The 57,671-nt window shown below is 38.6% G+C and carries 50 protein-coding genes, 1 pseudogene and 2 other annotated features (1 of these 53 running past the window's edge); of the genes and pseudogenes, 46 read left to right on the forward strand and 5 right to left on the reverse strand.

Annotated elements, in window-relative coordinates; translation table 11 throughout:
- Positions 1-153, forward strand: a pseudogene (locus tag QOS06_RS05295) (IS30 family transposase); the annotation flags it as partial.
- A 91-nt stretch (positions 154-244) separates the two neighbouring features.
- Here QOS06_RS05295 and rpsD read toward each other — a convergent pair.
- Entirely contained in the window at positions 245-850 is a 606-nt protein-coding gene (gene rpsD, locus QOS06_RS05300) for a 30S ribosomal protein S4 (RefSeq protein ID WP_003666632.1), read from the reverse strand.
- A gap of 390 nt (positions 851-1,240) precedes the next feature.
- Here rpsD and ezrA point away from each other — a divergent pair, with 390 nt between their 5' ends.
- The 39 genes from ezrA to trxA all read left to right on the forward strand — a co-directional run bounded on the left by ezrA (position 1,241) and on the right by trxA (position 50,637).
- Positions 1,241-2,944 carry a septation ring formation regulator EzrA gene (gene ezrA / locus QOS06_RS05305; protein ID WP_283595602.1) on the forward strand — a complete coding sequence of 568 codons (1,704 nt, stop codon included), beginning with the start codon at positions 1,241-1,243 and terminating at the stop codon, positions 2,942-2,944.
- A 311-nt stretch (positions 2,945-3,255) separates the two neighbouring features.
- Positions 3,256-4,404, forward strand: a complete 1,149-nt coding sequence (locus QOS06_RS05310) for a cysteine desulfurase family protein (protein WP_003671959.1) — start codon at positions 3,256-3,258, stop codon at positions 4,402-4,404.
- Positions 4,405-4,425: 21 nt separating this feature from the next.
- Complete coding sequence (gene thiI / locus QOS06_RS05315; protein ID WP_003671958.1) at positions 4,426-5,646, forward strand: tRNA uracil 4-sulfurtransferase ThiI; 1,221 nt, start codon at positions 4,426-4,428, stop codon at positions 5,644-5,646.
- A 42-nt stretch (positions 5,647-5,688) separates the two neighbouring features.
- Positions 5,689-5,899 (forward strand) — a binding site (T-box leader).
- A gap of 72 nt (positions 5,900-5,971) precedes the next feature.
- Positions 5,972-8,626 carry a valine--tRNA ligase gene (locus tag QOS06_RS05320; RefSeq protein WP_283595604.1) on the forward strand — a complete coding sequence of 885 codons (2,655 nt, stop codon included), beginning with the start codon at positions 5,972-5,974 and terminating at the stop codon, positions 8,624-8,626.
- Positions 8,627-9,008: 382 nt separating this feature from the next.
- Complete coding sequence (locus tag QOS06_RS05325; protein ID WP_011953418.1) at positions 9,009-10,427, forward strand: cytochrome ubiquinol oxidase subunit I; 1,419 nt, start codon at positions 9,009-9,011, stop codon at positions 10,425-10,427.
- A complete protein-coding gene (gene cydB / locus QOS06_RS05330) occupies positions 10,428-11,444 on the forward strand; it encodes a cytochrome d ubiquinol oxidase subunit II (protein ID WP_283595605.1) in 1,017 nt (338 codons plus the stop codon).
- Between the two features lie 6 nt (positions 11,445-11,450).
- Positions 11,451-13,181 (forward strand): thiol reductant ABC exporter subunit CydD, encoded by a 1,731-nt coding sequence (cydD, locus tag QOS06_RS05335; protein WP_098047012.1) that lies wholly within the window; start codon positions 11,451-11,453, stop codon positions 13,179-13,181.
- Positions 13,174-14,919 (forward strand): thiol reductant ABC exporter subunit CydC, encoded by a 1,746-nt coding sequence (gene cydC, locus QOS06_RS05340; RefSeq protein WP_098047013.1) that lies wholly within the window; start codon positions 13,174-13,176, stop codon positions 14,917-14,919. The genes cydD and cydC overlap by 8 nt, the downstream gene beginning before the upstream one ends.
- 54 nt (positions 14,920-14,973) lie before the next feature.
- Positions 14,974-16,188, forward strand: coding sequence for an NAD(P)/FAD-dependent oxidoreductase (locus QOS06_RS05345; RefSeq protein WP_098047014.1), 1,215 nt, complete (start codon positions 14,974-14,976; stop codon positions 16,186-16,188).
- Between the two features lie 102 nt (positions 16,189-16,290).
- Positions 16,291-17,604 carry a bifunctional folylpolyglutamate synthase/dihydrofolate synthase gene (locus QOS06_RS05350; protein WP_098047015.1) on the forward strand — a complete coding sequence of 438 codons (1,314 nt, stop codon included), beginning with the start codon at positions 16,291-16,293 and terminating at the stop codon, positions 17,602-17,604.
- 61 nt (positions 17,605-17,665) lie between these two features.
- Complete coding sequence (locus QOS06_RS05355) at positions 17,666-18,298, forward strand: JAB domain-containing protein (protein ID WP_003671949.1); 633 nt, start codon at positions 17,666-17,668, stop codon at positions 18,296-18,298.
- Positions 18,299-18,433: 135 nt separating this feature from the next.
- A complete protein-coding gene (locus tag QOS06_RS05360) occupies positions 18,434-19,435 on the forward strand; it encodes a rod shape-determining protein (protein ID WP_003666650.1) in 1,002 nt (333 codons plus the stop codon).
- A 133-nt stretch (positions 19,436-19,568) separates the two neighbouring features.
- The gene (gene mreC, locus QOS06_RS05365; protein WP_035160182.1) at positions 19,569-20,426 is read left to right on the forward strand and encodes a rod shape-determining protein MreC; all 858 of its coding nucleotides are present in this window, start codon (positions 19,569-19,571) and stop codon (positions 20,424-20,426) included.
- Between the two features lie 6 nt (positions 20,427-20,432).
- Positions 20,433-20,969 (forward strand): rod shape-determining protein MreD, encoded by a 537-nt coding sequence (gene mreD, locus QOS06_RS05370; protein ID WP_019252402.1) that lies wholly within the window; start codon positions 20,433-20,435, stop codon positions 20,967-20,969.
- 51 nt (positions 20,970-21,020) lie between these two features.
- Positions 21,021-21,254 (forward strand) — a binding site (T-box leader).
- 182 nt (positions 21,255-21,436) lie between these two features.
- Positions 21,437-22,084, forward strand: a complete 648-nt coding sequence (locus tag QOS06_RS05375) for an amino acid ABC transporter permease (protein WP_003671946.1) — start codon at positions 21,437-21,439, stop codon at positions 22,082-22,084.
- Positions 22,085-22,098: 14 nt separating this feature from the next.
- Positions 22,099-22,749 (forward strand): amino acid ABC transporter ATP-binding protein, encoded by a 651-nt coding sequence (locus QOS06_RS05380; RefSeq protein ID WP_003667608.1) that lies wholly within the window; start codon positions 22,099-22,101, stop codon positions 22,747-22,749.
- A 17-nt stretch (positions 22,750-22,766) separates the two neighbouring features.
- Positions 22,767-23,618, forward strand: a complete 852-nt coding sequence (locus QOS06_RS05385) for an amino acid ABC transporter substrate-binding protein (protein ID WP_283595609.1) — start codon at positions 22,767-22,769, stop codon at positions 23,616-23,618.
- 203 nt (positions 23,619-23,821) lie between these two features.
- Positions 23,822-25,069 (forward strand): EF-P 5-aminopentanol modification-associated protein YfmF, encoded by a 1,248-nt coding sequence (yfmF, locus tag QOS06_RS05390; protein WP_098035354.1) that lies wholly within the window; start codon positions 23,822-23,824, stop codon positions 25,067-25,069.
- A 4-nt stretch (positions 25,070-25,073) separates the two neighbouring features.
- On the forward strand, positions 25,074-26,372 hold the full coding sequence (gene yfmH / locus QOS06_RS05395) for an EF-P 5-aminopentanol modification-associated protein YfmH (protein WP_003671938.1): 1,299 nt from the start codon (positions 25,074-25,076) through the stop codon (positions 26,370-26,372).
- Positions 26,373-26,470: 98 nt separating this feature from the next.
- Positions 26,471-27,508, forward strand: a complete 1,038-nt coding sequence (locus QOS06_RS05400; RefSeq protein WP_283595611.1) for a helix-turn-helix domain-containing protein — start codon at positions 26,471-26,473, stop codon at positions 27,506-27,508.
- A 26-nt stretch (positions 27,509-27,534) separates the two neighbouring features.
- Positions 27,535-28,122: a CDP-diacylglycerol--glycerol-3-phosphate 3-phosphatidyltransferase gene (pgsA, locus tag QOS06_RS05405; RefSeq protein WP_003666663.1), complete on the forward strand. Its 588-nt coding sequence runs from the start codon at positions 27,535-27,537 to the stop codon at positions 28,120-28,122.
- A 124-nt stretch (positions 28,123-28,246) separates the two neighbouring features.
- On the forward strand, positions 28,247-29,494 hold the full coding sequence (locus QOS06_RS05410; protein ID WP_283595613.1) for a competence/damage-inducible protein A: 1,248 nt from the start codon (positions 28,247-28,249) through the stop codon (positions 29,492-29,494).
- Between the two features lie 89 nt (positions 29,495-29,583).
- Positions 29,584-30,672 (forward strand): recombinase RecA, encoded by a 1,089-nt coding sequence (recA, locus tag QOS06_RS05415; RefSeq protein ID WP_078009169.1) that lies wholly within the window; start codon positions 29,584-29,586, stop codon positions 30,670-30,672.
- A 234-nt stretch (positions 30,673-30,906) separates the two neighbouring features.
- Positions 30,907-32,448 (forward strand): ribonuclease Y, encoded by a 1,542-nt coding sequence (gene rny / locus QOS06_RS05420; RefSeq protein ID WP_011953420.1) that lies wholly within the window; start codon positions 30,907-30,909, stop codon positions 32,446-32,448.
- Positions 32,449-32,609: 161 nt separating this feature from the next.
- On the forward strand, positions 32,610-35,255 hold the full coding sequence (gene mutS, locus QOS06_RS05425; RefSeq protein WP_283595614.1) for a DNA mismatch repair protein MutS: 2,646 nt from the start codon (positions 32,610-32,612) through the stop codon (positions 35,253-35,255).
- A gap of 11 nt (positions 35,256-35,266) precedes the next feature.
- The gene (gene mutL / locus QOS06_RS05430) at positions 35,267-37,273 is read left to right on the forward strand and encodes a DNA mismatch repair endonuclease MutL (RefSeq protein WP_229288294.1); all 2,007 of its coding nucleotides are present in this window, start codon (positions 35,267-35,269) and stop codon (positions 37,271-37,273) included.
- 12 nt (positions 37,274-37,285) lie between these two features.
- Complete coding sequence (gene ruvA, locus QOS06_RS05435) at positions 37,286-37,885, forward strand: Holliday junction branch migration protein RuvA (RefSeq protein WP_153701126.1); 600 nt, start codon at positions 37,286-37,288, stop codon at positions 37,883-37,885.
- Positions 37,886-37,899: 14 nt separating this feature from the next.
- Complete coding sequence (ruvB, locus tag QOS06_RS05440) at positions 37,900-38,916, forward strand: Holliday junction branch migration DNA helicase RuvB (RefSeq protein WP_078009172.1); 1,017 nt, start codon at positions 37,900-37,902, stop codon at positions 38,914-38,916.
- A gap of 12 nt (positions 38,917-38,928) precedes the next feature.
- The gene (locus tag QOS06_RS05445) at positions 38,929-40,017 is read left to right on the forward strand and encodes a tRNA-ribosyltransferase family protein (protein WP_271901040.1); all 1,089 of its coding nucleotides are present in this window, start codon (positions 38,929-38,931) and stop codon (positions 40,015-40,017) included.
- Between the two features lie 71 nt (positions 40,018-40,088).
- Positions 40,089-40,553 (forward strand): preprotein translocase subunit YajC, encoded by a 465-nt coding sequence (gene yajC / locus QOS06_RS05450; RefSeq protein ID WP_003671925.1) that lies wholly within the window; start codon positions 40,089-40,091, stop codon positions 40,551-40,553.
- Between the two features lie 126 nt (positions 40,554-40,679).
- On the forward strand, positions 40,680-41,639 hold the full coding sequence (locus QOS06_RS05455; protein ID WP_011953421.1) for a DHH family phosphoesterase: 960 nt from the start codon (positions 40,680-40,682) through the stop codon (positions 41,637-41,639).
- A gap of 13 nt (positions 41,640-41,652) precedes the next feature.
- Positions 41,653-43,026: a DEAD/DEAH box helicase gene (locus QOS06_RS05460; RefSeq protein WP_152719095.1), complete on the forward strand. Its 1,374-nt coding sequence runs from the start codon at positions 41,653-41,655 to the stop codon at positions 43,024-43,026.
- Positions 43,027-43,285: 259 nt separating this feature from the next.
- On the forward strand, positions 43,286-45,940 hold the full coding sequence (alaS, locus tag QOS06_RS05465; protein ID WP_283595619.1) for an alanine--tRNA ligase: 2,655 nt from the start codon (positions 43,286-43,288) through the stop codon (positions 45,938-45,940).
- Positions 45,941-46,211: 271 nt separating this feature from the next.
- On the forward strand, positions 46,212-46,478 hold the full coding sequence (locus QOS06_RS05470) for an IreB family regulatory phosphoprotein (RefSeq protein WP_003666685.1): 267 nt from the start codon (positions 46,212-46,214) through the stop codon (positions 46,476-46,478).
- Positions 46,475-46,918, forward strand: a complete 444-nt coding sequence (ruvX, locus tag QOS06_RS05475) for a Holliday junction resolvase RuvX (protein WP_003666687.1) — start codon at positions 46,475-46,477, stop codon at positions 46,916-46,918. Before QOS06_RS05470 ends, ruvX begins: the two co-directional genes overlap by 4 nt.
- A 9-nt stretch (positions 46,919-46,927) precedes the next feature.
- Positions 46,928-47,224: a DUF1292 domain-containing protein gene (locus tag QOS06_RS05480; RefSeq protein ID WP_003666689.1), complete on the forward strand. Its 297-nt coding sequence runs from the start codon at positions 46,928-46,930 to the stop codon at positions 47,222-47,224.
- A 94-nt stretch (positions 47,225-47,318) separates the two neighbouring features.
- Entirely contained in the window at positions 47,319-47,855 is a 537-nt protein-coding gene (locus QOS06_RS05485) for a CvpA family protein (protein WP_087214700.1), read from the forward strand.
- A gap of 1 nt (position 47,856) precedes the next feature.
- On the forward strand, positions 47,857-50,232 hold the full coding sequence (locus tag QOS06_RS05490; RefSeq protein ID WP_078009176.1) for an endonuclease MutS2: 2,376 nt from the start codon (positions 47,857-47,859) through the stop codon (positions 50,230-50,232).
- 90 nt (positions 50,233-50,322) lie between these two features.
- Entirely contained in the window at positions 50,323-50,637 is a 315-nt protein-coding gene (gene trxA, locus QOS06_RS05495; protein ID WP_003666692.1) for a thioredoxin, read from the forward strand.
- Between the two features lie 54 nt (positions 50,638-50,691).
- Here the strand turns inward: trxA and QOS06_RS05500 are convergent, their stop codons facing one another.
- Complete coding sequence (locus QOS06_RS05500; protein ID WP_283595620.1) at positions 50,692-51,246, reverse strand: YslB family protein; 555 nt, start codon at positions 51,244-51,246, stop codon at positions 50,692-50,694.
- Between the two features lie 154 nt (positions 51,247-51,400).
- Between QOS06_RS05500 and murI the strand changes: the two genes are divergently transcribed.
- From murI to cbpB, 4 genes are read left to right on the forward strand one after another with little or no spacing between them, the layout of a single operon-like run.
- Positions 51,401-52,204, forward strand: coding sequence for a glutamate racemase (gene murI, locus QOS06_RS05505; RefSeq protein WP_003671914.1), 804 nt, complete (start codon positions 51,401-51,403; stop codon positions 52,202-52,204).
- A gap of 1 nt (position 52,205) precedes the next feature.
- A complete protein-coding gene (locus QOS06_RS05510; RefSeq protein ID WP_003671913.1) occupies positions 52,206-52,793 on the forward strand; it encodes an XTP/dITP diphosphatase in 588 nt (195 codons plus the stop codon).
- Positions 52,794-52,798: 5 nt separating this feature from the next.
- Complete coding sequence (locus QOS06_RS05515) at positions 52,799-53,323, forward strand: metallophosphoesterase family protein (protein WP_085650399.1); 525 nt, start codon at positions 52,799-52,801, stop codon at positions 53,321-53,323.
- 14 nt (positions 53,324-53,337) lie between these two features.
- Positions 53,338-53,781 carry a cyclic-di-AMP-binding protein CbpB gene (gene cbpB, locus QOS06_RS05520; RefSeq protein ID WP_003671910.1) on the forward strand — a complete coding sequence of 148 codons (444 nt, stop codon included), beginning with the start codon at positions 53,338-53,340 and terminating at the stop codon, positions 53,779-53,781.
- Positions 53,782-53,894: 113 nt separating this feature from the next.
- Here the strand turns inward: cbpB and QOS06_RS05525 are convergent, their stop codons facing one another.
- Together QOS06_RS05525 and QOS06_RS05530 are read right to left on the reverse strand one after the other, a co-directional pair.
- On the reverse strand, positions 53,895-54,728 hold the full coding sequence (locus QOS06_RS05525; protein WP_003671908.1) for an HAD-IIB family hydrolase: 834 nt from the start codon (positions 54,726-54,728) through the stop codon (positions 53,895-53,897).
- Positions 54,718-55,593 (reverse strand): mechanosensitive ion channel family protein, encoded by an 876-nt coding sequence (locus tag QOS06_RS05530; RefSeq protein WP_003671905.1) that lies wholly within the window; start codon positions 55,591-55,593, stop codon positions 54,718-54,720. Before QOS06_RS05530 ends, QOS06_RS05525 begins: the two co-directional genes overlap by 11 nt.
- A gap of 142 nt (positions 55,594-55,735) precedes the next feature.
- Between QOS06_RS05530 and QOS06_RS05535 the strand changes: the two genes are divergently transcribed.
- Together QOS06_RS05535 and QOS06_RS05540 are read left to right on the forward strand one after the other, a co-directional pair.
- Positions 55,736-56,176, forward strand: a complete 441-nt coding sequence (locus QOS06_RS05535; RefSeq protein WP_003671904.1) for a DUF948 domain-containing protein — start codon at positions 55,736-55,738, stop codon at positions 56,174-56,176.
- Positions 56,169-56,627 carry a hypothetical protein gene (locus QOS06_RS05540; RefSeq protein ID WP_003671902.1) on the forward strand — a complete coding sequence of 153 codons (459 nt, stop codon included), beginning with the start codon at positions 56,169-56,171 and terminating at the stop codon, positions 56,625-56,627. The genes QOS06_RS05535 and QOS06_RS05540 overlap by 8 nt, the downstream gene beginning before the upstream one ends.
- Before the next feature lie 39 nt (positions 56,628-56,666).
- On the opposite strand, the gene QOS06_RS05545 is transcribed toward QOS06_RS05540, so the two are convergent.
- Positions 56,667-57,671, reverse strand: the 3' portion of a protein-coding gene (locus tag QOS06_RS05545) for a M24 family metallopeptidase (protein ID WP_228340469.1). It continues 96 nt past the right edge of the window; 1,005 of the gene's 1,101 nt are visible here — the last part of the coding sequence; the start codon falls outside the window, past its right edge; it ends in the stop codon at positions 56,667-56,669.

Raw genomic sequence — 57,671 nt, forward strand, 5'->3', positions numbered from 1 at the left:
ACGAAACAGCTAGATTTCCGCAATCTTCCTGATGAATTGGTAACCCAACTGATGAGTAAGCGAAATAACCTGCCCCGCAAATCACTAGGCTATCGAACTCCATATGAAGTATTCATGTCTTACATCACTGATGAGCAACTATTTTCTTTCTAACTTAAATTGACATTTCGGGTAAATAAAAAGGCATTCCCAAAGAAATTGGGAATGCCTTTTTGGGTTGAATCAAACAAGTGATAGCTATTGATTACTTGTTGTAGAATTCAACGATAAGAGCTTCATCAATATCAGCGTTCATATCTTCACGTGCTGGAATGCGGTTAAGCTTACCTTCAAGCTTGTCGGCATCAAAGTCAACGTATGAAGGACGAGAAACAACAGCTTCCACAGCGTTCTTGATGATGTCTAAGTTCTTAGACTTGTCACGAACGGCGATGATTTGACCAACCTTAACTTCGTATGATGGAATATCAACACGCTTACCATCAACAGTGATGTGACCGTGGTTAACTAATTGACGAGCTTGACGACGAGTAGTGGCTAAACCAAGACGGTAAACCATGTTATCAAGACGACGTTCAAGCAATGCCATAAAGTTGGCACCGTGAGTACCTTCCTTAATCTTACCGGCACGAACGAAAAGGTTTGAGAATTGACGTTCAGTCATACCGTACATAAAACGTAGCTTTTGCTTTTCACGTAATTGTGTACCATATTCTGAAAGCTTACCGCGACGATCACGACCGTGGTCACCAGGAGCGTAAGCCCGACGTGCTAATTCTTTACCAGTACCTGAAAGTGAAACGCCAAGACGACGTGAAACACGCCAACTTGGACCAGTGTAACGAGACATAAATAAATTCCTCCAATAATTTTAGTTGGAGTAAAATAATCCGATTGTGAGCTTGGCATTCGTGCAGGCTGATTTGAATCTTTCACCCTAGCAGCCGGGTTACTAAAAACACCGTTAGGCACCAGTCTGTTGACGAGCTTGCCCCTCACTGCTGCATTATTTTACACAAAGTCTAGTATACAACGGTTCGTAATAATAAGTCAATCTTTTCTTTAGAAACCTCGTAACTTTTTTAGCAGAATGATGAACAATATAAAAGTTTATTAAACGTAGATGTTTTTTCATATCTTTTAAAGCACGTTCATTGTGGTATGCTATAATTTTGAATAGGATTATACGGATAATTATTGTGCAAGAGCAATAAACAATAAAAAGTAGTAGGTGGAAAAAGTGGTTTTTCAAGTATTGATTGGTATTTTAATTATTGTTGTAGCAATATTAGCTTGCGTATATTTTTATCAACGACGAGCTGTTAAACAGATCAACGACTTAATGGAAAGCGAGAAAAAGCTAGCAGATCAAAAAGTTGACCAGCAGATCAAAAATGTTGAAGAATTGCAACTAATCGGGGATGCTAAAAAGCAATTTGAAACAATTAAAAACAAGTATGAAAAACAAGTGCGACCAGCGATCACAGCCTTTAATAAACGAGCTCCCCAATTATTAGCAGATTCACGGACGAGCAAGTTGCTGACAATTAACACTCAGATTCGAGACCTGCAAGCAGATTTGGCAAAGTTAACAACAACTCTCCAACAGATCCAAAAAGACTTACAACATCTTCGTCAACAACAACATACCCATAAGCAAGCGGTCGAGCAGATTAAAAATAAATATCGTCAATTCCACCGGCAACTAAATGAGAAGAGCTTCGAATATGGAGACAGTGAAAAGCAGTTAAATAGCAGATTAAACGAATTAGAGGATCAATTCGCTCAATTTACTGATTTAACTAATAAGGGCGATATTGAAGCGGCTCAAGAGATTTTAACCAATTTGCAATCTGAAAACGATAAATTTGAACAAGACCTTAAGAAGATTCCTCAGCTCTATAAGCCAATTGCAACCGAGTTTCCAGAACAATTATCCGAGCTAAAAAGTGGTTATAAGACACTTGTAAAACAAAATTTCCACTTTACGGAGAAAAATATTGATAAGCAAATTGAACAGCTCCAATCCAAACTGGATCAGACGATTGACCAACTTAACAATTTACAATTAGATGTTGTGGAACAATCTAATAAAGATCTTAGTGACCAGATTGATTACTTATACGGGGTAATGCAAAAGGAAATTGATGCTAAGAATGAAGCTGTTCATTTGATTGAAGTGATGAAAGACTTTACAAAACACGCTCAACGGCAAAATGACGAACTTGGTGTAGAATTAGACCGGTTAAGTTTGAATTACACACTTACTAATCATGAACAAGAAACCGTACGTGAACTTGGTGAACAAATTAAAGCAATTATTAAGCAGTACCGTGATGACGCAGAAGCAATTGCTAACAAAACAGCTGTTTATAGTCAGGTTCTTGATCGGCAAAAATCTAATCAAAAGAACTTAACTGAAATTGAAAAAAGTCAAGAAAAGCTTAACGATGAAGTTGCTAAATTGCAAACTGATGAACAACGTGCCCGTCAAATGCTGCAAAAATATTCCACCCAGATTCGTACAATTCATCGGCAAGTAGAACAGTTGAACCTTCCTGGCTTACCAAAAGATTACTTAGATTACTTCTTTGGTGTCAGCGATGAGATTAAAAAGTTAGCTGATGAATTGAATGAGTATAAGATCAATATGGATGAAATTACGAAGCAACTAATTATCGTTGAGTCAGACCTAGACACATTAAATGACAAGACTGATATTCTTCGTGATAGTGCGGAATTAACAGAACGATTCCAACAATATGCAAATCGGTTTAGTGATAACGAAAAGATTGCAGCAGCAGCTAAAAAATCCCAAGAACTTTTTAAGCAGTTTAACTACACGGCAAGCTTAGAAGCAATTGCGACCGTTTTAGAAGAAATAGAACCTGGTAGCTACAAACGAATTGAAGATACCTATTATCGTGAAATTGGTAAAAATTAAAAATCAAGGTGAGTGGGAATTAGCCTACCGCCTTGTGGTTACGACGCGAAGCTAGTTCCACGATATCTTAAACAATGTTCCTATAAATAAAGAGGCTGTTGAAAAAATGAAGTTTTTTCCAGCCTCCTTTTTTCTTATTAAATGATAGTGATAATTAATGCCTAATAGCTAATTTTCTGTTATAATATAAAACCGTTTTAAGAAGAGTCGAAATCTTCAGCAGTAGCCTATCCTATACTGTTGAAATCATAATCAGAGTAGGTTACCCATTTGTAACAACCCTGTGTATTATTTTTAGGAAGGAAATTAGTATGATCTATTTTGATAATAGTGCGACGACAAAGATACTACCGGATGTTTTGTCGACATACGAAACCGTGAGCCAAAAGATTTGGGGGAATCCAAGCAGCTTACATAATTTTGGTGAAAATGCTTGGAACCTTCAAGAACAGGCACGCCAGCAGATCGCAAAGTTATTCGGGGTTAAGCCTAGTGAGATTATTTTTACTAGTGGTGGTTCTGAAGGAGATAACTGGGTAATCAAAGGAACTGCAATGGCTAAGCACCGTTTTGGCAAACACATTATTACGACTAGTGTTGAACATGCGGCGGTAAAAAATGCATTGGAGCAACTAAAAGACTTCGGATTTGAGGTTACCTATCTCCCGGTTGATAAAGAGGGACGGATCAATCCCGCTGATGTTAAAGCCGCTATTCGTCCAGATACTATTTTAGTGTCTATCATGGCAGTTAATAATGAAATTGGAACGATTCAGCCAATTAAAGAAGTGGGAGAAATCCTTAAAGATTATCCAAACATTCACTTTATGGTGGATGCTGTTCAGGCAATTGGTAAAGGATTAGATGACCAAGTATTTAGTGATCGTGTTGATTTTGCCACTTTTTCTGGTCATAAATTTCATGCTCCACGAGGAACCGGTTTTGTTTACGTCAAGAGTGGGCGCAAGTTAGAGCCTTTGATTGCTGGTGGTGGTCAAGAGCGGACACTACGAAATGGAACAGAAAATACACCTGGTAATGTTGCAATGGCAAAAGCAATTCGGTTAGTAAAGGAAAATGAAGCGGAATCAGTAAAACGTGAACAAGCAATTAAAGAACGGATTTACGACCATTTAAGTAAATTTGATCATGTAAAATTGATTTCTGGCCGCGATCAAGGTTTCGCTTCCCATGTACTGTGCTTTGCAATTGTAGGAGTTCGGGGTGAAACGATTGTTCATGCCTTTGAAGACAAGGATATCTATATCTCAACTACTAGTGCTTGCTCGTCTAAAAAGCATTCCGAAGCCGGAACATTAGCTGCCATGAAGGTTCCAGAAGATATTGCAACAAGTGCAGTTCGGATTAGCCTTGGGGATCAAAATACCCTTGAAGAAGCTGATCAGTTTAATAAAACATTTGATGAATTATACGCTGGCTTTAAGAAAATTATTGAATAAAATCTGAAAGGAGAACATAACGTGCAATATACAGAAATTATGGTTCGTTATGGTGAGCTTTCGACAAAGGGACATAATAAAAAGTCCTTTATTGATCGTTTAGGGGTAAACGTACGAAAGGCCCTTCATAGCTTTGACCAGGTAAAGGTGCATGCACAACGTGATCGGTTGCATGTTGAATTAAATGGAGTTGACTATGATCAAGTGATGAATCGCTTGAAGTTAGTGTTTGGGATTCAAAACTTCTCGCCATCAATTAAAGTTGATAAGACTTTTGAAGCGACTGCAGAGGCAGCAGCGCAGATGATCGCTGAACAAGTTGATAAGCCAATTACCTTTAAAGTGGAAACTCGTCGATCAGATCACCAATTTGCAATTGATACCTTTGAAATGAACAACAAGCTAGGAGGATACCTCTTAGATAAGTTTCCTGATAAATTAAAAGTTGATGTTCACCATCCAGACCTAACTTTACGGGTTGAGATCCGTCTTAATGGGATTTTCCTTTCAAGTGAAACGATTAAGGGTGCTGGTGGTTTGCCAGTTGGTACTGCTGGTAAAGGAATGATGATGATGTCTGGTGGAATTGATTCACCAGTAGCTGCTTACCTTGGGATGAAGCGTGGCGTTTCAATGGAAATGGTTCACTTCTTTAGTCCGCCATATACTAGTCCCCAAGCTTTAGCAAAGGCCAAGCAATTAACTGAACGTCTTGCAAAATATAGTGGAAGTATTAAGTTTATTCAGGTGCCATTTGCCGAAATTCAAGAAACAGTAAAGGAAAAAGTTCCTGAAGGTTACTTAATGACAATTCAACGGCGAATGATGCTTCGGTTGGCAGCTGCCTTAATGATTAAGCGTCATGGTCTGGCTATTTTTAATGGTGAATCATTAGGGCAAGTTGCTTCTCAGACAATGGAAAGTATGCTGGCGATTAATGATGTAACTTCTTATCCGGTATTGCGACCAGTATTGTCATTTGATAAGACCGAAATTATTAAAATTGCCCAAGATATTGATACCTATGATCTTTCAATTCTTCCATATGAAGACTGTTGTACTGTCTTTACACCGCCATCGCCAAAAACCCGGCCAAACGTTGAGCGAGCTCGTGAATACGAAAAACGACTTGATATTGAAGGGTTAATGCAACGAGCTCTTGATGGGATTGAAATTACGGAAATTCATCCTGGTGAAGATTATTTAAACCAAAATGAAGATGTTTTTGCTGAATTACTTTAATTAGGCCTTGACGAGGTTTGATAATTTAGCTATGATACATTTTAATAAGCATTGACCGAAAGAGTAGTAAAGCGGCACCTAAAAAGCGAGATCCTGAGAGTGAGAGAGGATTAGTTAAACTTTATGAAGGTAGTTCGGGAGCTGATATACTGAAATTAATAGTAGGTATGTCCGGTTCATTTACCGTTATGAAATGATAAAGTGGAGTATTTTATACTCAAATTAGGTGGTACCGCGATGATTCGTCCTATCGATTGTGATAGGGCGTTTTTTAGTTAATGCACAAAATAAAAATGAAGATTGCGTTCTGAAAGGAGTTTCTGCCATGACAGAAAAAGATATGTCAACCAAGTACGATCCAGCGGCGGTTGAAGAAGGCCGTTATCAATGGTGGATTGATCAAGGATTCTTTAAACCAAGTGGTGACAAAAAAGCTCACCCATATTCAATTGTTATTCCACCACCGAATGTTACTGGTAAGTTGCACTTAGGTCACGCTTGGGATACAACTTTACAAGATATGATCATTCGACAAAAGCGGATGCAAGGCTATGATGTATTATGGGTTCCTGGAATGGACCATGCTGGTATTGCTACCCAAGCGAAAGTTGAAGCCCGGCTTCGTAAACAAGGAATTTCTCGTTATGACCTTGGTCGTGACAAGTTTGTTCAACAAGTTTGGGACTGGAAAGATGAATATGCTGATATTATTCACCAGCAGTGGGCTAAGATGGGTATTTCTGTGGATTATGGCCACGAACGTTTTACCCTTGATGAAGGATTAAATAAGGCTGTTCGAAAAGTCTTTGTTGATCTCTACAATAAGGGCTTAATTTATCGTGGAACTTACATCATCAACTGGGACCCACAAGCACGGACGGCCTTATCAGATATTGAAGTTATTCATAAGGATGATAAGGGTGCATTCTACCACGTTAAGTATCCATTTACTGATGGAACTACTTTTAACGGTAAGGATTACATCGAAATCGCCACTACTCGTCCAGAAACAATGTTCGGGGATGAAGCGGTTGCCGTTAACCCTAATGATGAACGGTACAAGGACTTAGTTGGTAAGAAGGTCATGGTACCACTTGTCAACCGAGAAATTGAGATTATTGCTGACGACTACGTAACACCTGAGTTTGGTACTGGGATGGTTAAGATCACCCCAGCTCATGATCCAAACGACTTTAAGGTAGGTAAGCGTCACAACCTTCCTGAGCTGAATACAATGAATGAAGATGCCTCAATGAACGAAAATGCTGGTAAATACGAAGGCATGGACCGTTTTGAAGCTCGTGAAGCAATCGTTAAGGACCTTCAAGATCAAGGTTATATCTTAAAGGTTGACCCAATTGTTCACTCTGTTGGTCACTCAGAACGAACAGGGGTACAAGTTGAAGCCCGTCTTTCCACACAATGGTTTGTTAAGATGAAGCCATTAGCCGAAGCAGCTCTTAAGAACCAAGATACTGATGACCGAGTTAATTTCGTTCCAGAACGATTCGAACACACCTTTACGCAATGGATGGAAAATATTCATGATTGGGTTATTTCTCGTCAATTATGGTGGGGTCACCGGATTCCAGCTTGGTATAACAAACAGACTGGCGAAGTTTATGTTGGTATGGAAGCTCCTAAAGATGCCGAAAATTGGGAACAAGATAAGGATGTCCTTGATACATGGTTCTCCAGTGCGCTTTGGCCATTCTCGACGATGGGCTGGCCTAATACTGATTCAGCAGATTTCAAGCGCTACTTCCCAACCAATACTTTAGTTACTGGTTATGACATCATCTTCTTCTGGGTTTCCCGGATGATTTTCCAATCGCTTGAATTTACGGGTCGGGCACCATTTAAGAATGTTCTTCTCCATGGTTTGATTCGTGACGAACAAGGGCGAAAGATGAGTAAATCCTTAGGAAATGGTATTGATCCAATGGATGTTATCAAGAAGTACGGGGTAGATGCCTTACGGTGGTTCTTAATTACTGGTTCAACTCCTGGTCAAGATATTCGTTTTAGCTACACTAAGATGGATGCAGCTTGGAACTTTATTAATAAGATTTGGAACGCTAGTCGTTACGTTATCATGAACCTTGGTGAGATGCCTGCTCCTGTCCTTCCTGATAAGAGTAAGTGGGATTTAGCTGATCGGTGGATTTTGAGTCGGTTAAATGCAACTATAAAGCAGGTTAACGAACAGTTTGACAAGTTTGAATTTGGTGAAGCTGGTCGGGCACTTTACAACTTCATCTGGAATGATTTCTGTGACTGGTATATCGAAATGACCAAGGAGAAACTCAATAATGGGACTGACGAAGAAAAGAATGATACTAAGAACATTCTTGGTTACGTTCTTGATCAGACCTTGAAGATGTTACATCCAATCATGCCATTCGTTACCGAAAAATTATGGCAATCAATGCCGCATGATGGTGAATCAATTATGGTTGCAGATTACCCAGTTGCTAATGCCGAACTTGATGATCCAGCCGCAACTGAACAAATGAATAGTTTGATTGAATTGATTAAGGCTGTTCGTAACATTCGAAATGAAGCTAATGCGCCAATGTCTAAACCAGTTGACATTTTGGTAAAAGTTGATAGTGATCACTTGGCACAGATGTTGAATGATAACCGGGATTACATTGAACGCTTCTGTCATCCAGAGAACTTAACTATTGGTAAGGATGTTGAAGCTCCTAAGCTTGCGATGAGCGGTATTTTGACTGGAGCAGAAGTTTACATCCCAATGGCTGAATTAGTTGACCTTGATGAAGAACGAGATCGGATGGAAAAAGAGATTGCTAAACTTGAAAAAGAAGTAGAACGTTCACAAAAGAAGCTTGGCAATGAAAAGTTTGTTAATAATGCGCCGGAAAAAGTTGTTGAAGCTGAACGACAAAAGGCAACGGAATGGCAACAAAAATTAGCAGCTGCTAAAGAACGCCTTCAATCACTTCAACAAGCTTAGCGTCAATTTATAGTAGGATAATTAACATTTTTAATAATAAATGAAAGTTATATCATTTTATTAAATAGGTTAGACTACTGTGAGAATGCTATTAGCTATAATATTTATAAATATAGTTTAAAATTAGATTAAAAAGGAATTGGCAATTGCTGATTCCTTTTTTGATTAATATGAAAAAAGAATCATGCATCGTTCGAAAATATTTATCTACTGATAAGGATTGAATAACTGATAATTAAGCGGTTTATTTAGAGATTATTTCACATATTTACCATTTATTTATTGTAATTATTTATCACAAGTATTATGATTGATTGTGGAGAAACAGGAAACGGTTTCAACTATTCTTTTTATCGATATACTTCGGAGGGAGGTATTTATAATGACTATTCTTAGTCTGGCACGTTTCCAATTTGCCATGACGACGGTTTACCATTTCTTCTTTGTTCCGTTTTCGATTGGAACAGCTTTTATCGTCGCCATTATGGAAAGTATGTATGTCTCAACTAAAGACGAAACATACAAAAAAATGGCAAAATTTTGGGGAAATATTTTCTTACTTAGTTTTGCGGTCGGTGTTGTTACAGGTTTGATTCAGGAATTCCAATTTGGGATGAACTGGTCGGATTACTCACGGTTTATGGGTGATATCTTTGGTGCGCCATTAGCCCTCGAAGCTTTGCTATCATTCTTTATTGAATCAACATTTATTGGCTTATGGGTATTTACCTGGAAAAAGGTTAAGCCAGGGTTGCACCTTTTCTTCATTTGGATGACAAGTTTTGGCTCTTTAACATCTGCTTTATGGATTTTAACTGCCAACTCATTCATGCAACACCCAGTTGGTTATGAAATCAAGGGTGGCCGTGCAGTAATGGTTAATTTTGGTGCATTGCTTAAAAACCCCCAATTATGGTATGAATTTGGACATGTTATCCTTAACGCCATCATGATGGGTGGTATTATTATTGCTGGTTTAACAGCATTCCAACTTCTCAAGAACCAAAAACTTTCTGAAGCTAATAAGAAGTTTTACAAGAAGTCAATGCGTTTAGGACTTTTAGTATCATTGATTTTCTCTATTGGTGGAATTGCGTTAGGGGATGCCCAGATGCAATACTTAATCAAAGAACAACCAATGAAGTTTGCAGCTACTGAAGACGTATTCACGACTACTGGTAAGCATGCACCGTGGACAATTGTTGGTATTGCTGATATGAAAGACCATGAAGTAAAAGGCAATATCGATATTCCCTATGCCCTAAGTATTTTGTCATACCACAAAACTACTGGTGCGGTTACCGGGATGAATGAGCTCAATGCCCAATATAAGAAAAAGTACGGCAAGAATCTTGATTACTACCCACCAGTAAATACGCTGTTCTATAGTTTCCGGATTATGTGTGCAGTCGGTGCTTGGATTTTCTTAGTTTCATTAGTTGGATTAATTATGACAAGAGAAAAGAGCAAGAAACCACTTGCACAACGCCGCTGGGCACTTTGGTGTATTGCAATTACCACTTTCTTACCATTTATCGGTAATACTGCTGGTTGGTTTGTAACGGAATTTGGTCGTATTCCATGGACGGTTTATGGCTTGTTTACAATTGCTGAAAGTGTATCACCAAATGTTTCAGTTGGATCATTGTTAACATCAAATATTGTTTACTTCGTATTATTTACAACTCTTGCAATTACATTAATTTGGTTAATTGTTCTTGAGTTACGTAAAGATCCATCGGAAGCAATTGAACCTAAATTCAAGAAGGTTCTTGACCCATTTGACAAGGAGGCGTTCTAGATGAGTTTTCTTCAATTATTATGGTTTGTATTGATTGGAGTGCTTTTTGCTGGCTTCTTCTTCCTAGATGGATTTGATTATGGGGTAGGAATGGCGGTCGAAACACTTGCTCATAACGAATCAGAGCGTGATCAACTTGTGCGGACAATTGGACCAGTTTGGGATGCAAATGAAGTATGGTTAATCACGGCTGGTGGTGCAATGTTTGCATCTTTTCCATATTGGTATGCTAGTCTTTTCAGTGGGTATTACTTAATCTTAATGATTATCCTAGCTGGTTTAATTATCCGTGGTGTTTCTTTTGAATTCCGTAAAAATAGTCCAATGTCACAAAAGCGGATCTGGGATTGGGCATTAGCAATTGGTAGTGCAATCGTTCCATTTTTCCTTGGTATTATGTTTGTTAGCATGATTCATGGAATGCCAATTGATGCTAACGGCAATTTTCACGCAGGATTCTTTGACTATTTCAACTGGCTTTCAGTTGTTGGTGGGATTGCCTTATTGCTTTTAACCTACTTACATGGAATTAATTATATTGCCTTAAAGACGACTGGTCCGGTTCAGGAACGCGCCCGGAACTACGCTGAATTTTTGTACTGGATTCTTTATGCTGGCGAAGTTGTCTTTGCACTATTATTAATCTTTATGACCGACTTTATGGCTGTTCACCCAGTTGGCACAATCATTATGCTTATATTGATTGTTGGTTTCTCAGTTTTAGCCCAAGCAGAAATCTTTGCTGGTCATGAACTAATTGCCTTTATTTCAAGTGGGTTAACCTTAGTATCTTTAGTTGTATTGATCTTTATTGGTCTCTTCCCACGAGTACTAATTAGTAGCATTAGTCCGAAATACAGCATTCTTATTCAAAATGCTTCCTCAACAGAATATACGTTGACAGTGATGACGATTGCTACTTGCTGTCTTTTACCATTTGTTTTGGCATATACAATCTGGGCTTACTGGATTTTCCGTAAACGGATTGCAATGCCAGCTATTCCGGAGGTTAAATAAAAAGTTATGATTGATCGACTACTCTTCAAAATCGAGGGGAGCAGACATATCATGATTAAGCTTGTGGGGCTTTATGTCCTGCAGGCTTTTCTTATCCTTGGTCAGGGATTAAGTTTGGCTGCTTTACTAACAGGCTTATGGCAGGGACATTCTCTTTTAAGTCAAATATATGGCTTAGGTGGATTTATTATTTGCTACCTTTTGCGTCATGGGCTAACCGAAATTGGGAATGATTGGCTTGATAAGTATTCGGCTAATGCTGCCCAAAACTTTCGTCAGCAATTATTAAAAAAAGTCTTTGCGCTTGGACCGGTAATTGTTCAGCGGGAGGGAACCGGTAATATGGTTACTCTTGCTCTTGATGGCATTAAAGAAGTTGAAAATTATATTCGACTCATCTATAGCAAGGTGATCAGCATGATGATTATTCCAGTCATTATTTTGGTTGTCTGTTTTTGGTTTGATTGGATTTCTGGCATTGTTATGTTGTTAGTTTATCCTTTGATTGTTTTATTCATGATTATTTTAGGCTATGCAGCGAAGGCTAAGGCAGATCGACAGTTTGCAGCTTTTCAAATATTGTCTAATCACTTTATTGATTCTTTGCGGGGGATTGACACATTGAAGTACTTTGGCCTTAGTAAGAAGTATTCGCAAAGTATTTATCGGTCAAGTGAGCGTTTTCGCAAGTCAACAATGAGTGTGATTAAAGTAGCGATGTTATCAACGTTTGCTCTTGATTTCTTCACTACATTAGCTATTGCAATCTTAGCAGTCTTTCTTGGCTTACGGTTAATTAACGGTCACTTATTGCTATTCCCGGCACTAGCAATCTTGATTTTGGCACCTGAGTATTTTTTGCCGATTAGGAACTTTGCAAGTGATTACCATGCGACGTTGAATGGTAAAAATTCATTTCATGCGGTTCGGCGAATTCTTGAGATGCCATTACCAAAGAAGCCGACTGTTGAATTACACCAGTGGACAGGAGTCGATGAGTTAAGTTTTGAGAATATTGAGTTTATGTATCCTCAAAATGGCAGTGAATTAACAAACCTTGATTTAACTGTTAAGGGGAATCAAAAAATTGGCATTATTGGGATGAGTGGGGCCGGAAAGACAACTTTAATTAATCTTTTAAGTGGCTTTTTAGCGCCGACAAGTGGCCAAATTACCATTCAAGGAAAAAAAGTAACGACTTTGGATATTCATGACTGGCAAAAACAGATTCTCTACATTCCACAGACTCCCTATATTTTTGCAGATACGTTAAAAAATAATATTGCCTTTTATACTCCAAATGTCAGTGAAGATAAAATAAAAGAAGCGATTCATGTTGTCGGCTTAGATGATCTTGTTGCTGAATTACCTCAAGGATTAGGGACGATGATTGGCAGTGGCCACCGAGCATTAAGCGGTGGACAGGCACAGCGAATTGCCTTAGCACGAGCATTTCTTGATCCAGAACGTCGGGTAATGATTTTTGATGAGCCGACCGCCCACCTTGATATTGAGACTGAACTAGAGTTGAAAAAAAGAATGCTTCCGTTGATGGAAAATAGGTTAGTCTTTTTTGCTACCCACCGTTTGCATTGGATGAAGCAGATGGACTACATTTTAGTGTTGAAGAATGGCAAGTTAATTGAACAAGGAACGTATCAGCAGTTGCTTGATGAACATGGTTACTTTACAGAACTGATGGACCAAACACGCGGAAAGGAGATAACCCATGAATAAAATTCCTTTACTTAAAGCAATGAAACATGATCGGTGGGTGAAACCCTTCCTGAAGCGTTATAAGTGGACCTTGGTATTAGCAATTACCCTGGGGATTGTTATCTTTATTTATGCTAGTGGATTGATGTTCACTGCGGGCTATTTAATCAGTAAGTCTGCAACGATGCCTTTTAATATTTTGTTAGTATATGTTCCCATTGTTCTTACTCGTGCCTTTGGGATTTTTAGACCGGTGACTAATTATTTTGAACGATTGGTTAGTCATAATTGGGTTCTTAAAATGACTTCTGCATTTCGTAAAAAGCTTTATGATTCGTTAGAGCAGGATGCCGTTTTCTTTAATAGTAAGTATCGAATTGGAGATATTCTTGGGTTACTTTCAGAAGATGTTGCTCACATTCAAAATTTATATTTACGAACGATTTTTCCAATGTTGGTTGCATTTGGACTTTATGCCATTATCGTTATTGGAATGGGGATAATTTCTCCACTAATGGGTCTTTTAATGTTAATTCTATTTGGGTTAATCATCATTGCTGTTCCCGTGTGGTCAGTGCTTGTTAATGGTGCACGCCAGCAACTAGAAAAGCAATATACCAATACCTTGTATGCTGATCTTACTGATAATATCATGGGGATTACAGACTGGGTATTTGCGGGGCGCAGTGCGGATTACCTGCAGCACTATGATAAAAGTGAGAAAAACGTATTAGCATCTAAAAAAGCGATGAAACGTTTTGAACATTGGCGTGATTTTATCCTTCAGGTAATGATTTTATTAGTGGTTGTTAGTCTTATTATATGGGGAGCAGCGCGTTTTGGCGGCCATTGGGGAGGCAGTGCAAATTGGATTGCGGCCTTTGTCCTTTGTGTCTTTCCCCTTGATGAAGTGTTGTCTAGCTTGCCAGCAGCTGCTCAAGAAACTAATGTATATACGGATTCATTAAAGCGATTGAATGAATTACCACAACCGCCTGCTCCTTCTAAGGCTAATATTGAGATTGCCGCTCCTTATCATCTTAAAATTACAGATGTTTATTATCGCTATCCTAAAACAGAGAAGATGATCTTGCGGGGGATTAATCTTGATGTTAATCCAGGCGAAAAACTTGCCATTCTTGGTCGCAGTGGGGCTGGAAAGAGTACGTTAGCTAGTTTAATTCGTGGAGACCGGAAGCCTACTTCGGGCACTGTTACTCTTAATAATGTGCCAACGGATGAATTTGGTGATGAGATTTCGAATTATATTGGGATCGTTCACCAATCACCATATTTGTTTCATACCACAATCTTAAATAATATTCGTTTGGGAAATGAAGATGCGACAGAGGATCAAGTATGGGATGTTCTTGAACGTGTTGGGTTGGCCGCTATGATTAGACGACTGCCAAAAGGGCTTCATACGATGGTTGATGAGGCAGGGTTACGGTTTTCTGGCGGAGAGCGTCACCGGTTGTCTCTTGCCCGGATTTTGCTCAAAGATACGCCCATTATCCTTTTAGATGAACCAACTGTAGGTTTAGACCCGGTAACAGAAGAAAAGATAATTGAGACTTTTATGGAGCAGCTACAAGGAAAAACTTTGATTTGGATTACTCACCATTTACAAGGCATAGAAATGATGGATCAAGTTGTTTTTATCGAGGATGGTAAAATTTCAATGCAAGGCAGCCCGGCAGAATTACAAAAAACAAATGAACATTACCGGGCGTTAAAAATGGCAGATGAGGGTATCTAGCTAGTTTAGAAATGTTATAATAAAATAGGACTATTGATGAAGGGATGAATAGTAATGAAAGAAGTTGTTGTACTTGGAGCTGGTTACGCTGGCTTAAAGACGGTCGTATTATTACAAAAAAAGCTAAAAAATAATGTTCATATTACACTAGTTGATCGTAATAATTATCATTATGAAGCTACTGATTTACACGAAGCTGCTGCGGGAACGCAAAGTGCTTCAAGGATCACTTATCCAATTAGTGATGTTATTAATCCACAAATTACTACCTTTATCCAAGATGAAGTTGTAAAGATCGATCCTGATAAAAAGACAGTTAAACTTGCTGGTCATGAAGAGCTACTGCACTATGATTATTGTGTATTAGGACTCGGTTTTGTTTCAGAAACCTTTGGAATCCCTGGTGCTGAAGAAAATGCATTACCGATGACTAATGTTAAAGAAGCTTTAGCAATTTATGACCATATCATTGCCAAAATGAAAGATTATCGTACCACTCACAATCCTGATGATCTTCAAATTGTTATTTGTGGTGGTGGATTTACTGGAATTGAATTAGCAGGGGCGCTTGTTGACGCTCGAGCAAGTTATGCCAAAATCGCTGGAGTTTCACCAAATGAAATTAAAATTACGCTGATTGAAGCTTCAACAAGATTACTTCCAATGTTTAGTGAAAAACTTGCCGAATATGGGGTAAACCTTGTTAAGAGCCTTAACGTGCAATTACTTGATGGTTCACGAATTAGCAAGATTGAACCTGGGAAGGTCATCTACAAGCATGGAGATGATGATGATGAGTTCCTTAATGCTGGTACAATCATCTGGACAACTGGAGTAAGTGGTAATCCATTGATGGAAGAATGTGGCTTTGATGCTAAGCGTGGCCGGGTAATCGTTACTGACCACTTAACAGATCCTAAGCACGATGATATTTACATCATTGGGGATGTTGCTGCCGTAATGCCACCGGATGGTAAACGCCCATACCCAACTACTGCACAAATCGCTTTAGCAATGGCTGATTACACGGCTGAAGACATTGTTAGCCGTATTAAGACTGGCAAGCATGAAGCTAAGCCATTTACTTACAAGTCCTTAGGAACAGTTGCTTCCGTTGGTAATACGCGGGCATTTGGTGAAGCAATGGGTCATGAATTACGTGGATATCCTGCTTCAGCAATGAAGAAAATTATTGCTGACCGTTCCTTGTTAGAAACAGGTGGTTTGAAAGAGCTATTTGCTAAAGGACGCTTTGACTTATATCACTAGAAAATGAATGAGGCTGAGAAAAAACTTTTGTTTTTTCAACAGCCTCGTTTTTATGCTTATATGCTAAAAAGGTATGGTTATAATAAATAAAGGGTGAAATAAATGATTAAAACTTATGATGAAGCATTATCTTTTATTCATGGACGAACACAATTCAAGAAAATTCCAACACTCACACGGATGAAACGATTCTTGGCAGAATTAGGGAACCCACAAGAAGGACTTAAATACATTCACGTTACAGGAACTAATGGTAAGGGATCAACCGTTGCAATGATGCGGTCTGCTTTACTGGAAAGTGGCCTTACTGTTGGAAGTTTTACATCACCTTTTATTACACGATTTAATGAACGAATTGAGTATAATGGAATCCCAATTAGTGATGATGATCTTTTAAGATTAGTTCAAAAAATTGCCCCTGTTGTCAAAAAACTTGATGATACATTAGAAACAGGCGGTCCAACTGAATTTGAAATTGATACAGCATTAATGTTTTGCTATATGGCTGAAAAGAAGCCTGATGTTATATTGCTTGAAGTGGGGATTGGGGGGCTATACGATTCTACTAATGTAATTACGCCAGTTGTTAGCGTGATCACGACAGTTGGCTGGGATCATATGAAGTATTTAGGTGATACTTTAGCTAAGATTGCGACCCAAAAAGCGGGAATAATCAAAAAAGGTGTCCCAGTTGTTTTAGGTGCTCTCCCAACAGAAGCGCGCGAAACTATTCTCGCAGATGCAAAGGAGAAAAAATCCCCGGTTTTTGAATTAGGAAAAGACTTTACTGTTCACAAACTTAATGGTCATCAGTTCCACGCGAAAATTCGGTATCAAGGAAAAAATCTGAAAAAAACAGAAATAATTCTTGGGTTGCCAGGCGACTATCAGATAGAAAATGCAGCAGTTGCTTTGATGGCTCTTGAGCTTTTTATGGAGAAGCGTGGGCTGGCAATTGATCGTCGTGCTTTGATAGCGGGATTAGAAAATGCTGCTTGGCCGGGGCGATTAGAAGAAATAAATACTACTCCTCTGGTCTTACTAGATGGCGCTCATAATCTTCCTGGTGTCCAGGCCCTGGTTCATACTATTAAGAATGATTTTGCCGATCGGGAAGTTTACCTCTTGGTAGCGATTTTGGCTGATAAGCAATATGAATTAATGCTTGGGGAATTAGCAAGCTTGGGGAATATTCACTTAACTGTTACTCACTTTGCTGGCCCCGGTCCAAAAAGGCCAAGTGCAGACTTAGCAAAAGCAGTTGCTGATATTCCAACTAAATATCCCATCCAGATTATTAACGACTGGCGATTAGGAATCGGGCAGGTGGCAAGTCAAATGAGTGCGGACGATGTAATGATTATTACTGGTTCTCTTTATTTTGTTTCAGATGTTCGTAGATTCTTTTTAAATTAAAAGTGTAAAAGCACAAATTTTCCGTATTTAAATATATAGAGTGTAAAAAGGAGAATTATTTATGGAAAATGAAGTGATTAACGAATATACAAAATTAGTCTGGACGGCTATTCCTGATAAACCGGGAACAAAGAAGCAGGAATTATGTCAACGTTTCTTACGTAAGTGTCCTACTCCCCTAGCAATTAAACGGCTTTCACGTATTGAAAAAAATGAGATAAATGAATGGGCGCCAGAAATGCTTAACTTTTTTGCTGCTATTGAATTAGGGAAGATAGTAACTAAAAGTCACGAAGAAATTATTGGCCATGCTTATTCGAGTATCGAATTAGGACGCAAGATGGTTGACCATTTTCAAAGTGAGGAGCAAGAAAGTGTTTGTATTGCCTGTACAGATATCCATAATGAGATAATTGATTGGAAAATTTTGTTTGTAGGCGGCGGATGCGAATGTATTCTTTATCCTGATAAGATTTTTCAATATGCGCTCCGGTGTTCAGCTCAAGGAATTATTATGATCCACAATCATCCGACGGGAGACATTCATCCTTCTAAGCAAGATGAATCTTTTACTCGTCGCTTAGAACGAGGATGTGAGATTATTGGACTTCATTTAGTTGACTTTATGATTGTTGGTCGTGATACATACCATAGTTGGCGTGAAGCTAGTCTCGTTAATGAGCTTAAAAAGTAAAGAAACCTTTAATTTATTATAATAATTACGCTTTCTTTGTTCTTATTAATGTATATTAATGTTCGTATGTACCGAGTGGCTATGGTATAATATGCACGATATTAATTTGATTTTAAGACGAAGGGAAGAAGCAGATTGCTAGGAATTGGAACAAAAAATCTTGGCATTGACCTTGGAACTGCTAATACAATTGTCTACCTTGAAGGTAAGGGTATTGTATTAAGAGAACCATCAGTTGTTGCTCGTAATTCTAAGACTAACGAAGTAATCGCTGTTGGCAGTGATGCCCGTGATATGATCGGACGGACGCCAGAAAGCATTGTGGCTATCCGACCAATGAAAGACGGTGTTATTGCTGATTACGACACAACAGTTGCAATGATGAAGTATTACATTGATAAAGCACTAGGAAATAATGGTAAGCCATATGTTATGGTATGTGTTCCTAGTGGGATCACGGAAGTTGAAAAGCGGGCAGTGATTGATGCTACTCGAGTTGCAGGTGCTCGTGATGCTTATGTTATTGAAGAACCATTTGCAGCAGCCATTGGAGCTGGATTACCGGTTATGGATCCAACCGGTAGTATGGTTGTTGATATTGGTGGCGGTACTACTGATGTTGCTACCATTTCATTAGGTGGTATTGTCTCAAGCCGGTCCATTCGAATGGCAGGAGATAAGATGAATGATGCAATTGTTCAATATGTTCGTCAACATATGAATTTATTAATTGGTGAACGAACAGCTGAAAAGCTTAAGTGGGATATTGGGTCTGCATCTGTTGAAGCTGCTGAAGAAATGGGAACAACACAAGTTCGCGGTCGTGATCTTGTAACTGGATTGCCAAAGACAATGCAAGTATCTGCGAAGGATGTTTCAACGGCCCTCCAAGATGTTGTTGATAGTATTATTACGGCAATTAAAGGAACACTTGAAGAAACTTCCCCAGAAATTGCTGCTGATGTTATTGATCACGGGATTGTATTAACTGGTGGGGGCGCATTATTAAAGCATTTACCAGATGTTATTGCAGATGCAACCAAAGTACCAGTATTTATTGCTAATGATCCCCTTGACTGTGTTGCTATTGGTACCGGCGAGTCATTAAAGAGTATTGATGTAATGAAGAAAAAGTAAAATGATTCTCTGACAGTGACGTCAGCGATGAATCATCATTAGTACTAACTAATGATTGACGGGGCTGAGTGCCGAGCAGAATTGTTTGGCAGGCCCCGTCTTAATTACCTTGTGTATGCATTGGAGGGTCATAATGCAGAAATTTTTTTCCAATCGCCGATTAGTTATTGCTGTGATAATTCTAGTTGTCTGTTTTGGACTAATGGCAGGTTCTGTTTCTTTACGGAATAGACGAAATACACCACCGATTATCCAACAATTTGGAAATGATATTGTTGGCTTTGTTGATAGTGCAGTTGCTCTCCCTGTAAATTGGGCACAGACAAGTATAAGTTCAATAAATGGGTTGATGAATACTTATTCTGAAAACCGTGAACTTAAACAGCAAGTAACTGAATTAGCACAAACTAAAGTCCGTGATCAGACCTTAGCTCATGAAAATAAACAATTAAAACAACAGTTAAAACTTAATAATTCAATGACCGACTATAATACAGTTACAGCGGCTGTGTTAATGCGCACACCATCTTCATGGCAACGACAACTCGTAATTAATAAAGGTCAATCTAGTGGTATTAAGAAGAATATGCCCGTTATGAGTGGTAGTGGGTTAATTGGTCGGATTACAGAAGTAAATAAAACTAATAGTAAAGTTGAATTATTGAGTGATACTAGTGAATCATCGAACCGTTTTGCAATTACCCTTAATGGTCAAAATGGGAAGGTGATTAACGGGATTATCACCGGATATAATGCAAGAAATAACGAGCTTGAAATGGGACAAGTAACTTCTAAAGCTAAAATAAAAAAGGGTACCCGAGTAGTAACCAGTGGAATGGGTGGTGTGACACCAAAGGGACTTTACGTTGGTCGCGTGTCGCATGTCGGTAAAGATGATTATGGCCTCGCCCAGAAAATCTATATTACTCCAGCAACGGACTTTAATGATATTAATATTGTTACAGTTGCTGAAGCAGCTTCGCAGGAGTGATAAATTATGTATCGTTTATCACGCTTAAAATATATATTCCCAATTGGCTTATTTGTATGTCTGTTTTTGGACGGAGCCTTAAGCCATGTGTGGGCACCATTATTTTTCAGTTATCCCTATTCAATGGTGAGTGAACTTGTCTTACTATGGTTAGTCTTATCGTACTTCTTTCAAGATGATATTGAGATTCCATTAATTCCATTTGCAATTGCTGCTGGTGCAGTTTACGATTTATATTTTTCGGGAATTTTAGGATTGTATATTTTCTTGTATCCATTAGTAGTCGAAATAACTAAAATTTTATCTCGTTATTTTAGTTCATCATTTCTTTCGATGATTATGATTTTCTTTGTTGATATTGTCATTTTTGAGACGTTTAATTATTGGGCATATTATTTAGTGAATATTACTAATGTTGGTTTTGGCGACTATCTTATTTATACGCTTGCTCCAACGTTAGCATTGAACCTAATTTATTTTGTTGTCCTCTTCTGGCCAATTCGCGCAATATATCGCTGGGCATTAGACAATGATCAAATTTAAAATTAGTGCTTGACACAATAGATATTCCAGTATAGGATATTTACAACATCATAAATGACAGTGAACAGACTAGTAGAGCTTTAAGCATTGCAAAGAGAGTCCTTAATGATGGGAAGGGATCGATGCTTTGGCTTGAATCACATCTGTGAGTTGGCCTTCTGAAAGCCATAGTAGGAAGACCCGGGGAAGCCCGTTACAGCGCGGAGTTTATTTTAATGAACTCACTAAGGCTATTATTCGTGAGAAAATAGCAAGATGAGGTGGAACCGCGGAAACGCCCTCGTAGCCATTTTAGGCTCGAGGGTGTTTTTTGTTTCATTAAAATAGACTTATTAAGGCAAATATTGTGAAATGTTTGTAAATATGAGGTGGAACCACGATGTACTCGTCCTCTAGGAGGTATCTCCTAGAGGATTTTTCTTTTCCTGTTATTTCTATTAGTCAAGAATTTAAGGAGGCAATAGTAAATGTCAATGCAATATATAAGTGAAATTCTACCTTCATTATTTCAAGGTGCTGCTCTTACATTACAGATTTTCTTCTGGACATTAGTTGGATCACTGCCATTAGGAATTTTGGTTAGCTTAGGACTTACTTCTAAAATTAAGCCTTTGAAGTGGGTGTTAGAAATTTATGTTTGGTTAATGCGGGGAACGCCTTTGCTACTTCAACTAATCTTTGTATTCTATGGGTTACCAATTATTGGCATTGTTTTTGAACGTTACGATGCCGCCCTAGTTGCTTTTATTTTGAACTATGCAGCTTATTTTGCTGAAATTTTCCGTGGTGGTTTCCAATCTGTTGATCAAGGTCAGTTTGAAGCAGCTCGTGTTTTACGCCTAAGCTACTGGCAAACCCTTCGTAAAATTATCATTCCTCAGGTAATAAAAATTGTTATTCCATCAATTGGAAATGAAGTTATTAACTTAGTAAAAGATTCATCGTTAGTTTACGTAATTGGTCTTGGTGATTTACTTCGAGCAGGAAACGTTGCAACTTCACGGGATGTCACACTTGTTCCATTGATGTTAGTCGGATTAATCTATTTGATCCTTGTAGGAATTTGTACATTAATTCTACGGCAAGTTGAAAAATGTTATGCATACTTCAAGTAAAGGAGGGAATCTAAATGTTAGAAGTTCGAGATTTAAAAAAGAGTTTTGGTGATCGGCAAATTTTAGATGGGGTTAATTTAACAGTTAAAGATGGTGAGATTCTTTGTATTGTTGGTCCATCAGGTGCTGGGAAAACGACCTTACTTCGTTGTATTACTGGACTGGAAACTCCCGATAGTGGTGAGTTTTTCATTAACGGTCGTCGCTTTGATCCTCAGGGAACAGATGCAGCTGACCGAGTAATCGGTGTGGTTTTTCAAGACTTTAAGCTTTTCCCAAATCTTTCGGTAATGGAAAATATCACGTTAGCGCCGATGATGGTATTGAAAAAGGATAAACAAGAAGCAATTGCTGAAGCGCAAAAACTGCTTGAAGAATTAGGGCTTAATACCAAAGGAAAATTGTACCCCTACCAACTTTCGGGTGGACAAAAGCAACGGGTTGCCATTGCTCGTGCATTAGCAATGAAGCCTAAAATTTTGTGCTATGATGAACCAACATCAGCGCTTGATCCAAACCTCCGAAAAGATGTGGCTAATATTATTTTGGGATTAAAGAAGGACGGAATGACTCAATTAATTGTTACTCACGATTTAGAATTTGCGGAAGATATTGCTGATGATATTTTACGAGTACAACCACTGGATCAACGTCAGAATAAATAGTGAGAGGAGATATACTGATGAAAAAAGCGAAAGCAATTTGGTTACTTATTTTGTTAGTAGTACCTGTTCTCCTTCTTAGTGGCTGTGAAAGTGTAACAAAGCGTGCTGATACGCAAGATACATGGAACCGGATTGAGCGCCGAAAAAGAGTAATTGTCGGCCTTGATGACAGTTTTGTTCCAATGGGTTTTCGCCAAAAGAATGGAAAACTAGTTGGTTATGACGTTGATCTTGCCCGGGCTGTTTTTAAGCAGTATGGAATAAAAGTTGATTTTCAGCCAATTGATTGGTCAATGAAAGAGACTGAGTTAAAAAATGGTACGATTGACTTGTTATGGAATGGGTATTCTGTTAATCCTAGCCGTGCCAAAAAAGTTGCCTTTAGTCGTTACTATTTAGAGAATCGGCAGATATTAGTAACTAAAAAGAAGGGTAACATTAAAAATCTGAACGGGATGACGGGCAAAATACTCGGGGTGCAGAATGGTTCAACGGGAGTAACCGTTTTGGATGAGAAGCCAAAGTTATTAAAGGATAAAATAAAGAACCATACACCAGTACTTTATGATACATTTCCTAATGCATTTATTGATTTAAATGCAAATCGAATTCAAGGAATTTTAATGGACGAGGTTTATGCTAATTACTATATTAAGCACCAACCAAATAGTAATTCGTATCGCACTTATATTAGCAAAGAGCTGCCAATGGAACATTTTGCAGTGGGAATGCGAAAAGGTGACAAGACCTTAAAGAAGAAAATTAATCAAGGCTTAGGTAATTTGCAGAAAAATGGTGAATTACGGAAGCTTAATGAAAAATGGTTCGGTCAAGATAATAACTACTTGGGACCGGATAACACTAAATAAAAAGAGCAGGGACTTAGGAAATAGTCTCTGCCCTTTATTGTTTCCTACAAACAAATTAATAAAAATATGATGAATTTACGTAATCGGTTTGTAATTTAGTCATATTTAACGTATCATTATTCAGTATGATAATTCGAATGTAACTAGGTTGCAGCTAGTGGAACCCCTCTTGCTGCATTTTATATTGAAGGGAGAAAGAGAACGTGGATTTTAATCTTGCTCGTGGCGTGGACTTGCACATTATACCCACAAAACAATTTAAGATGAATCACGTCTTAATAGATTTTGCGACTCCGCAAACACCAACGAATGCTACTGCACGAAATTTATTGGCAAACCTATTAGAGACCAGCACGCATCGCTATCCAACACAGACGGCTTTGGCTCGTCAACTGGCATCTTTATATGGTGCTTATGTTAATTTATATGTTAACCGGCTGGGGACATTGCATACTGTTCGATTGCGAGCAAGTTTTGTTAATGATCGCTTTGTTGATGAAGATTTATTTGAAAAGATTAGTAGCTTAATAAATGAGATCATTTTCCATCCCCTGATCGATGACGGGGAATTTGATGGTCCTACTTTTAGGATTCAATCTAATAATTTAAAAAGTGCGATAAAGTCGCTTTATGACGATAAACAATTTTTGGCTAATCAACGTCTTATGGACTTGTACTACCAAAATGATTCTGTAATGAAGGTTCCTAGTTTCGGTCAAATTGCTGATCTTGAGAACTTAAATGCTAAAAGTTTAGTTTCAACGTATCATTCAATGATTAATGAAGATAAAATTGATATTTTTGTGTTAGGTGACATTGATCCGATGCGTGCTCAGCAAGTTATTGCTAAGTTGCCTTTTAAAGATCGCGATATTGCTAATAATTCACCTTTATATCATCAAGCATTGTATGATCAAGTTCAAAGAAAAACAGAATACCAACAAGTAAATCAGGCAAAGTTAAATTTGGCATATTCTTTACCTGTCTATTATCATGATGCTGATTACTATGCTGGTTTGGTTTTCAATGGGCTTTTTGGTGGCACGCCATATTCAAAACTTTTTACGAATGTCCGTGAAAAAGCTAGTTTAGCTTATTATGCCTCTAGCCGGCTCCTTCCATTTAATGGGATTATAAGTGTTCAAACGGGAATTCAAGCGAGTGATCAAGAAAAAGTTCAAAATATGATTCAGGAACAATTGACTGCCTTGCAAAATGGTGATTTTACTACTGAGACGCTGAGTGAAGTTCAAGATAGTTTGATTAACCAATACCGTGCAGGTCATGATTTGGCAAGTAATGTTTTGGAGCAACAATTAGTTACCAAATTAGTCAATGAATCGGATAAGAACTTTATTACTGAAATAAAAAAAGTAACCATAGCTGACGTCATGCGCGTTGCTAAACAAATGAAACTTCAGGCAGTTTATTTATTAAGTGGTGAGAAATAATTATATGGATAGAGAAGTTTATCAAAAATTTAACCAGTCCATTTATCGTGAACAATTATCAAATGGTTTGAAAGTCCAGCTCTTACCAATGGAAGGCTACCATAAGACATATGCTATTTTAACAGCTGATTTTGGCTCCATTGATAATCATTTTATACCGTACAATCAAAAGGAGGCGATTACTGTTCCAGACGGGGTTGCCCACTTCCTTGAGCATAAAATGTTTGAGAAAAAAGATCATGATGCCTTTGATTTGTTTGGTAAACTAGGAGCTGATTCAAATGCCTTTACTAGTTTTACTCAAACAAGTTATCTTTTTTCGACCACTAGTAACCTCCATGAGAATTTAGATGTTTTGTTAGATTTTGTTCAAGATCCCTACTTTACTGCAGAGACAGTGAAAAAAGAGCAGGGGATTATTGGCCAAGAAATTCAAATGTATGAGGATGATCCGAGTTGGCGGCTTTACCTAGGTATTTTAGGCAATTTATATCCCAAAGATCCAATGCGGATTGATATTGCGGGAACGGTTGAATCAATCAGTCATATTACACCAGAAATTTTGATGGATAGTTACCGGACTTTCTATCAACCAACCAATATGAACCTTTTCCTTGTAGGACGCTTAGATCCAGAAGAAACAATGGGGTGGATCAAGCAAAATCAAGAACAAAAGATTTTTGCTCCCGCAGAGACACCCCAACGGTTATTTAGCTTGAACGATCCAACTGCTCATGATGTAATTCCATTTCGTTCATTAACGATGGATATTGTTCGTCCCAAAGTGATGGTAGGTTTACGGGGGACCAAGCAATTTGATGATGGTAAAGAACGGCTCCACTACAAATTAGCAATTGATCTTTTGTTAGATGTTTTGTTTGACGATACTTCAGATAATTATTTGCGTTTGTATAATAATGAAACATTAGATGACACGTTTAGTTACAATTTTGAAATGCAACGGGGCTTTCACTTTGCGTACTTTAGCTCTGATACTGATCAGATGGAACGCTTTGCAGATGAAATCATTGATATTCTTGAAAGTGCTGACCAGCAAATTGAAGCGGCGCGGACAAGGTTTGAGGGAATTAAAAAGGCAGAACTAGGGCGGTTAATTGGCTTATTAGATTCGCCAGAAGCAATTGCTAATCGTTATGCTGGAAACCTCTTTGCCGGTGCTAGCTTGATGGATGAGATAGCGACCTTGGAAACTATCACGATTGATGATCTTTATCAAGTTGCAAAAGAGTTCATTACTCCTCAAGGTATTTCGGTATACCAAGTTGTTCCGCAACATCAATAAACTAAACTTTTCCTATAGATTTATTCCGATAAGCTAATATATAATTGAGCATGATATAATATCCAAGAGTAAAGATAAATGAAAATGGAGATAGAATAATGAGTGAGAACGAGAACGATCAAAAACGACTAGAAATCGGTAAAATTTTACGAAAAGCACGGGAAGAAAAGGGCTATACCCTTGATGACCTTCAACAAATGACTAAGATTCAAAAGCGGTATTTAATCGCGATTGAAGATGAAAATTTTGATGAACTTCCTGGTGACTTTTATGTTCGTGCGTTCATTAAGCAATACGCCAATACAGTGGGCTTAGATGGTAATGAATTATTGCAAAAATACGATGATCAATTACCACAGACTAAAACGGAAGAGTATTCCGACCACTTGGCTCAAGCAGTTGAAACTCGTGCAAACCAACGAAAAACTGTTAGTGGGAGCGTAGATAAGGTTCGTAACTACATGCCAACGATTATTATTGCTTGTGTGATTGTTTTAGTGTTGGCAGCTATTTGGATTACGGCCATTGCTCGCAATCATCGCGATTCTTCTACACGGATTGATAATAGTTCAGTATCTGTTTCTGGAGAGAGTCGTAAGAAGGCCTCTACCTCTGCTAAAAAGGCAAGTACAAAGCAAAGCAAATCAACGGCAATCAAGCTTCAAGAAGCACCTAATCGGAATGACACAAGCGTTACTTACACAGCAAGTCAACTTACTAAAGACACAACGCTACAAATTGAACCAAGTGATCGTTCTTGGATGCAAGTAAGAGCAAATAATAATGACTTATTAAACAGAACTTTGAATAACAATGAAAAAACTAGTGTAAAAATAAGTCGTGATACAACTTCATTAATAATCACGGTTGGCAATGCCCGGGCAACAAAATTAAAACTCGGTAATCAAGAAATCGACTTTACTAATAGTGGCCGTTACCAGAACACGCGGAATGTAACGATTAACTTTGGACGTACCCAAACAAGCAGCAATTCAGCAATTCAGCCGTCAAATAGCTCAAGCCAAGCTTCGTCATCCTCGGCACGTCCTAATAATGCTACTCAACCGTCTGCTGCTAATAATAACAGTCGTCCTCAGACAAATGCTAGTCAACAAAGTAATCAACCAACTCGTTAATTAAGAGGACTAAAGGAGTTAGAACATTGAATTTACCAAATAAACTAACTGTTATACGTTTAATTATTATTCCCTTTTTCTTATTATTAATGGTGCTGCCATTACAAAGTTGGGGAGCTGTAAGTTTTTGGGGAGCAACTATCCCGATGGCTCAGCTTATTGCTGCTATTTTATTTATTGCAGCAACAATTACTGATAATCTTGATGGACAAATTGCGCGACGGCACCATCTTGTAACTAATTTTGGAAAGTTTACTGATCCGCTTGCTGATAAGTTGCTTGTCATGACTGCATTTATCGTTTTAACTGGAAATGGTGTTGTTCCATCATGGGTTACTTCAATCATTATTTGGCGAGAATTGTCTGTTACGGGCTTACGTTTATTGTTAGTGGAACAAGACGGGGTAGTATTAGCTGCTAAAATGCCGGGGAAGATTAAGACAACTACTCAGTTTATTGCAATTATCTTCTTACTCTTAAATAATGTTATTTTTGCTATTTGGAATATTCCATTTGGCCAAATAATGTTATATATTTGCTTGTTCTTTACTATTTATTCTGGAGTGGATTACTTTATCCAGGGACGCGATGTCTTTTCGGATGGATTTAAATAGAATATGGAGGGTGAGAAAAAACTTTTGTTTTTTCTCACCCTCATGTTTTTTATATTCATAGTTTTAAGATTTTAGTGAAAATGACTATACTTTACGTATATATATTAATAGGGGATGAAGTTTTATGGATGCAGAAATTATCTCAGTAGGAACTGAAATAGTCCTTGGACAAATAGTTAATACTAATGCCGCGTACTTAGCTAACAGACTAACCCAACTTGACTTACCGGCTACTTATCAAACAACTGTTGACGATCAATCACAGAGATTAGAGCGGGTTATTAACCACGCTTTGACTCGTGCTCAATTAGTTTTTGTTTGTGGGGGACTCGGACCAACTGCAGATGATGTTACGATGCCTACAGTTGCCAAAGTCTTAGGGAAAGAGTTGTGGACTGACGAAGAACACTGGAAATGGATTCAAAAAACATTTGAGCAACGGCAAATAAAAATGGAACCAGAGAATATTCGTCAAGCCCAGTATCCACGGGGAGGCGAGCCACTTGCCAATCCTGTTGGGCTTGCTCTAGGATGTTGGTATGAAACTAAGGGTAAAGTTGTGGTTGTCTTACCAGGACCACCCGCCGAATTTAAGGCAATGGTTGAAAAGAGTCTGATTCCTAAACTCCAGCAATATTTTCAAACAGGAAAACAAATTACCAGTCGGACATTAAACTTTTTAGGGCAGCCGGAGTCACAATTAATGGATGAAATTGAAGAGGCTACTAACGATATACCAGGGATAAGCATTACTTCTTATGTTCAACCAACGGCAATTCAGGTTCGATTCACCGTGCGTGACTTACCAGTGATTGAAGCTGAAGAAAAAATTGATCAGGCACAAAGAGCAATTATTGCAGTTGAAGAACCATTTTTCTTTGGAGCTGGGGATGACCTTACACTTGCCAAAGTCGTCGTTGAACAATTAAAAAATCGCGGATGGAAATTGACAGCAGCAGAAAGCTTAACAGGGGGGATGTTCCAAAGTACTATTTGTTCCGTACCAGGAGCCTCGACTGTTTTTAATGGTGGTTTTGTTACCTATGCTGCTAGTGCAAAAGAAAAGTTATTAGGAATTCCTCACGACACTATTGACCAATATGGGGTAGTAAGTTCTGAAACTGCTGCGGCAATGGCTGAAGGGTGTCGCCGAAAATTAAATGTTGAAGTTGGAATTGGCTTTACTGGTGTGGCCGGCCCAGATATGTTAGAAGGGCAGCCAGCGGGGACGGTCTGGATTGGACTAGCAATGAAAGGGCGCCCAACTAAAACCGTTCAATTACATCTTGCATCCTATGTTGGAAGACAGGCGATTCGTACATTAAGTGTTCAGTATGGACTTCAATTAATTTACCGTGAACTAAAAAAATAAACGAACTTTTGTTCACTTTTTTCTTGTTTTTTTGGCTAAAACTGTTATTATTAGTTATCGGATAAACCGTAAAAAAGGAGGAATTTGATTTGGCTGACCAACGAAAAGCAGCATTAGATGTTGCTATCAGAAAGATCGAAAAGAACTTCGGTAAGGGTTCTATTATGCGAATGGGTGACGCCACTGATATGAAGGTTGCTTCAGTTTCTAGTGGTTCCCTTGCTATTGACAAGGCACTTGGAATTGGTGGATATCCTCGTGGTCGGATAGTTGAAATTTATGGCCCTGAAAGTTCTGGTAAGACTACTGTAGCATTACATGCAGTAGCAGAAGTACAACGTCAAGGCGGAACAGCAGCCTATATCGATGCTGAAAATGCGCTTGATCCTCAATATGCAGAAGCCTTGGGTGTTAATATTGATGACCTATTGCTTTCACAGCCTGATAGTGGTGAAGAAGGATTGGAAATTGCAGATGCATTGATTTCCAGTGGGGCAGTTGACTTAGTAATTGTTGATTCAGTTGCAGCATTAGTTCCTCGTGCTGAAATTGATGGTGATATGGGTGATACCCATGTTGGATTACAAGCTCGTTTGATGTCTCAGGCTCTTCGAAAACTTTCTGGCGAAATTAATAAGACAAAGACAATTGCCATCTTTATTAACCAAATCCGTGAAAAAGTTGGAGTGATGTTTGGTAACCCTGAAACAACAACTGGTGGACGGGCACTTAAATTTTACTCAACTATCCGGATGGAAATTCGTCGTGCGGAACAAATTAAGAATGGTACGGATGTTATTGGAAATAAAGCTAAAGTAAAGATTGTTAAAAATAAGGTTGCTCCGCCATTCAAACGGTGTGAAGTTGACATTATGTATGGTGAGGGAATCTCTAAGACTGGTGAATTGCTGGATATGGCAGTTGAAAACGATCTTGTTGACAAGAGCGGTGCATGGTACTCATATGGTAATGAGCGGATTGGGCAAGGTCGTGAAAATGCTAAAAAGTGGCTTAAGGAACACCCAGATAGCATGAATGAATTAATGGATAAAGTTCGTGTTGCAAATGGGATGGAACCGTTAAATGAAAAGTCAACGAAAGAAACTGCTGATGATAAAGCCAGTGGTAAGACTGGTGAAAATAAACAAGAAACAATTGAAGAAGCAAGTAAAGAATAAATAATAATATTTGAAGTTGAAATTCCCTAATTTTTTAGCATTAATAGCTGAATATTAGGGATTTCCCTTTTTATACTGGCTGTTTAAGCAATTGATAAATTCAATAGTTGACACCTTAGTGTGGCAAGATTAAAATTTAACTTGTGTGATGTTTTTTGACGTTACACGGTGAAATTAATTTATTCATACCAACAACATAATAGTTGAAGCGGAGGTGAAATAGTGAAAATTTTAATGTTCGCCGCGCTTGCTATGGTTGTCGGAATTATTGTCGGCTATGTAATTCGCAAGGTTTCATATGAAAAACAAGTTGCAGAAGCACATAATGATGCTAAAGGTATTATTTCTAAAGCAAAACAAGAAGCAGTAACGGCGAAAAAAGAAGCTATTTTAGAAGCGAAAGAAGAGAGTCATCAATACCGCGAGAGAGTGGAAGATGAGTTAAAACAGCGGCGGAGTGAGGTCCAACGACAGGAAGACCGATTACTCCAACGGGAGGCTTCTTTAGATCATAAGGATAGCGCTCTAGAAAAAAGAGAGAATGCAGTTGGTGTTCGTGAACGTAAATTAGATCAAGAAAAAGAGCAGCTTCATCAATCAAAGGAACAAGCAGAAGCCTTAATTGAACAACGCAAACAAGAAGTTGAAAAAGTTGCTCAAATGTCACAAGAAGATGCTAAGCAGTTATTATTATCTGAAGTAAAAGAACAGTTAAAAACTGAACGAGCAGTAATGATTCGTGACAGTGAACAAGAAGCGGAACTTTCTGCAGAACGTAATGCAAAGAAATTAATTGTTGAAGCAATTCAGCGTAGTGCTGCGGATGTTGTCTCAGAGACGACTGTTTCGGTTGTTAATCTTCCTAATGATGATATGAAGGGAAGAATAATTGGTCGTGAAGGTCGAAATATTAGAACTTTAGAGACGTTAACAGGTATTGATTTGATTATTGATGATACGCCAGAAGCTGTCGTATTGAGCGGCTTTGATCCTGTACGACGTGAGATTGCTAAGATCGCGCTTGAAAAATTAATTCAAGATGGTCGTATTCATCCTGCACGAATTGAAGAAGCAGTTGATAAGGCTCGTAAGCAGATGGATACTCAACTACGGGAGACTGGTGAGCAAGCATTGTTTGATCTAGGAATTCATTCAATGCATCCAGACCTAATTAAGACGGTCGGAAGAATGAAGTACCGGACTAGTTACGGTCAAAATGTCTTAGACCACTCAATCGAAGTTGCTAAGTTAGCCGGAATTATGGCTGCTGAACTTGGGGAAGATGTTACATTAGCAAAACGTGCTGGGCTCCTCCATGATATTGGGAAGGCAATTGATCATGAAGTTGATGGTTCACATGTTGAGTTAGGTGTAGAACTAACCCGCAAGTATAAAGAAAATAAAGTGGTTATCAATACGATTGCTTCTCACCATGGAGATGTCCCTGCTAATTCTGTAATTGCTGTTCTTGTACAAGCAGCAGATGCAATTTCAGGGGCCCGTCCTGGTGCTCGAAGCGAGTCATTAGAACAATACATTCAACGTTTAAAGAAACTAGAAAGCATAGCAAACAGTTATGATGGTGTCGACCATAGTTATGCAATTCAAGCTGGTCGAGAACTTCGCGTGATTGTCAAACCGAAGAAGATTTCTGATTTGCAGGCAACAACTTTGTCACATGATATTAAGAACAAAATTGAAAAGCAATTAGAATATCCAGGACATATTAAAGTAACCGTTATTCGGGAAGTTCGAGCAGTTGATTATGCTAAATAAACTGATTTTTCAGTTCCTATAAAGAGGCTGGGTATAACCTTCAGTCTCTTTATTATTTTAAATAACATCCATCATTTATAGAGATCTTGCAGCAAATTTAGACACAAAATATAATTAGTTTATTATTAAGATTAAAAAATATATTAATGGGGTGAAATTTAGTGGCAAAAAAAACAACACCGATGATGGAACAATATCAAAAGGTAAAAGATCAATATCCAGATGCCTTTTTATTTTACCGACTTGGTGATTTTTATGAGCTATTTAATGACGATGCGGTTAAAGGAGCGCAACTTCTTGAGCTAACCTTAACAACGAGAAACCATAGTGCAAAAAATCCAATTCCAATGTGTGGAGTGCCCCATCGCGCAGTTAACAACTATATTGATATATTAATTGATAAGGGTTATAAAGTAGCAATCTGCGAACAGATGGAAGATCCTAAAAAGGCGAAGGGAATGGTTAAACGGGCTGTTACCCGCTTAATTACACCTGGAACGCAAATGGATTTAAATGGTGAACAGGCACGTGATAACAATTATCTTGCAGCGATTAGTGGACAAAATGGGGTATTTAGTATTGCCTATACCGACTTATCAACTGGGGAGCTTAAAACGACAAGCTTAAATAATGCAAATGACGCGGTTAATGAATTGGTTAATCTCCAAAGCAAGGAAGTAGTTGTGGACGGTGAGTTGCCAGCTGAAATAACAACTCAGTTTAAGCAACGAAATATTCTTCAATCACATCAGCCAACGGTCCTTAAAAATGCTGAGATTAGTTATCTTACTCAAGACCTTGATGATCAAACTCAACAGCACGTTGTTGCATTACTTGTGTCATACTTATTAACGACCCAAAAACGCTCTTTGGCCCACCTGCAGAAAGCAATTGCATATCAACTAAGTTCTTTTATGAAGATCGACCACTATTCAAAAACAAATCTTGAATTAATGCGCAATATGCGAAGTGGGAAGCGTCAGGGGACCTTGGCATGGCTTTTAGATGAGACAAAAACAGCAATGGGCAGTCGTCTTCTTAAACGGTGGATTGACCGGCCGTTGATTAATCAAAATGCAATTAGTGAACGACAAGATAAAGTCCAAGAGTTATTAGACCACTATTTTGAGAGAAGTAATTTGCAACAAGAGTTAATTAAGGTATACGACCTTGAACGCTTAGCAGGACGGATTGCCTATGGAAGTGTTAATGGGCGTGATCTTATTCAACTTAAGACTTCCTTAAAGCAAGTTCCTAAAATAAAATACGTTTTAGAAACCCTTGATTCACCTGTCTTTGAAGACTTGCAAAAACAATTGGATCCCTTGGACGATGTGGCAGATTTAATTGATCAATCAATTGTTGAAGAACCGCCAATTGCTGTTACTGAAGGTGGCGTGATTAAGGATGGCTATAATGACCAATTAGACCAATACCGTGATGCGATGAATAATGGAAAACAGTGGATTGCGGACCTGCAAGAACATGAACGGAAATTAACGGGCATAAATAACCTCAAAATTGGTTATAATCATGTATTTGGCTATTATATTGAGGTTACAAAAGTTAATCTTAATAAGCTTCCTAAAGATCGCTATGAGCGTAAACAAACATTAGTTAATGCTGAACGTTTTTCTACTCCAGAATTAAAAGAAAAAGAGGCATTGATAATGGGAGCGCAAGAAAAGTCAACAGCCTTGGAATATGATATTTTTGTTAAAATCCGTGAACAAGTCAAGGGACAAATTACACGCCTGCAAAAATTAGCACAACAACTTGCGGAATTAGATGTACTCCAAAGCTTTGCGGTTGTTAGTGAAGACTACCACTTTGTCCGTCCTAAAATGAATACTGGTCACGTATTAAAAATTAAAGATGGTCGTCACCCAGTTGTGGAAAAGTTTATGGGACACCAGGAGTATGTGCCTAATAATGTTTTGATGGGAGAAGATACCGATATTCTCTTGATTACTGGGCCAAACATGTCAGGGAAGAGTACCTATATGCGTCAGCTAGCATTGATTGCGGTAATGGCACAAATTGGTTGCTTTGTCCCTGCTAAATCCGCTGAATTGCCAATTTTTGATCAAGTCTTTACACGCATTGGGGCAGCTGACGACTTAATCTCTGGTGAAAGTACCTTCATGGTTGAAATGATGGAAGCCAATAATGCTTTGACCCATGCCACGGATCGTAGTTTGATTCTCTTTGATGAAATTGGCCGGGGAACCGCAACTTATGATGGGATGGCATTGGCGCAAGCGATTATTGAGTACGTTCATCAGCATGTTCGTGCTAAGACGCTATTTTCAACTCACTATCATGAACTGACAGCTCTTGAGAATAGCTTGACGCGGCTTAAAAATGTCCACGTAGGAGCAACGGAAAAAGATGGGGAGTTAGTATTCTTGCATAAGGTAAGTGCAGGTCCTGCAGATAAGTCTTACGGAATCCACGTGGCTAAACTAGCGGGAATGCCATCCTTATTGTTAAAACGTGCAGATACTATTTTGCAAAAATTAGAGCAAAAGGATGTAAAACTACCGAATGCGCCTAAACCGGCAACAGATAATTACCATACAGAACCAATATCAGCAAAGATAAATGAAGCGGCACCGGTAAAGAAAGAGTCTGCACCAGTTGTTGAAGATAATGGTCAACTTGAATTATTTGCTACTCAACCTGAGAAAAAAGAATCGAGTGTTGATCGGCGGATTTTACATCAATTAAAAGAACTTAATTTAATGGGGATGACACCCATGGATGTAATGAATCAAATTTATAAGTGGCAGCAGAAATTGAAATAAGGTGATATTTAATGGGAAAGATTCATGAATTAGATAATATTTTAGCCAATCAAATTGCTGCCGGTGAAGTAATTGAACGTCCAGCATCAATTGTAAAAGAATTAGTTGAAAATTCATTGGATGCCCATAGTCACCGTGTAGATATTATTGTTGAAAATTCAGGTTTAGACAGTGTGCGCGTGATTGATGATGGTGACGGAATCGCTGCTGAAGATATTAGACTAGCATTTCACCGTCATGCAACCAGTAAGATTAATTCTCGCCATGACCTCTTTAAGGTGCAGACGATGGGCTTTCGTGGTGAAGCGTTACCTAGTATTGCTTCAGTCGCTGATGTAACGCTTACGACTGCGCAAGCTGGTCAAGAAGAAGGAACAATGATTCATTTGCGAGGAGGAAAAGAATTAGTAGTGAAGCCGGCTGGTGCGCGTCAAGGAACCGATATTAAGGTAACCGACTTATTCTTTAATACTCCTGCGCGATTAAAGTACTTAAAATCGCCTCAAACGGAGCTAACCAGAATTACGGACATCATTAACCGACTTGCCCTTGCAAATCCAGCGGTTGCTTTTAGCTTTACCCATAATGGGCGGGAATTATTTCGGTCGGCAGGTAATAATAATTTACAACAAGTAGTTGCCGCAATTTATGGCGTTCAAGCAGGACGTAAGATGCTTGAGATAAGTGGTGCAGATGATGATTTTAAGGTTAGTGGTTTTGTTTCCTTACCAGAATTAACACGTGCATCACGTCAATATATAACAATCACAATCAACCATCGGTATATTCGTAATTTTGAATTAACAAAGGCAATTATTCAGGGATATGAATCAAAACTAATGGTTGGTCGTTATCCGATCGCGGTAATTAACATTGATCTGGACCCTGTTTTAGTTGATGTGAATGTCCATCCAGCTAAACGCGAGGTTCGTTTGAGCAAAGAACAGCAATTAATAAAATTGATTGCTGAAACGATTCGGCAGCGGATAGCAGTTGAGAACTTGATTCCGGATGTCGATGCTGACCAATTTATTCCTAATGATGATGAGGTAGCGGACCTTGATCGCCGGTTAAAGGAAGCATCACCTGTTTATCACGCCGCACCGATTTCGGCAGTGCCGGCAACAGAAAAGGCAGCAACTGAGATTTCAACTCCAGCAGCTGATAATCCAGCACATGCTGACGCGCTTGATAGTGAGATTCCAGCACCGATCGTTATCCATCATCTTGAAGATTTAAATACGCCCGCAATGCAAAAATTTGATGAGCGTTATCAAAATGAAGGTGAAGTTACGCCATTTTCTGCTCCAGTTCCCACTATGACTAAGAAGCCAGTAAAACCTGCAAATATTGAATTGGATGTTCATGATAAACAAGATCAGCAGCAAAATCGGTTTCCTGATCTTCAATATATTGGTCAACTTCAGGGAACCTTTTTATTAGCACAAGCAGGAGATGGTCTTTACATTGTTGACCAACATGCTGCTCAGGAGCGAATTAATTATGAGTATTACCGCCAAAAAATTGGGGAAGTGAGCGCTGATCAGCAAAATTTCTTGGTTCCGCTTGTTCTTAATTATTCGACTGTCGACGCAATGACAATTAATCAGCATCTCGATACGCTTGCAGCGGTCGGATTAGAATTAGAGTCATTTGGTCAAAATAGTTTTATTTTGCGCTCCCATCCAACCTGGTTTAAAGAGGGGCAAGAAGAAGACACGGCCAAAGAAATGATTGATTGGTTAATTAAGAATGGAAAGCTAACCGTCAAAGAATTTCGAATGAAGACAGCGATTATGATGAGCTGCAAGCGGGCTATAAAGGCTAACCACCACCTTGACGAACGGGAAGCTAAAGCCTTGCTGAAACGGTTGCCGCAATGTGAGAATCCTTTTAATTGTCCACATGGGCGTCCGGTAACTGTTCATTTTAATGATCAGGATTTAGAAAAAATGTTTAAACGAATTCAGGATTCACACACCCCATATGCAGACGATTTTGATGATCATGAATTTTAAGGAGGAACTACCTTGTACGAATACTTAACAGGCCTTGTAACTGTTGTTGCACCACAATATATCGTTGTTGATGTTAATGGGGTTGGCTATAAATTATTAGTTGCTAATCCCTATCGTTATCAAGAGGATCGGACTAAGAAGGTCCAAGTATATGTTTATCAAGCAGTTCGTGAAGATAATATTTCCTTATTTGGCTTCACAGATCAAAATGAAAAAAAACTATTTATGCAATTAATCAATGTTTCTGGAATTGGGCCAAAGAGTGCCTTAGCAATTTTAGCGAACCCTGATCATCAGGGACTTGTTGATGCAATTACTAATAATAATGTTAGCTATTTAACTAAGTTCCCAGGAATCGGGAAAAAGACAGCTTCGCAAATTGTGTTAGACTTACGTGATAAGCTCACTAATGAAAGCAGCAGCTCATTATTTGCAACAACTCAGCTTACCGTTGATGCAACAGTAAATCGTGAGTTGAAAGATGCTTTGGAAGCATTGGCTGCATTAGGATACAAGGAACGGGACATTAAAAAGGTTCAAAAGACATTAATGAAAGAAGAACAAATGGCAACTGATGAATACTTAAGACAAGCATTAAGGTTGCTTAACTAGGAGGTGCAAGACTTGTGGAAAATGATCATGGTATTTTATCAGATCACCCATCAGGAGAAGAAGAAAGCCAAGTGGAGATAACTCTTCGACCACAGAAACTAAGGGAATATATTGGTCAACCTAAAATCAAGCACGAACTAGAAGTATATATTAAGGCGGCCCAATCCCGAGAAGAAGCCCTTGACCATGTATTGTTATATGGTCCTCCAGGATTAGGAAAGACAACTTTAGCGATGGTAATAGCTAATGAGATGGGCGTTAATATCAAAACGACTAGTGGACCAGCGATCGAAAAGCCAGGAGATTTGGTTGCTTTATTGAATGAGTTGAAACCGGGGGATGTCCTTTTTGTTGATGAAATTCACCGGTTACCCAAAGTTGTGGAAGAAATGCTTTATTCAGCGATGGAAGATTACTATATTGATATTGTTATTGGTGAGGGACCGACTGCGCACCCCGTTCATTTTCCCCTTCCTCCATTTACATTAATTGGGGCAACGACACGAGCCGGAATGTTATCGGCACCATTACGTGATCGTTTCGGAATTGTTGAACACATGAACTACTATACTCAAGATGAACTGACAAAAATTATTTTTCGTTCTGCCAAGATTTTCCATACTAGTATTCAAAATGAAGGGGCCCATGAACTATCTCTTCGTTCACGTGGTACGCCGCGAATCGCAAACCGCCTTTTAAAACGGGTACGTGATTTTGCCCAGGTAGCAGGGAAACAAAGCATTGATTCAGCAATTGTTAAGCAAGCATTATCGCTGCTCCAAGTTGATGATCGGGGCTTAGATGAGATTGATCGGAAAATGTTGTTAACGATGATCAATTTCTACCATGGAGGTCCAGTGGGATTAAAAACAATTGCAGCAAATATTGGTGAAGAAACTAATACGATTGAAGAAATGTATGAACCATATTTGTTACAGATCGGTTTTATTAGTCGTACTCCTCGCGGCCGGTTAGTGACACCGACAGCATATGAACATTTAGGAATTGAATATCCAACTGATAGAAATTGATTGAGGAAAATTATGAGTAAGTTAGAATTTACAATTAATCAAAGCGATGGCCAAGCACGAACCGGAATTTTGCAGATTAATGGACGACAAATTGAAACACCGGCTTTGGTTGCCAGTGGAGATGAACTAGCAAAATTATCACCCAACCAGCTTAATCAGGCTGGTGTAAGTGCAGTTAAGACAAGTGGATTAAAGCGTTGGCTAAAATATGATTCGATGACTGAAAAATTAGGAGACCTCCACCAACTTTTTCAGTGGGATGGCCTTTTATTTGTGGATTTAGAAACTGAGGAGGCCTATCACTTAGCAAAGCCACGCGGGAAAAAACATGATGGCGTTCGTTTTCATGATCCGATAACGGGACAACTAAAATTCTGGCAACCAGAAACTGCTCTTCAAGTTCAAGAAGCGCTCGGGGCTGATATTTTTCAAAGCTTTGACCAAGCAACAGATTATTATGCGCCAGTTGATGATTTAAAAGTAGGGGTAAAACAAACTAATGACTGGTTATCTGTTGTTAAGCCCCAAAAAGGCCAAGCCCTTGGTTCAATTGTTGGTGGCGGCTTAAAAGATTTGCGGACAGTCAGTATTAAGGCGGTCGATGAGGCTGGGTTAAGCGGCTATCGGTTGAGTGGGATCCCTAGCAGCTTAGATGATCAAGAGTTTAGTCGAATCATTAATGAAATTACGCCTAAACTAGGAGAGGAGAAACTGCGCTACCTCCCTGCTGCACTTTCTTTTGACCAGCTGATAGGGGCAATATTAGCAGGAGTTGATTTAATTGATAGCAATCTAGCAGCTAAAAAAGCGGCTAATGGGATTGCATTAGTTAATCAAGGAGTGACAGTTCTTCATCTTGATCGTCAACATTTTAGCTTCGATTCACAAGTGCTTGATCGTCAATGTGCGTGTGCAACTTGTCGCGCGGGCTATTCAAAAGCACTACTCCATAGCTTAATTACCAATCAAAGTTTTTACGGTGAACAACTTTTGCTGCAGCATAATCTGTTTACCCTCAATAAATTAATGAGTAGTCTCCGACAAGCAATTAAAAATCATCAAACAAAAAAATTTGTTCAAGAATTATTGCAGAATCAATAGAGCATATAGCTTTTTATGGTAAAGTTTGTTAAAGTTAATACTAGTTAACTTTTTGAAGGGATGGATAAACTGTGAATAGTTTGAGTAGTTTTGTTCTTGGTGCTGCTTCATCTAATAATGCAAGTGGTTACTCAGGAATTATTTTAATCATCTTAATGGTAGCATTAATGTACTTCTTTATGATTCGCCCACAACAAAAGCAACGTAAAGAACATCAAGAGATGATGAATGAATTACACCCAGGTGATGAAGTTGTTACGATTGGCCGGATGCATGGTAAGATTGATTCAATCAATAAGGCTGACCGGACAGTTACTTTAGATTGTGAAGGGATCTACCTTACTTTTGATATGGTGGCAATTGCCCGTGTTATTAAACGAGCAGATGCACCAGCTAGTGAAGTTCCCCAAGATAATAAAGCTGTTGCTAGTTCTGCCGCTGACAGTTCTGCAGATGCTTCAGCAGATAGTGCTGCTAGTGAACCTACATCTGCAGCGAGTGCTAGCGATGAACAAAAAGGCAGCGAAGAAAAGTAATTTAATTTAGATGAAAATAGTCGTAAACAGGCGAATATTTTCATCTTTTTTATTTGGTTGTTAATCGCGTTTATTGCTATACTAAAAGATAGTGTTAAATTTTATTCGGGTAAGGAGAATAGCATAATGGCAGATCCATTAACAGCAATTTTTGAACAAATCAAAAAATACAATAAAATAATTATTCATCGGCATCAACGCCCTGATCCAGATGCAATTGGCTCACAAGTTGGCCTTGCGGAAATTTTGCGGGCTTCATTCCCATATAAGCAAATTTATGTTGTAGGGAAGCATATTCCAGGGTTTGATTGGATCGGTGAGATGGATACGATTGACAATCAGACATTCGATGATGCATTAGTAATTGTTACGGATACAGCAAATGCGCCACGAATTGATGATCGGCGCTTTGATAATGGGGACGAACTTATTAAGATTGATCACCACCCTAACGATGAACCCTTTGGCGATATTATGTGGGTTGAACCAGATGCTTCTAGCTGTTCTGAAATGATTTATAGTTTTTATCAACGATTTGCAAAAGAATTAACTCTTCCCCAGAAGGCTGCCCATGCCTTATATGCAGGAATTATTGGCGATACAGGTCGTTTCCTTTATCCAGCAACAACTCCACGAACGATGCTAGTTGCAGGTTCGTTAATGGCAGCCGGCGCAAATGCCGCGGAAATTAGCCAGCACGAAAATGAAATTACCTTACCAGTGGCCCGGTTATCAGCATACGTTTATGAAAATTTGCAGATATTAGATAATGGAGCCGCATATGTTATCTTAACCAATGAAATTTTAGAACAATTCGGATTGACTGAAGCCGGGACATCCGCAATTGTTTCTTTACCAGGTCGAATTCATGATGTTATTGCCTGGGCGATCTTTGTAGAACAAGAAGATGGCCATTATCGCATTCGTCTCCGTTCAAAGGGACCAACAATTAATGAATTAGCTAAGCAGCACGATGGGGGTGGACATCCACTTGCTAGTGGCGCTAAGGCTAAAGATGAAGCAGAAATTAAACAAGTGATTGATGAATTGGACCAATTAACACAAAGTTATGCAAACCAAAAATGAAAGGGAAATAGCTATGAGTGATAAAAAATTTGCTGATTTTCAGTTACAACCTTATCTGTTAACAGCAATTCAAAAAATTAATTTTCGTCAACCAACACCGGTCCAACAACAAGTAATACCAGTGATTATGGCTGGACGAAGTGTTGTGGGGCAATCAGCAACTGGTAGTGGAAAAACACATGCCTTCCTCTTGCCGATTTTTTCAAAGATTAATCCAGAAGATCAAACCGTTCAAGCAGTAATCACAACTCCTAGTCGGGAATTAGCATACCAAATTTATAATGCGGCAAAGCAACTTAATAAGTATGCTCCTCATCCTCTTACCATTCACAATTATGTCGGTGGTACAGACAAGCAGCATCAAGTTGACCAATTAAGTCGAAAACAGCCTCAATTGGTCATTGGAACTCCGGGAAGAGTATTAGACTTAATCAAGAGTCAGGCATTGGATATTCACACAGCAAAAATGTTTGTGGTGGATGAAGCGGACATGACCCTAGATATGGGATTCTTACATGAAGTTGACCAAATTGCCAGTCATTTTCCTGATGACCTTCAAATGATGGTTTTCTCAGCAACGATTCCGCAGAAACTGCGCCCATTCTTAAAAAAGTATATGGAAAATCCAGTAATTGAAGAGATTCCTACTGAAGCAGTAATTAATCCAGATGTTGATAATTGGTTAATGTCAACTAAGGGGCAGGACCGTAACCAGCTAATCTATCGTTTGCTGACTCTTGGTGAACCATATCTTGCATTGGTATTTGCTAATACAAAAGAACGAGCAGTTGAATTAACCCAGTATTTAGAAAATCAAGGGCTCAAAGTAGCGATGATTCATGGGGGACTGGAAGCCCGTCGTCGTAAACGGACAATGCGGCAAATTCGTGATCTTGAATATCAATATGTTGTAGCAACTGATCTAGCAGCTCGTGGAATTGATATTGATGGAGTATCACTAGTAATCAATGACGACTTGCCAACTGATCTTGAATATTTTATTCATCGGGTTGGTCGTACAGGGCGAAATGGGATGAAAGGAACAGCCATTACCTTATATGAACCAGCAGAAGATGATTTAATTGCTAAGCTTGAGGAGCGCGGAGTTAAATTTGTACCAAAAGAATTAAAGAATGGTCAACTAGTAACTACCCATGACCGTAATCGTCGGAAGCATTATAAGCGGCGGCAAAATGAACTTGATCCGTCAATGAAGGGTTACGTAAAAAAGACTAAGAAGAAGGTTAAACCTGGTTATAAGAAACGAATTAAAAAGGCGATTAAAGAAGACGAACAGCAAAAACGAAAGCTAGAATTACGGCATAAAATTCGGAAAGCTAAGCGTGCACGACAAAAACAACATCGCCGTGAACGAAATGCCCGTTGATTTTAAAGTAATTGTTCGCTATAATATGACACGTTTGGGACATGCTATAACTAATGGAAAATTTCAGAGACAGTTGGTAAGGTGTGACAACTGATTTCCTAGCCTTAGTGCTCCCCATTCGGATAATTTGATATTTAACCTTGGGCAACCAAGAAGTAAAGAGGTAAACGAATTCCATCGTTGCAAGCAGAGTGGTACCGCGTCAATCTGGCGTCTCTGATTCGCAATGGTGGTTTTTTGTTTTAGAAGGGGCGATTTGATGAAAGAGTTAAAGAAGCTAAATAGTGCTCAAGTACGGCGGATGTACTTGAAGTTTTTTGAAGAGCATGGCCACCAAGTTATGCCGAGTGCATCATTAGTTCCAGTAAATGATCCAACATTACTATGGATTAACTCTGGAGTTGCCACAATGAAGAAATACTTTGATGGGAAAGTTGTTCCTGATAATCCACGGATGACAAGCTCACAAAAGAGTATTCGAACGAATGATATTGAAAACGTTGGTAAGACTGCCCGGCACCATACCATGTTTGAAATGTTAGGTAACTTCTCTGTTGGTGATTACTTTAAAAATGAAGTAATTCCATGGGCTTGGGAATTACTAACAAGTGATGAATGGTTTGGTTTTGATCCCGAACGGCTATACATTACTTATTATCCTAAAGACCATGACGCTTACAATCGCTGGCGTGAAGTAGGCGTTGCTGAAGATCACTTAATTGCTGATGAGGATAACTTCTGGGATATTGGTCAAGGTCCATCTGGTCCAGATACGGAAATTTTTTATGACCGTGGTCAAGAATTTAATAATTTAGCCGATGATGATCCAGAAAACTATCCTGGCGGTGAAAATGAACGCTACCTTGAAATTTGGAACATTGTCTTTAGTCAATTTAACCATACGCCTGAAGATACTTATGAACCACTTCCTCATAAAAATATTGATACGGGGATGGGGCTTGAACGGGTTGTTTCGATCTTTGAAAATGCCCCTACTAACTTTGAAACCGACTTATTTATGCCATTAATCAAGCAAGCTGAAGAGTTTAGTGGTACTAAGAAGTATGGTCAAAATAAAGAAGACGATATTCAATTTAAGATTATCGCTGATCATATTCGGACAATTACCTTTGCGATCGGGGATGGCGCCTTGCCTTCAAATGTTGGTCGTGGATACGTTATTCGGCGGTTGCTTCGGCGAGCAGTTGTTGCTGGAAAGAAGTTGGGAATCGATGAACCATTTTTAGCAAAGATGGTTCCAACAGTCGGCAAAATCATGGAAGATTACTATCCTGATGTTCTTAAAAATGCTGACTATATTGCTTCGGTTATTGAATCGGAAGAAGACCGCTTTAGTACAACCTTAAATGGCGGATTAAACTTGTTGAATAACGTGATTGCTGAAGCTAAGGAAAGTAAGACCAACGAAATTGATGGACGAACAGCCTTTAAGCTTTATGACACTTATGGCTTCCCAATTGAATTAACCAAGGAATATGCTGAAGATGAAGGACTAACAGTTGATGAAAAGGGCTTCCAAGCAGCAATGACGGAGCAGCAAAATCGTGCTCGTAATGCCCGTGATATGGATAACGGGATGGGTGTTCAAACTGATTTATGGACTTCATTCAAAGAAGATAGCAAATATGTTGGCTACACTGATTTGACCGTTGATAATGCAAAAGTTATCGGCTTAGCACATGATGGTCAACAAGCGGATGAAGCACAACCAGGTGATAAGAACATTGAACTAATTTTTGATGTAACGCCATTCTATGCAGAAATGGGAGGTCAAGTCGCTGATACTGGTGACATTATTGATAACTATGGTAAAAAAGTTGGCCGTGTGGTTGATGTCCAACACGCACCAAACCAGCAAAATCTTCATCGAGTAGAATTAACTGCCCCTATTAAAAAGGGTGCCCGTTACAAACTAGTTGTTGACCGTATTCGCCACCTTAAGATTGAAAAGAACCATACAGCAACGCACTTGTTAGACCAAGCATTACGGAATGTTCTTGGTGGTCATACTCAACAAGCCGGATCATTAGTTGAAGAACATTACCTACGTTTTGACTTTAACCACTTTGGTCAAGTAACTGCTGAGGACCTCAAGAAGGTCGAGAACATGGTTAATGAGCAAATCTGGAAGGAAATCCCAGTTAAGACAGTTGAAACTGATATTGATTCTGCTAAGGAAATGGGTGCTATCGCCTTATTCTCAGATAAGTATGGTGATAAGGTTCGGGTTGTTAAGATTGGTGACTTTAACACTGAGTTCTGTGGTGGTGATCACGTTAAAAATACTAATGAGCTTGGTCTCTTCAAAATTGTTTCTGAAGGAGGAGTTGGTGCTGGAGTACGGCGGATCGAAGCAGTAACTTCTAGTGATGCCTTTAAGTTCCTCCAAGATCGTGATGACCTCTTAACAAAGAGCGCTGCTAGTTTGAAGGTTGCTCAGATTAAGGAAGTTCCTCACCAAGTAGAAACATTACAAAATGAACTTAAAGAAGCTCAAAAGCAAAATGAGTCTCTTCAAGCTAAGATTACTGCTCAACAAGCTAATAATGTTTTTGAAAACGTTCAAGCAACTAAGAATGGAAGTTTAATTGCTGCCGAAGTTCAAGTTGCTGGAATGGGTCAATTACGGCAACTTGCTGATACTTGGCGCTCAAAGGCTCTTTCTGATGTTCTAGTTCTTGCTACAGCCAGTGATGGTAAAGCAAACTTATTAGTGGCTGTTAGTGATGATAAAACTAAGGAAGGCTTAAAAGCCGGTGACCTTATTAAGGCGATTGCACCAGCCATTAATGGTGGCGGTGGAGGTCGGCCAAACCTCGCCCAAGCTGGTGGAAAGAATCCAGCTGGAATTAAGGAAGCCTTAAGTCAAGCTAAAGGTTACCTCGATAAGTAAATCAAAAATGAGAAGGAAATAACCATCTCATAGTCTAAGAGATTGAAAGAAACCAATTTTTGAGTTCTTTCAATCTTTCTTTTTTGTAAGAACTTCTTAAAGTAATAAAGAAATACTATCAAGAAACGCTATTATCAGCTATAATATAAAACTTGTAGTTTAAGATAAAACTAATATTACTGTTTACTTACAATTGACAAATGTAAATTGTGATTTTAATAAGAATATAGTAAAATTAATGGTTGAAAAGAATATCTGGAGGTGACGATTGATGGCTACAAATGATAAAACGATGTTCTTTGATTTCGGTCAAGAACGTCAAGAAGATATTAAGCAAACATTAAAGACGGTTTATGAATCATTAGAAGAAAAGGGATACAACCCGATTAACCAAATTGTTGGTTATCTTTTATCTGGTGATCCAGCTTATATTCCGCGTTTGAATGATGCACGTAACTTGATTCGTCAACATGAACGTGACGAAATTATTGAAGAGCTTGTTCGGTCATACCTAAAGAATAACGGTGAAACTAAATGAGATTAATGGGATTAGACGTTGGCTCTAAAACGGTTGGTATTTCCGTAAGCGATCCTCTCGGTTGGACGGCCCAAGCAGTTGAGATTATTCCAATTGATGAAGAAAACGAAATTTTTGGAATTGATCGTGTTGCCGAGCTAGTGAAAAAAGAACAGGTAGCTGGGTTTGTAATTGGCCTTCCTAAAAATATGAATAATACAGAAGGTCCTCGTGTTGAAGCATCTCAGCACTATGGTAAGCTATTACAACAACGTTTTCCAGATATTCCTATTGACTTTCAAGATGAACGTTTAACGACGGTTGAGGCACACCGAATGCTAGTTGAAGAAGCGGACATTTCACGTGCTAAGCAGAAAAAAGTTATCGATGAAGTTGCAGCAACATTCATTTTACAAAGCTATTTGGATCGCCATGGCCGCCTTGTGAATAAGCTAAAATGAGGTATTAAAATGAGTAAACAAGAAAATAACGAAGACATGATTACATTAATTGATGAGAATGGTAACGAACAATTATTTAAGGAATTGTTTACGTTTGATTCTGATGATTATGGCAAATCATATATCTTTATCTATCCAGCGGAACAAGAAAATGACGATTCCGTTGACATTCAAGCTTACATTATAGCTGATAATGAAGATAACGATGGACAGGACCTTGTTCCAATTGAAGATGATAAGGAATGGGACATGGTTGAAGAAGTATTAAATACTTTCCTTGATAATGATGGTAATTTCAAGGCCTAATTAAAATTGCCGGATAAATAAAATATTAACAAAAGGGAGCTGTAGACACATTTGTCACAGTCCTTTTTCTTTACAAGCAGAAAGGATCATTAGGATGATTTTAACAACCTTTATTATTTTGATTTTAATGGGGTGCTTTATTAATGGTCATCGCCGCGGATTATTGACAATGACGTTAATGCTGGGGACATATATAGTAGCTTGGATCGTTGCTCGCCAGGGAGCCCAATTGATTGGTGGCTGGTTAAAATCGTTATTACCAAGTATTGGAACCCCAGCAACTTTTTCCGAGAACTTGCTTGCAAATGTAAATAGTAATCTTTTCTTTTATAATGGGATTGCATTTATGATAATTTTTACAATTGTTTCAATTCTTTGTCACTGGGGCATTCGTCAGTTAAACTGGATAAAGAGGATTCCAGTGGTGGGGACAGTTGATAAAATTGCAGGTGGCTTAATCTCATTTTTGATTGGCTATTTGATTATTTACGTTGTTTTACTAATTATGCAATTATTTCCAGCAGGTTGGTGGCAAATGCAAATAGCAAACTCAGAACTAGCGCGTTTTATGATTAATCAAACACCAGGAATAGCGCATTTAGTAATTGATACGCTAGTACAGGGAGGATAAAATGAACAACAAAATTTTAGAAACATTAGAATTTGATCGAATAAAAGGACAACTGGCACAATACCTTGTTTCTGCTGCTGGTCGTCGTGAATTAACGCAGCTTGTTCCACAGACTGATTATGAGGCAGTCAAAGAACTTTTGACAGAAACTACTGATGGGGCCGATATTTTAAGGTTAGAAGATGGGATTCCTATTCCGCAACTAGCTGATATCAAACCGCAATTGAAACGTTTGAAAATTAAGGCAAATCTAAACGGCACGGAATTAGCTCAAATTACTAAAGTGCTGCAAACTAGTATGAGTGTAAAAAACTTTTTTGATCAGATGCGGGAGAAAAAAATTAAACTACGGGTTTTAACTACCCAAGTTGACCGCCTAGTTACAATTCCTTCAATTACCCAGCGGCTAGTTCGTTCGATTGATCCTGATGGACGGATAAATGATGAGGCATCAGCTAAACTCCATGGTATCCGGCAATTAATTGCCCAAACGGAAACAGAAATTCACCAACAAATGGAAAGGTACACGCGCGGGAAAAATGCGAAATACTTAAGTGACCCTATTGTCACAATGCGGAATGACCGCTATGTAATTCCAGTAATCGCCCGCTATCGAAATAAATTTGGTGGGGTTGTTCATGACCAAAGTGCTAGTGGACAAACATTATATATTGAACCTGCAGCCGTTGTAGAAACCAATAATCGGTTACGACAAGCACAAATAGAAGAACGGCAAGAAATGCAACGCGTATTAATTGAGTTATCACAAATGATTGCTCCTTATCGACATGATATTGGTCAGAATGAAGCAATTCTTGGACACCTTGACTTTATTAATGCAAAGGCACGCTGGGCACATGATACTAAGGCAACGCTACCGCTCTTAAGCAAAGAAAATCATGTTTCATTACGGAAAGCGCGTCATCCCCTGATCGATCCCCAACGAGTAGTGACAAATGACATTAAGATTGGGGAAGATTACCAAGCGATTATTATTACTGGACCCAACACTGGTGGTAAAACCATTACGCTTAAAACTTTAGGAATTATTCAATTGATGGGACAATCTGGCCTATTTATTCCCGCAGAAGAAGGCAGTACAATTGGGATCTTTGATAATGTATTTGCGGATATCGGTGATGAACAATCATTGGAACAAAATCTGAGTACTTTCTCTGGTCATATGGATGGAGTAAAAGCCATTCTTGAACAAATTACAAGTCGTAGCTTAGTCCTTCTAGATGAGCTTGGTGCTGGGACTGATCCCAAAGAAGGGGCTGCTTTAGCAATGGCAATTCTTGATAATATTGGCAGTAAAGGAACCATGGTTGTAATTACTACCCACTATCCTGAACTCAAAGTTTATGGTTATGATCGTGCTAAGACGATTAATGCTAGTATGGAATTTGACCAAGAAACTCTTAAGCCGACGTATAAATTACTACTAGGGATTCCTGGGCGGTCAAATGGATTAGAGATTGCTCAGCGATTAGGAATTAGTCCCCAGGTTATTGATGAAGCACGGACATTTGTTAGTGATGATAGTCAAGACCTTAACAATATGATTGGTGATTTAGTAGAGCAACGGAAAAAAGCACGTGAAGAAAGTGAAAAGCTAGCAAAACTAGTAGCCAAAAATGAAAAAGTTCAGCGTGACCTTGATGAGAAACTCACCCGCTTTAATGAACAGCGCGATAAGTTATACGAACAAGCACGTTCAAAGGTCAACCATCAAGTTTCGATGGCTAAAAAAAAGGCTGACCGAATTATTCATCATTTGCGCCAGTTAGAAGTTCAGCAGGGCGGAAATGTAAAAGAAAATGAATTAATTGATGTACAAGGGCAATTAAACGCTCTTCATCGTGATAATCCACGGTTGCAACACAACTCTGTATTACAACGGGCTAAGCAAAAGCATGATTTGCATAAAGGTGATGCAGTCTTGGTGAAATCTTATGGTCAATATGGAGAACTTTTATCTAAGCGAGGGAACCACAAGTGGGAAGTTCAGATTGGAATTCTTAAAATGGAAATTGATGAGAATAATCTTGAAAAAGTAGCTAAGAAAGATCTTCCACGAGAAAAAGATGCAAAGCGGCGACCACGGGCTGCTGTGAGAACGACACAAACACGAAAGACCTCGGCTCGTCTTGATTTGCGCGGTCATCGCTATGAACAAGCAATGAGTGAGCTAAGTAACTTTATTGATCATGCATTGTTGAATAATCTTTCAACGGTAACAATTATTCACGGAAAAGGGACCGGTGCTCTTCGTAAGGGAACACAACAATATTTGCAAAGCAATCCACGAGTTAAATCATTCTCCTATGCTTCCCCTAATGCTGGTGGGGATGGGGCAACAATTGTTAATTTATAATTACTTACTATAAAAAAGTAAGCAAGTTAAATGACATTTAAGAAGTGATTTGTTAGAATAGCGTTAAGAAAAACAAAGGAGGAATTGAATATGGCTGTAAACGTAACTACAGATCAAACCTTTGAACAAGATACTGCCACTGGTGTCGATTTAATTGATTTTTGGGCAACTTGGTGTGGTCCCTGTCGGATGCAATCACCAGTAGTTGATGCATTATCTGATAAGATGCCCGATATTAAATTTTTTAAGATGGATGTTGACCAAAATCCAGAAACTGCACAAAAATTCCGGATTATGAGTATCCCTACATTAATGGTTAAGAAAGATGGTAAGGTAGTAGACCAAATCATTGGTTACCATAGTGAAGATCAATTAAAGCAAATTTTACAACAATATGTTGATTAGAAAAAAGCTGGAGAAAAACTTTTTGTTTTCTTCCAGCTTTTTCGTATTTTAAACTTATTTTTTATCTTTTTTTCGTCGCTTTAGTAGGGAATGACGAGTTTCTTTTTTGAGAGCGTCTTCTTTTTCGTCAGGGCGATCAACAGTAATGAATGTTACCATCTCAGATCGTTCATTATCAGCTGAACTTTGTGGATCGTTTTGAATCAAAATATCAACATAATCACGGTGCCGGTCAAAGATCTTTGCCTCTGCAACCGTTCCAAGTTGAAACTCTACTTCTTGAGCAAGAAAACCACACTCTAAACCAAAGGAGGTTTCCTCTTCGGCTCTTTGAATCCGTTCCTTTACAATTACCCCTGATAACCGCCAAACTTGAGAAGTATTGCTTTTTTTACGTAAAGCTAAACGGCCAAAGCCAAGTTGATTAGTGAGATATACTAGATCCTCGGCTGTAGCAACAGGATATACTCGAGCGAGATCTTTACCAATCCAATATAGCATTTCATCGGTCTCTTTACCCAGGATAGCTGGTAAAATCACGTCGCGCATTGTTCCAGCTCCTAGTCCTTGATGACCGGCTATTAACTGATTATATAATTTCTGACTCATATCCACTCGCTCCTTTTTAACAATCATTATTATTATACTTAAAATTCAAGATCTTAATAGGGTTAAACCTGAAAAACTTGCAAAATCTTATGGAGAAACGGATAATATAGTTTCAAGGTTTTAAACGTTTTAATAAATTAACGAGGTGAAGAGAATGGATAAACGACCAATCGGGGTTATGGATTCAGGGTTAGGCGGCCTATCTGTAATTCGTGTACTTCGTGAACAACTGCCCCAAGAATCTGTAATTTTTGTGGGTGACCAAGGGCATTTTCCATATGGAACTAAAACAAAAGAACAGATTCAGCAATTAGCATTACGCATTGGAAAATTCTTGTTAGAACAAGACGTAAAAATGATGATAATTGCATGTAATACCGCGACTGCAGCAGCTCTTCGACTTCTTCAAAACGAATTACCAATTCCAGTAATTGGGGTAATTGAACCAGGAGCCATGGCTGCTACCCAACATCATTATAAAAAAATTGGGGTAATTGGCACTGAATCCACTATTAAAAATGGCGCTTATGCTAAAACATTAGCTAAACTTAATCCTGATCTAAGTGTTATCAGTTCTCCCGCACAGCCACTTGTCTCAATTGTTGAGCATGGGCAAACAGGAACAAGTGAGGCACAAAAAGCTGTTGACACTGAATTAGAAGTATTTGATAACCAATCGATTGAAGCTTTGATCCTTGGGTGTACTCATTTCCCGTTTTTACAAAAAGAAATTCATAATAAATTAGGATCTAATGTTCAGTTAATTGATCCTGCATTTGAGACAATCAGACAGGCAAAGGAATTGTTAACTGGCAAAAATCAGTTGAGTGATAATTTAGCGTCAAGTATCAACCTTTATTCAACGGGAGATGCTAAAGACTTAGTTGCTGGTGCACAACAATGGTTACCAAACGGATACAGTAAGTGTGCACATATTGAATTAAACGAGGAAGGTTAAAATGAAAACAATCGTAATCGCAACAAAGAATGCCGGGAAAGCGCGTGAATACCAAGATATGCTTGCTCCCCTAGGAATTGAAGTAAAAACATTAGCCGATTTTGCACCAATAGCAATTAATGAAAATGGTAAAACATTTGAAGAAAATGCAACAATTAAAGCTACTACAGCTGCTAATCAACTCCAACTACCAGTTATGGCAGATGATTCGGGCTTAATGGTTGATGCTCTTGGAGGTGCTCCAGGTGTACACTCAGCAAGATATGCTGGTGATCATGATGATGCTGCTAATAATGCTAAACTCTTATTGGCGTTAAAAGAGGTACCGGATGAAAAAAGGACTGCTCACTTTCATACTACCATCGTCGGAATTAAGCCTGATGGAACCAAATTAGTTGCCAATGGTCGGGTTGATGGCCATATTCTTCATCAACTCACAGGAGAAAACGGTTTTGGTTATGATCCGCTTTTTTATGTTGATGAATTAGGCAAATCAATGGCCCAATTAACAGCAGACCAAAAGAATCAAATTAGTCATCGGGGACGCGCATTACGATCATTTATGAAGCAATTTAATGATTGGTGGTAATAAAAATGAAAATACTAGTTGTAAGTGATAACCATCGAGAAGAAAAAATTTTGACAGAGATTGTTCAAAAAATGGGGGATCAAGTTGACCTAATGATTCACTGTGGGGATTCAGAATTAGCTCCTGATCAGGAACCGATGAGCAATTTTAAGGCAGTGAAGGGGAATAATGATTATGGTTTGTCGTACCCTAATGAGTTGGTAATTAATGCTGGGCAAGAGCAGCTCTATCTAACTCATGGTCATTTACAGCGGGTCAATTTTTCTCTGACCCCTCTGATACTTACCGGCCAAGAAAAAGGTGCCTCCATTGTGTGCTATGGGCATACTCATCAGTTAGGAGCCGTTTACGATCATCAAATGCTAATAATTAATCCTGGGAGCATCAGTTTTCCTCGTGGTGAATATGCTAAACTCGGGGGAACTTTTGCAATTATTGATGCGCAGCCTGAGCGGTTTATTGTTGATTATTATAACCGCGAGATGGAAGCTGTTCCTGAATTACATTGTGAATTCAGGCGTCAGAAATAAAGGAGTGTATTTTTGTGATTGATCAGCGTTTACAGACTTTATTGCTGAAAAATAAGCAGAAGTTTATGATCCCTGCCAGTTTAGTTGCAACAGTAAATCAAAGCAACAGTTTAGATCATGCATTTTTAGTCCTTACTAAGGATCGGTACGCTAAAATTATTGTGATTGATAATAAAAACCGTTACTGTGGTCAAGTTTCTTTGGCGATGATTACTGACCGATTATTGGAGACAAAACGGATCAATGTGGAGCGCTTAAATGAATTAAAGGTCAGGGATGTGATGCAAACCGATGCGCCAGTTATCCAAGATCCAACTGATATCGAAGAAAATTTACACCTCTTAATTGATCAGTCATTTTTACCGGTGGTGGACGATCATAATTACTTTTGCGGAATTGTGACGCGTCGTGAAGTATTAAAGGCGGTCAATTATACAATGCATACTTTTGGGAAATAATGAAAAGTAGTTATGATATAAGTCAAGTTACTTTCATAAAAAATAAATAGCGCAGTACAACATAGGCCTCCAGCGTCCGGTAAAACCGAACGTTGGAGGCCTCCTTCTTTTTATCATTCATTTTTAATTAACTGATTAATAGTCTGCAAGACGCCATCATGATTATTATCAATTGTTGTGGTGTGGGCAGCTTGCATTTGAATAATTGGTTGAGCATTTTGCATTGCGTAACTTTGACTCGTCATTGCTAACATCCCGAGGTCATTTTCATTGTCACCAAACGTAACAATTTCATTTGCCTTTAAATTAAAGTGAGACTGCAAAAGAGAAAGAGCGTTTTGTTTAGTTGCAGCAGCATTACCGATTAAGTCAGTATTAAAGCCTGAATTTTCCATGATTAAGGATGGTGGTAAGTAACCATCTAAGGTTGTTGCAACTTTTTTTAGATCGATATGGTTAGCAAAATTAATCGATATCTTGGTAAAATCTTCAGTTGGCCGTTGAGTGAAAATTTGTCGGATATCAGGGATACGCTCTACATTTTCATAAAAAAGTTTCACAATATTGAAATCATGAGCACTCATCCCCTGATCAACATAAGATTTTTCACTAGTAGAGATTACTAATTGATTAATATCTTGTGGACCATAGAAACGGTCAAGGACATGAATAACCCGGGCTAAAGATTCTTGATTAATAGGAAAAGATTTAAATAATTTGCTTCCTAAATGAATAACTGAACCGTTTTGCGAAATAAATCCCATCTTGGCGGTGTAGTCTTTAAATTCTCGTTGCAAACGTGGAAAGCTGGATCCACTAGCAGCGACAAAGTAGATATTATGGCGTTCAAGTTGGCGAAAGACCTTTGCAAATAAAGAATGATTGTAAGTATGGTCATCTCGTAAAAAGGTTCCGTCCATATCAGTAGCGATTAATTTAATACTCATTAGGTACTCCCTCCCAGGCAATTGGAATATTATTTGTTCGTAATTCTTTAAGATATGCTGCCAAAAAGCGACTAGCAACAGTTGATTGTTTTCCGCTGACTGCTGTTATCGTCACACGAAAAACGAGCGCACCGTCTGGGGTAACGACTGGTCCGACAATAACTGGTTTTAATTGTAGTGCCTTTATTTGTGGAACTAGTTTTTTATTAACTTGCGTAACAATTTCTTCTACCTTACTAAGAGGGGTCTTCGAAGTAATCCGAATATCAACGTTGCTAACCATATTATTTCGTGAAAGGTTTTGAACAATAGTAATGTTACGGTTAGGAATAAAATTAAGTGTTCCGTCAGAACTAGTAACTTGTGTAGTACGAATACCAAGAGCAGTTACTGTTCCTTTGATTTGCCCAATTTGGACAGTGTCGCCAACGTCTAATTGTTGCTCAAGGAGGATGAAAAATCCAGTCACGATATCACTAACAAGGCTTTGCGCACCAAGCCCCAATGCTAAACTAAAGATTCCGGCTCCGGCAATCAGTGTCCCTACTGGAACGCCAATTTCTGATAGTATGGCGTATAATAAGAAAAAATAACAAGTATAACGATAAATATTTAAGACAAGGGCTTTTACCGTTGCCATCCGATTGCTATTTTTTAGTACATTGTATTTTTTTGATTCTTGAAAAAGATGGACAATGATAACTCGTCCTACCCATAAAAGTATTAAAAATAAGACAAACGTAACGATAATTAAAAGAAATTTACTTAAAAGCTGTTGTGAAATTTCGTGCCAGGATAAATCTGTAAAAGCTTTTTTTAATTGTTCCGTTTGTTTTGATGTAAGTGAAGTGGCACCAGTGATCATAATAACCTCCTAAAAAATACTAATAAGTATTTTAACAGGGAAGACAAGCTTCTGTCGACTACACTAGATTATCGTTTTTATTTGTTTTATGATATTCTTAGCATTGAATAAATATTTTGAAAACTAAAGGAGGGATTATCAGATGACTTTTGGCCAGTTGGCAGGGTTAATTGCGGCAATCGCATTCTTAATCTTAGTCATTTTTGCATGTATCCTGTTGAATCAATTGAGTAAGACAATGAAAGAAACAAATAAAAGTATTACAACTTTAACGCGGGATGTTCATTATCTTAGCCAAGAAATGGAGGACGTGCTAAGTAACACGAATACATTGTTAGACGATATTAACCATAAATCAGAACAACTAGATCCGGCGGTTAAAGCGGTTGCAGATGTAAGTCAGAGTGTTTCGGAAGTGAATGCCTCACTTCAAGAAATGGTCGAGAAAGCCCGGTTGCACCGCGAGAAGCGACAATTTGACCGGAGTATTTTTAAATTTGCAGGAAAGACACTTGTTTTCGATGCTTTCAACAAATTTAGACAGCATCGGAAGCAAAAGAAAGGAATGACAAATAATGAGTAAAAAATTACTTGCTGGGATATTATTAGGTGGAGTCGCAACATATGCTGCATGGAAGAAAATGGCGCCGGCTAAAAAAGAGGCATTGAAAGAAAGCGTTGATGAAAAGATTAATAAGGTTGCTGATTATGTGACTGACTATACCTTAGACGCATTAGACATTGTCGATGACCTTATGAGTGATTCTAACTTGAATGATAAGGTGAGCGGCGCTGCGGATGCTGTTAATAATGTTAAGGGTAAGATAAAAGATAGCGCCAATAAAGTAGTTAATCATATGACTAATGATGACTTTGATAAGCAAACTGCTGATATTCGTGAGGAATTAGCGAAGAATAAAGAAACAGATGAAGATAATAACGATATTATTATCGATGCTACTAGTGATCAAAAGCCAGCATCTACTGAAGACGATGAAACAGATCAAGATGACGCTAATGCAGCCGATAAATAAGTAAATAAAAAAGCTGAGAGGTTTCTCAGCTTTTTTATTTTAATGAGGGAAAGTTAGTAATTCTTTAGTTGTATGCGTAAATGGTTCGCAACCATCTTCTGTAATATGAACACAGTCTTCAATCCGGACGCCGGCAAAATCTGGAATATAAATGCCAGGTTCAATGGAGAAGCACATTCCAGGTTCAAGAACTAGCTGATTTCCTTCCATGATTGATGGAAATTCGTGTTCACTGCTACCCATTCCGTGCCCGAGGCGGTGAATAAAGTATTCGCCATAACCAGCTACAGTAATGATATCACGAGCGATCTTATCTAATTCTTCAGCAGTCATTCCCGGCTTCGCAGCATTTTGAGCGGCCAATTGAGCCTCTAAACATACCTTGTAGATGTCTTTTTGTTTGTCATTTAACTTTCCGACAGCCACTGTTCGGGAAGCATCGCTAATATAGCCATCAACAATTGTTCCTAAGTCAAAGAGGACGAGCTGATTATTTTGGATCTTATTACTGGAGGTAGCTCCATGAGGTTCGGCAGCATGAGGACCTGCTTGAACTAGCGTATCAAAACTCATTTTATTAATCCCATGTTGTTTAAGAGCGTATTCTAAATCGGCAGCAACTTCTTGTTCTGTTTTACCAATTTGAATTGCTTCGAATCCTACTTTAAAAGCGAAATCAGCCCATTTCCCTGCTTCATTTAACTTAGTAATCTCATCATCGCTTTTAATCATTCGCATTTTTGCTATTAAAGGAGAGAGATCAGTATTAAAATGGGCATTGGGGAGGACTTCTTCTAAGGCACGAAGACGGTCAACAGTTAGTGATTCTCCCTCAATTCCCCAGTTAATTGGTGAACCAGCATGATTTTTGATATGTTCAGCAATAAGCTCAAAAGGTTTTTCGTGATCTAAATACCCATATACCGGATATTTCCAACCAGTATCCTTTATTGCTTCTACTTCAAGCGCTGGTGCAAACAGAAATGGCTCACTGTCGGCAAAAAGGACTAGTGCTAATACCCGTTCTACTGGATCGCTGTAGAA

This window comes from Limosilactobacillus sp. DJ3M12 (assembly GCF_947381695.1).
Classification (GTDB): domain Bacteria; phylum Bacillota; class Bacilli; order Lactobacillales; family Lactobacillaceae; genus Limosilactobacillus; species Limosilactobacillus kinnaridis.

What these genes read in the sequence shown, in the direction of transcription:
- QOS06_RS05325 (WP_011953418.1), top strand. Translation starts at nt 9,009, where the DNA reads ATGACTATTCTTAGTCTGGCACGTTTCCAATTTGCCATGACGACGGTT.
- QOS06_RS05480 (WP_003666689.1), top strand. Translation starts at nt 46,928, where the DNA reads ATGAGTAAACAAGAAAATAACGAAGACATGATTACATTAATTGATGAG.
- QOS06_RS05445 (WP_271901040.1), top strand. Translation starts at nt 38,929, where the DNA reads ATGAGTAAGTTAGAATTTACAATTAATCAAAGCGATGGCCAAGCACGA.
- QOS06_RS05485 (WP_087214700.1), top strand. Translation starts at nt 47,319, where the DNA reads ATGATTTTAACAACCTTTATTATTTTGATTTTAATGGGGTGCTTTATT.
- QOS06_RS05540 (WP_003671902.1), top strand. Translation starts at nt 56,169, where the DNA reads ATGAGTAAAAAATTACTTGCTGGGATATTATTAGGTGGAGTCGCAACA.
- QOS06_RS05455 (WP_011953421.1), top strand. Translation starts at nt 40,680, where the DNA reads ATGGCAGATCCATTAACAGCAATTTTTGAACAAATCAAAAAATACAAT.
- QOS06_RS05320 (WP_283595604.1), top strand. Translation starts at nt 5,972, where the DNA reads ATGACAGAAAAAGATATGTCAACCAAGTACGATCCAGCGGCGGTTGAA.
- mreD (WP_019252402.1), top strand. Translation starts at nt 20,433, where the DNA reads ATGTATCGTTTATCACGCTTAAAATATATATTCCCAATTGGCTTATTT.
- rny (WP_011953420.1), top strand. Translation starts at nt 30,907, where the DNA reads ATGTTCGCCGCGCTTGCTATGGTTGTCGGAATTATTGTCGGCTATGTA.
- QOS06_RS05510 (WP_003671913.1), top strand. Translation starts at nt 52,206, where the DNA reads ATGAAAACAATCGTAATCGCAACAAAGAATGCCGGGAAAGCGCGTGAA.
- mutL (WP_229288294.1), top strand. Translation starts at nt 35,267, where the DNA reads ATGGGAAAGATTCATGAATTAGATAATATTTTAGCCAATCAAATTGCT.
- QOS06_RS05400 (WP_283595611.1), top strand. Translation starts at nt 26,471, where the DNA reads ATGAGTGAGAACGAGAACGATCAAAAACGACTAGAAATCGGTAAAATT.
- QOS06_RS05500 (WP_283595620.1), bottom strand. Translation starts at nt 51,246, where the DNA reads ATGAGTCAGAAATTATATAATCAGTTAATAGCCGGTCATCAAGGACTA.
- QOS06_RS05375 (WP_003671946.1), top strand. Translation starts at nt 21,437, where the DNA reads ATGTCAATGCAATATATAAGTGAAATTCTACCTTCATTATTTCAAGGT.
- QOS06_RS05355 (WP_003671949.1), top strand. Translation starts at nt 17,666, where the DNA reads ATGGAAAATGAAGTGATTAACGAATATACAAAATTAGTCTGGACGGCT.
- cydB (WP_283595605.1), top strand. Translation starts at nt 10,428, where the DNA reads ATGAGTTTTCTTCAATTATTATGGTTTGTATTGATTGGAGTGCTTTTT.
- yfmH (WP_003671938.1), top strand. Translation starts at nt 25,074, where the DNA reads ATGGATAGAGAAGTTTATCAAAAATTTAACCAGTCCATTTATCGTGAA.
- QOS06_RS05345 (WP_098047014.1), top strand. Translation starts at nt 14,974, where the DNA reads ATGAAAGAAGTTGTTGTACTTGGAGCTGGTTACGCTGGCTTAAAGACG.
- alaS (WP_283595619.1), top strand. Translation starts at nt 43,286, where the DNA reads ATGAAAGAGTTAAAGAAGCTAAATAGTGCTCAAGTACGGCGGATGTAC.
- QOS06_RS05490 (WP_078009176.1), top strand. Translation starts at nt 47,857, where the DNA reads ATGAACAACAAAATTTTAGAAACATTAGAATTTGATCGAATAAAAGGA.
- QOS06_RS05535 (WP_003671904.1), top strand. Translation starts at nt 55,736, where the DNA reads ATGACTTTTGGCCAGTTGGCAGGGTTAATTGCGGCAATCGCATTCTTA.
- mreC (WP_035160182.1), top strand. Translation starts at nt 19,569, where the DNA reads ATGCAGAAATTTTTTTCCAATCGCCGATTAGTTATTGCTGTGATAATT.
- cydC (WP_098047013.1), top strand. Translation starts at nt 13,174, where the DNA reads ATGAATAAAATTCCTTTACTTAAAGCAATGAAACATGATCGGTGGGTG.
- QOS06_RS05310 (WP_003671959.1), top strand. Translation starts at nt 3,256, where the DNA reads ATGATCTATTTTGATAATAGTGCGACGACAAAGATACTACCGGATGTT.
- QOS06_RS05385 (WP_283595609.1), top strand. Translation starts at nt 22,767, where the DNA reads ATGAAAAAAGCGAAAGCAATTTGGTTACTTATTTTGTTAGTAGTACCT.
- QOS06_RS05515 (WP_085650399.1), top strand. Translation starts at nt 52,799, where the DNA reads ATGAAAATACTAGTTGTAAGTGATAACCATCGAGAAGAAAAAATTTTG.
- QOS06_RS05380 (WP_003667608.1), top strand. Translation starts at nt 22,099, where the DNA reads ATGTTAGAAGTTCGAGATTTAAAAAAGAGTTTTGGTGATCGGCAAATT.
- QOS06_RS05525 (WP_003671908.1), bottom strand. Translation starts at nt 54,728, where the DNA reads ATGAGTATTAAATTAATCGCTACTGATATGGACGGAACCTTTTTACGA.
- QOS06_RS05410 (WP_283595613.1), top strand. Translation starts at nt 28,247, where the DNA reads ATGGATGCAGAAATTATCTCAGTAGGAACTGAAATAGTCCTTGGACAA.
- QOS06_RS05460 (WP_152719095.1), top strand. Translation starts at nt 41,653, where the DNA reads ATGAGTGATAAAAAATTTGCTGATTTTCAGTTACAACCTTATCTGTTA.
- QOS06_RS05530 (WP_003671905.1), bottom strand. Translation starts at nt 55,593, where the DNA reads ATGATCACTGGTGCCACTTCACTTACATCAAAACAAACGGAACAATTA.
- rpsD (WP_003666632.1), bottom strand. Translation starts at nt 850, where the DNA reads ATGTCTCGTTACACTGGTCCAAGTTGGCGTGTTTCACGTCGTCTTGGC.
- QOS06_RS05350 (WP_098047015.1), top strand. Translation starts at nt 16,291, where the DNA reads ATGATTAAAACTTATGATGAAGCATTATCTTTTATTCATGGACGAACA.
- QOS06_RS05470 (WP_003666685.1), top strand. Translation starts at nt 46,212, where the DNA reads ATGGCTACAAATGATAAAACGATGTTCTTTGATTTCGGTCAAGAACGT.
- ruvX (WP_003666687.1), top strand. Translation starts at nt 46,475, where the DNA reads ATGAGATTAATGGGATTAGACGTTGGCTCTAAAACGGTTGGTATTTCC.
- murI (WP_003671914.1), top strand. Translation starts at nt 51,401, where the DNA reads ATGGATAAACGACCAATCGGGGTTATGGATTCAGGGTTAGGCGGCCTA.
- trxA (WP_003666692.1), top strand. Translation starts at nt 50,323, where the DNA reads ATGGCTGTAAACGTAACTACAGATCAAACCTTTGAACAAGATACTGCC.
- cydD (WP_098047012.1), top strand. Translation starts at nt 11,451, where the DNA reads ATGATTGATCGACTACTCTTCAAAATCGAGGGGAGCAGACATATCATG.